Origin of the sequence: Streptomyces sp. TRM68367, from assembly GCF_014495685.1 — a bacterium.
Taxonomy (GTDB): domain Bacteria; phylum Actinomycetota; class Actinomycetes; order Streptomycetales; family Streptomycetaceae; genus Streptomyces.
On the sequence record NZ_JACTVI010000024.1, the window covers coordinates 55,946 to 105,279 of the forward strand.

Genomic DNA, 49,334 nt, shown 5'->3' on the forward strand with positions numbered 1-49,334 from the left:
GGCGTACGCACGGGGATGGTGCATCGCGAGCTTCAGCGCGCAGTAACCGCCGGTGGAGTCGCCGATGATGCCCCAGCTGCCCGGTTTCCGGCCCACCCGGTAGTGGGCGCCCACGGCCTCGGGCAGATCCCTGGCGAAGAAGGACTCGGTCTGCGGGCCGCCGGGAATGTCGACGCATTCCGTGTCCCGGGGCGGCGCCACCGTCGGCCGCAGCATCACCAGGATCATCGGCTGCATCCGCCCGTTCTTGGCCAGTTGCAGCGCCGTACGCGGATAGTGCAGCTTGTCCACCAGCGCAGCGGCCGTACCGGGATAGCCGGTGAGCACGACGGCCGCCGGGAACGTGCGCGTGCGGTACCGCGGCTGGAAGTACTCCGGCGGCAGGTACACGTATGCGGGCGTGGCGATGTGCGTCGTACGGCCCACGATGCCGACCTGCTGGATCTGCCCGCCGACCGCCGGCCGGGCACTGCCCGCCAGCTGCACCCGCCGGACAGCGGTCACCTTGAGCGGGCCGCCCGCCTCAGCCGCCGTGTGGTCGACGACCACGCCCTGACCTTCCTCCTGCCCGAACAGGTCCGCCCAGGTCGCGTAGAACCCGAAGGCCTGGTTGGCGGCGAGGCCGGCCGTGGCGAAGAGCGCCAGCTGGGTGGCGAACAGCAGGCCGATGCGCCCGCCGACGGCCCGCCAGGTCCGCCGGGCCAGCCGTGGCCACAGCCACACCGTGCCGGCGAACAGCAGCACGGCGGACAGAACCGCCAGCCACAACACCTTGTTGCTCGTGAGCCCCATGCGTTGGCACCTGCCTGAGCTTTCCGCCCGGGCGGCGCCCGCACCTTCGCGCGGACTTGCCCCGGGCTTTCCCTGACCTTTAGAAACGGTTTGGAGAGGGCAGTGAACCTCTCCCTCCGAGACACCGTCCTAGAGGGCGCAATGTCGCCGGATGCCCGAATCGGGCACCGGATCCAAGCTCTCTCGCAGAACTACGGGATGCGATGTCTGTCAGGACAGATGACGAAAAGTCGGGCGAGGTTCCCAGTCGTACGGGCCGTGCGGGTCGTACGGACCGGATGCCCCGCGTGCGCCGCGTACTGCGCGGGCCGCGCCCCGAGGCCGTTCCCGTCCTCGTCGGCAGAGCCTGCGCCCTGGTGAGCGTGCTGGACATCGCCGCGGGCGTCTTCCCGCGCTTCCGGCACAGCCGTATGCACACAATGGCCGAGGTGCTGCCGGGCGCGCTCGGCCCGTTCGCGGCGGCGCTCTCGCTCAGCGCCGGCGTGCTGTTGCTGCTGCTAGCGCACGGCCTCAAGCGCGGCAAGCGCCGGGCCTGGCGGGCCGCCGTGGCGCTGCTGCCGGCCGGTGCCGTGGCGCAGTTCATCTACCGCCACTCGATCGTGGGCGCGCTGATCTCGCTGGCGCTGCTGGCGCCCCTGATCCGGCACCGCGACCAGTTCGCGGCCCTGCCCGACCCGCGCAGCCGGTGGCGGGCGCTGGCCAACTTCGTTCTCATGAGCGCCGGTTCGCTGTCCCTGGGCCTGGTCATCGTCAGCGTCCAGGGCCACCGCATGGAGGGCAACCCGGGCCTCGCCGACCGCATCACCCACGTCGTCTACGGCCTGTTCGGCTTCGAGGGCCCGGTCGACTACCAGGGCACCACCTCCTGGACGGTCGGCATCTCCCTCGGCGCCCTCGGCCTGCTCACCGCGGTCACCACCATCTACCTGGCCTTCCGCCCCGAGCACCCCGCCGCCCGCCTCACCGAGGAGGACGAGGCGAAGCTGCGCGCCCTGCTGGAGAAGCACGGCGGCCGCGACTCCCTCGGCCACTTCGCGCTGCGCCGCGACAAGGCCGTCGTCTTCTCGCCCAGCGGCAAGGCGGCGGTGACGTACCGCGTCGTCTCCGGCGTGATGCTCGCCAGCGGCGACCCGATCGGCGACGTCGAGGCCTGGCCGGGCGCCATCGAGCGGTTCATGGACGAGGCCCGGGCCCACTCCTGGACCCCCGCCGTCATGGGCTGCTCGGAGACGGGCGGCGAGGTGTGGACCCGCGAGACCGGCCTCGACGCCCTCGAACTGGGCGACGAGGCGGTGGTGGACGTCAAGGATTTCTCGCTCTCCGGCCGCGCGATGCGCAATGTGCGTCAGATGGTCAAGCGCATCGAGCGCGCCGGTTACGAGACCCGGGTACGGCGCATCCGTGACCTCGGCGACGCCGAGCTGGAGCGCATCCGCGGCGCCGCCGACGACTGGCGCGGCACCGACACCGAGCGCGGCTTCTCCATGGCGCTGGGCCGCATCGGTGACCCGTCCGACGGCGACTGCCTCATCGCCACCGCCCACAAGACTGACGACCAGCCCGGTCCGTACGGCGATCTGAAGGCGATCCTGCACTTCGTGCCGTGGGGCGGGGACGGCGCCTCCCTGGACCTGATGCGCCGGGACCGCTCGGCCGACCCCGGCATGAACGAACTGCTCATCGTGGCCGCGCTCCAGGACGCCCCGAAGTTCGGCATCGAGCGGGTCTCGCTGAACTTCGCCATGTTCCGCTCGGCCCTGGCACGCGGCGAGAAGATCGGCGCGGGCCCGGTGCTGCGCGCCTGGCGCGGGCTGCTGGTGTTCCTCTCCCGCTGGTTCCAGATCGAGTCCCTGTACAAGTTCAACGCCAAGTTCCAGCCGCGCTGGGAGCCGCGGTTCGTCGTCTACCGCGCCTCCGCCGACCTGCCCCGCATCGGCTTGGCCGCCATGCAGGCGGAGGGCTTCGTCAACCTCGCCCTGCCGCTGCCGCGATTCCTGCGCCGCCGTACGGCCGAACGGCGGGCGTGCGCCCACGGCACGACGTCCGAACGCAATGTCAGAGCGGCGTGACCCACCGGACTGGCCCGAGCGGAAGCCCGAGCCCCCCGCCCCGGGGGCTTTCGCTCGGGCCGCTTCACGCGCGGGCGCGGCGAGTCGGTCGGGGGCGGTTCGGGCGGGAAACGAAATCCCACCACGAACCCGCACCCGCCCACGGCCTACGCTGAACCCATGAGCACTGAGACCGGCCGCCGCCAAGTGGCGGGCCTGCCCGCATGGGACCGCTGCGCGGTCATGGGAGTCGTGAACGTGACCCCCGACTCCTTCTCCGACGGCGGCCGCTTCTTCGACACGACGGCCGCCATCAAGCACGGCCTCGACCTGGTCTCCGAAGGCGCGGACCTGGTCGACGTCGGCGGCGAGTCCACCCGCCCCGGCGCCACCCGGGTCGACGAGGCCGAGGAGCTCAGGCGCGTCGTGCCGGTCGTCCGCGGCCTGGCCGCCGAGGGCGTCACGATCTCCGTGGACACCATGCGCTCCTCCGTGGCCGAAAAGGCCCTCGCCGCCGGCGCCGCCCTCGTCAACGACGTCAGCGGCGGCCTCGCCGACCCCCGCATGATCCCGGTCGTGGCGGACTCCGGCGCCCCCTTCGTCGTCATGCACTGGCGCGGCTACCTGCAGGGCGGCAACATCAAGGGCGTCTACGACGACGTCGTCGCCGAAGTCCATGACGAGCTGCACGCGCGCGTGGAGGCCGTGCTCGCGGGCGGCATCGCGGCCGACCGGATCGTCGTCGACCCCGGCCTCGGCTTCTCCAAGGACGCCGAGCACGACCTCGTGCTCCTCGCCCACCTCGACCGCCTGCTGGGCCTCGGGCACCCGCTGCTCGTCGCCGCCTCCCGCAAGCGGTTCCTCGGCCGGGTCATCGCCGGTCCGGACGGCGCGCCCCCGCCCGCACGGGAGCGCGACGCGGCCACCGCCGCCGTCTCCGCCCTCGCGGCGCACGCCGGCGCGTGGGCGGTGCGCGTGCACGAGGTAGGCGCGACGGCGGACGCCGTACGGGTGGCACGCGCCCTCGAGGAGGCGCGCACGGCAGGCAGCGGCCCAGAAGGAGCCCGGTGAGCGCCCCCCACACCGACGTCGAGCAGGTCGAGGCCGCCAACACCGCCTTCTACGAGGCGATGGAACGGGGCGACTTCGACGAAGTCTCCGCGCTCTGGCTCACCCCGTCCGACCTGGGCGTCGACGAGTCGTACCACGACCCGGCCGACGTCGGCGTGGTCTCCTGCGTGCACCCCGGCTGGCCCGCGCTGACGGGGCGCGGCGAGGTCCTCAGGTCGTACGCGCTGATCATGGCGAACACCGACTACATCCAGTTCTTCCTCACCGATGTGCACGTTTCGGTCACCGGCGACACCGCCCTGGTGACCTGCACCGAGAACATCCTCAGCGGCGGGCCCGCCCCCCAGGGCAGCGAGGAGCTCGGACCGCTCGTCGGCCAGCTGGTGGTCGCCACCAACGTGTTCCGGCGCACACCCGCCGGCTGGAAGCTCTGGTCGCACCATGCCTCGCCCGTTCTGGCCGAAACCGACGGGGACGAAGGGGACGACACACCCGCCTGAGCGGGTAGGCACCCCTGAGGACCGGGAAGTGGTTGGAATCACGGACCCGTGGGTATGGGCGGCTACCAACCCGTGAGCCGCCGGGTTCCCCAGGGGAAACGCACGATGAATCCTCCTGGCCCCGGCCCTGGGTGCCGCCCCTGTGGCCCGGCCCCGCCCGTGCGCGCAGGTAGATTCGACTGTGGCCGGTGTGCCGCCCGCACACGGCACCAGCCGGCCGACAGCGACGATTGCAGGAGTGATTCGCGTGGATCGTGTCGCGCTGCGCGGCCTGAAGGCCCGCGGGCACCACGGCGTGTTCCCCGAGGAGCGCGAGGAGGGCCAGACCTTCGTCGTGGACCTCGTCCTCGGCCTGGACACCCGCCCGGCCGCGGCCGACGACGACCTGGCGAAGACCGTGCACTACGGCATCGTGGCGGAGGAGGTCGTGGCCGTCGTCGAGGGCGAGCCCGTCAACCTCATCGAGACGCTCGCCGAGCGCATCGCCCAGGTATGTCTGAAGCACGAGGGGGTCAGAGAGGTCGAGGTCTGCGTCCACAAGCCGGGCGCGCCGATCACGGTCCCCTTCGACGACGTGACCGTCACCATCACCCGGAGCCGAGTATGACCGCATCGTTCACCAGGGGTCCGACCGACCCGACCGTACAGCCGGTGCCCGCCTCCGTCGTCGAGAAGGTGGACGCAGCCGACACCACGCTGCAGAACCCGAAACGGGCCGTGATCTCCCTCGGCTCCAACCTCGGCAACCGCCTGGAGACCCTCCAGGGCGCCATCGACGCCCTCGAGGACACCCCCGGCGTCCGCATCAAGGCGGTCTCCCCGGTGTACGAGACGGCAGCCTGGGGCGTCGAGCCCGGCACCCAGCCGCCGTACTTCAACGCGGTCGTGGTCCTGAAGACGACGCTCCCCCCGTCCTCCCTGCTGGAGCGGGCGCACGCGGTCGAGGAGGCCTTCCACCGCGTCCGGGACGAGCGCTGGGGCCCGCGCACCCTCGACGTCGACATCGTCGCCTACGCCGATGTCGTCTCCGACGACCCGCAGCTCACCCTCCCCCACCCGCGCGCCCACGAGCGCGCCTTCGTCCTCGCCCCCTGGCACGACGTGGAACCCAAGGCTCAGCTCCCCGGCCGCGGCCAGGTCGCCGATCTGCTGGCTGGCGTCACCCGGGAGGATGTCGCACCGCGCAAGGACCTGGAACTCCGACTGCCCGAGTAGCCGTTAAGGTCAAGACGACCATTCAGGCCGGGCACCGGGCACCGGGGGAAACGCGAAGGGGCATCGTGAGAGAGCTGCGCATCAGGCTGCTGGTCGGCGTCTTCGTCGTCGCCGGAGTGCTGTCCTGGGCGGGCGCCCGCCTCTGGAACTCGATCGGGACCCTCCCGAGCGTCCCCCTGGCCGCCCCCATCGTCCTGGCCCTGATCGCCGTCATCCTGCTCGCCACGGCGCTGTCGATCCGCGCCCGCCTCAAGGCGCAGCGCGAGCGCCAGCCCGGCGCCAAGGGCGTCGACCCCCTGATGGCGGCCCGCGCGGTCGTCTTCGGCCATGCCAGCGCCCTGGTAGCCGCCCTCGTCGCCGGCATGTACGGCGGCACGGGCGTCTTCCTGCTGGAATCCCTCGACATCCCCGCCCGCCGCGACCAGGCCATCTACGCCGGCTTCTCGGTCCTGGCCGGCATCGCGGTCATGGCGGCAGCCATCTTCCTGGAACGCGTCTGCAAACTCCCCGAGGACGACGAACACAACGGCGCGGGCGCGGCACCGGCGGCCTGACCCTGGAGGAAGCCTCAGCGGGCCATGATGAGGCTCATCGCCTCGTTACGGGTCGCCGCGTCCCGCAGCTGCCCGCGCACCGCCGAGGTGAGGGTCTTCGCGCCGGGCTTGCGGATCCCGCGCATCGACATGCACATGTGCTCGCACTCCACGACCACGATCACCCCGCGCGGCTCCAGGATCTCCATCAGCGAGTCCGCGATCTGCGTGGTGAGTCGTTCCTGCACCTGCGGGCGGCGGGCGTAGACGTCCACGAGCCGCGCCAGCTTGGACAGGCCGGTTATCTTTCCGCTGGTGGAGGGGATGTACCCGACGTGAGCCACACCCCTGAACGGGACCAGATGATGCTCACATGTTGAGTACACCTCGATGTCCTTCACGAGCACCATCTCGTCGTGCCCGATGTCGAACGTCGTCATCAGGACGTCCTCGGGCTTCTGCCACAGCCCCGCGAATATCTCCTTGTAGGCCCGCGCCACCCGCGCCGGCGTCTCCCGGAGCCCCTCGCGGTCCGGGTCCTCGCCGACCGCGATCAGCAGTTCGCGTACGGCGTTCTCGGCCCGCTTCTCGTCGAACTCGCCGATCGGGCCCTCGCCGTCCAGCGTCACGGGGTCGGTCATGTGGTGCCTCGTTCCTGTGTCTACCCGGGGGCGGCAGGTGCAGATGGCCAAAATGCCGCGCCCCCCAGCCTAGAACCAGGGGGGCGCGGCATCCATTCCGGGCCTGGTGGGACCTGCCGGAGAGCCGTGGGTCAGCTCTCCGGGCGGTCCTCCGGGGCTCGCTCGGGGGCCTGGGCGGGCTCCGCCGCGGTGCTCTTCGCGGTGGTGATCGCCGGGGTCGAGCCGTTCGCGCCGTTCGTCAGCGCCAGTTCCTTCGGGGAGAGGACCGGCGGGCGGGTGGACGGCGTACGGCGGGAGGAACCGGTCCAGGCGGGCCGCGGCGGGCGCTTGACGATCGGGGCGAAGATCTCGGCGATCTCCTCCTTGCCCAGCGTCTCCTTCTCGAGGAGGGCCAGGACGAGGTTGTCGAGCACGTCGCGGTTCTCGACCAGGATCTCCCACGCCTCGTTGTGCGCGGTCTCGATGAGCTTCTTGACCTCTTCGTCGACCAGCGCGGCGACCTCTTCCGAGTAGTCGCGCTGGTGAGACATCTCACGTCCGAGGAACGGCTCGGTGTTGTCTCCGCCGAACTTGATCGCACCGAGGCGCTCGGTCATGCCGTACTGCGTGACCATCGCGCGGGCCACGCCGGTGGCCTTCTCGATGTCGTTGGCGGCACCCGTCGTCGGATCGTGGAAGACGAGCTCCTCGGCCGCGCGGCCGCCCAGCATGTAGGCCAGCTGGTCCAGCATCTCGTTGCGGGTCGTGGAGTACTTGTCCTCGTCCGGCAGCACCATCGTGTAGCCGAGCGCCCGGCCTCTCGACAGGATCGTGATCTTGTGGACCGGATCGGAGTTCGGTGAGGCCGCCGCGACCAGGGCGTGCCCGCCCTCGTGGTACGCGGTGATCTTCTTCTCCTTGTCCGACATGATCCGGGTCCGCTTCTGCGGGCCCGCGACCACACGGTCGATGGCCTCGTCCAGCATCTGGTTGTCGACCAGCTTCTTGTCGCTGCGGGCCGTGAGCAGCGCGGCCTCGTTCAGCACGTTGGCCAGATCGGCACCGGTCATGCCGGGCGTGCGGCGGGCGACCGCCGACAGGTCGACGTCCGGAGCGACCGGCTTGCCCTTCTGATGGACCTTGAGGATCTCCAGACGGCCCTGCATGTCCGGGCGGTCGACCGCGATCTGGCGGTCGAAGCGGCCGGGGCGCAGCAGCGCCGGGTCGAGGATGTCGGGCCGGTTCGTCGCGGCGATGAGAATCACACCGCCCTTGACGTCGAAGCCGTCCATCTCGACGAGCAGCTGGTTCAGAGTCTGCTCGCGCTCGTCGTGACCGCCGCCGAGGCCGGCGCCGCGGTGGCGGCCGACCGCGTCGATCTCGTCGACGAAGACGATCGCCGGGGCGTTCGCCTTGGCCTGCTCGAACAGGTCACGGACTCGGGAGGCACCGACACCGACGAACATCTCGACGAAGTCGGAACCGGAGATCGAGTAGAAGGGGACCCCGGCCTCGCCCGCGACGGCACGCGCGAGCAGCGTCTTGCCGGTGCCGGGCGGGCCGTACAGCAGGACGCCCTTGGGGATCTTCGCTCCGACGGCCTGGAACTTGGCCGGCTCCTGCAGGAACTCCTTGATCTCGTGCAGTTCCTCGACGGCCTCGTCCGCGCCCGCGACGTCGGTGAACGTCGTCTTCGGGGTGTCCTTGGTGATGAGCTTCGCCTTGGACTTGCCGAAGTTCATGACGCGGGAGCCGCCGCCCTGCATCTGGTTCATCAGGAACAGGAAGATGACCACGATGAGGACGAAGGGGAGCAGGGTGATCAGGATGCTGACGAACGGGTTCTGCTTGGACGGCGAGACCGTGTAGCCGTCCTGGATCTGTTTGCTCTGGTACTTGTTCTGCAGCGTGCTGGCGATCTCCTCGCCCTGATTCCCGATGTAGCTCGCCTGGATCTTCGAGCTGCCCTCGACCTTTTGGCCGTCCTTCAGCTGGACCTTGATCGTCTGCTCGTCGCCGGTGGTCAGCTTGGCCGACTCGACCTGGTTCTGGTTGATCGCCTGGACGACCTGGCCCGTGTCCACCGTCTTGTAGCCGCCGGACGAGCCGACGACCTGCATCAACACGACCACGGCAAGGACGGCCAGCACGATCCACATGACCGGCCCACGGAAGTATCGCTTCACGTCCATCCATACGGAGCGGTGCCGCCCCGTCCCTCCTGCCATAGTGAGTTTGATAAGACAGTTCTTCTGACGGTACCCCAGCATTGCGGCCCGAAGCCGCACCGGGAGGCTGGCGAACCCGTCTGCATGCTCCAACGGCGCGAAACCCGCTGGGGTTCCCGACCGTCTCACGGGACTGGGCTAGCCGCCGTACACATGAGGCGCGAGCGTACCGACGAACGGGAGGTTGCGGTACTTCTCGGCGTAGTCGAGGCCGTAGCCGACGACGAACTCGTTCGGGATGTCGAATCCGACCCATTCCACGTCGATGGCGACCTTGGCGGCCTCGGGCTTGCGCAGCAGCGTGCACACCTTGAGGGAGGCGGGCTCGCGCGAGCCGAGGTTGGAGATCAGCCACGACAGGGTCAGGCCGGAGTCGATGATGTCCTCGACGATGAGGACGTGCTTGCCCTTGATGTCGGTGTCGAGGTCCTTGAGGATCCGCACCACACCGGAGGACTGGGTGCCCGCCCCGTACGAGGATACGGCCATCCAGTCCATGGTGACGGGGGTGGACAGCGCCCGGGCGAGGTCCGCCATGACCATCACGGCGCCCTTGAGGACGCCGACGATGAGCAGGTCCTTGCCCGCGTACTCCGCGTCGATCTTCGCGGCCAGCTCGGCCAGCTTCGCGTCGATCTCTTCCTTGGTGATGAGTACCTGCTTGAGGTCGGCACCCATGTCTTTCGCGTCCACCCGCATCACTTTCGGTCGTCCCGCTGTCTGAAGGACCGGCCCGGAGGCGATCCCCTCCTGGGGCCCGGTTTCAGCCTTGCCGAATCACCAGTCTGCCACCCTGCCGCTGGGCGACGACTTTGCCGGGGAGGTTGATGGCCCCCTGACCGCGCCAGCCGGTGATCAGCCGGTCGATTTCCTCGATGTGCCGGGCGAAGAGAGAACCGGCCGGGGCACCGGCCTCGATGGCGGCCCGGCGCAGGATGCGGCGGCGTACGGCGGGCGGCAGGGCGTAGAGCTTGGCGCACTCCAGGCGGCCGGCGGCGTCGCGGACGGTGGCCTCGGCCTGGCGGGCCCAGGCGTCGAGGGCGTCGGCGTCGTCGCGGGAGAGCCGGGCGGTGCGGGCGAGCGCCTCCACGACGCCCTTGCCGAGCGCCTTCTCCAGGGCGGGCAGGCCCTCGTGCCTCAGGCGGGATCTCGTGTAGGCCGGGTCGGTGTTGTGAGGGTCGTCCCACACCGGCAGGGACTGGACCATGCAGGCCTTGCGGGCGGTCTGCCGGTCGAGCTGGAGGAAGGGGCGGCGGTAGCGGCCGCCGGCCCCCGAGACCACGGCCATACCGGACAGGGAGCGGATGCCGGAGCCCCGGGCCAGGCCGAGCAGGACGGTTTCGGCCTGGTCGTCGCGGGTGTGGCCGAGCAGGACGGCGGTGGCGCAGTGGCGTACGGCGACGGCGTCGAGGGCGGCGTACCGGGCGTCGCGTGCGGCGGCTTCGGGTCCGCTGCCGCGGCCCACGGTCACGGCGACGGACTCGGCCGGGTCGAGGCCGAGTTCGCGCAGGCGCAGGACGACTTCCTCGGCACGCAGGTCTGAGCCGTCCTGGAGGCCGTGGTCGACGGTGACGCCGCCGGCGCGGATGCCGAGCCGGGGGGCTTCGAAGGCGAGGGCGGAGGCGAGCGCCATGGAGTCGGCGCCGCCGGAGCAGGCCACGAGCACGAGCGGCGGGGGCGACTGCTCGTGCGGGGTCTGCGCGGGGGCCTGCCGGGAGGCCTGCGCGGCGGGCTGTGCGATTGCCTGTGCGGTTGTCTGCTCGCTGGTGCGGCTGTGGTCGGTGAGGATGTCGTGGAGGACGCGGCGGACCGCCAGGCGTATCGCCGCGACCGCTGGATGGGGACCCATGTCCGGTTCCCTTCATGAAGTTGTCCGGGGGTGAGCCCGAGTCGGTCACTCAGAGTGTGTAGATGGTGACAGAAACGGGCGGTTCCCCGAGCATTGCACGCCTACCCATGGCTCACGGTCCCTCGGACGGGTGATTGAAGGGGCTCTCGCCTGCCGTCGGCCGGATTCCTTTCACACCCGTCCCACCTCGTTCACGCCTCGTGCTTGCGGTGCACCCGCGCGATCCAGTCCGCCGGTTTGGCGATCTCCGTCTTGGTGGGGAGAGTGTTCGGGGATGTCCACACGCGGTTGAAGCCGTCCATGCCGACCTCGTCGACGACGGCCCGGACGAAGCGTTCGCCGTCGCGGTACTGCCGGAGTTTGGCGTCCAGGCCCAGCAGTTTGCGCAGGGCCTGGTCCAGCCGGGAGGCGCCCCGGGCCCGCCGCTGCTGGAACTTCTCGCGGATTTCGGCCACGGACGGGACGACGGCCGGGCCGACGCCGTCCATCACGAAGTCGGCGTGGCCCTCCAGCAGGGACATCACGGCGGTGAGGCGGCCGAGGATCTCCCGCTGGGCCGGGGTCTGCACGATCTCGACGAGGGAGCGGCCGTCGTCGCCCTCCTCGGCCTCGGGACGGCCGCCGGCCAGAGTCTGTGCGGCCTCCCGGATGCGTTCCAGGACGGTCATGGGGTCGACGTCGGTCTCCCCCAAGAACGACTGGATTTCGCCCTCCAGGTGGTCCCGCAGCCAGGGAACCGCGGTGAACTGCGTGCGGTGCGTCTCCTCGTGCAGGGTCACCCACAGGCGGAAGTCGTGGGGCTGTACGTCGAGTTCGCGCTCCACGTGCACGATGTTCGGGGCGACGAGGAGGAGGCGGCCACCGCCGTTCTCGCCGGCCGGGAGCTCGCGGGTGGCCGGGGCGAAGGTCTCGTACTGGCCGAGGACGCGGGAGGCCAGGAAGGACAGCAGCATGCCCAGTTCGACGCCGGTGACCTTGCCGCCGACGGCGCCGAGGACCGCGCCGCCGGGGGTGCCGCTGCGGCGCTCCTGCATCTTGTCCAGCAGCGGTTTGAGGATCTCCCGGAACCCGGCGACGTTCGCCCGGACCCAGCCGGGGCGGTCGACGACGAGGACGGGGGTGTCGTGGGTGTCTTCGGTGCCCATACGAGTGAAGCCCCGGACGTGTTCCTCCGAGGACTTGGCATGCCGGCGCAGCTCTGCGACGACGGCCCGGGCCTCGTCGCGGCTCACCTCGGGGCCCGGCCGCATGAGCCGGGTCGCGGTCGCCACCGCGAGATTCCAGTCGACCATCTCGGCTCCACCGATGCTCGTCATGCGTCAACCGTACGTGAGCGCTGCCGCTGGGGGCAGGCCGAAGAGTGCCGGGTGGGCTGTGGAGGTGGTCGGTGTGAGGGCTGAGGGGCGTGGGTGTGCGGGGTGCCGTTGGTTGGCGCCGGCCGGGGGTGGGTGCGCTCGCCCGTGCTGGCGGGGTGCCGCTGCGCCCACCCGTGCCGCCCCAGCGGCACGACTGCCCGCAGCTACGCACGACTGCCCGCGGCTGCGACGGCTTCGTGTGGCTAGCGGCAGGTGCAGGTCGTCAGGGTTGTTGCTGTTTTGTCCAGGGCCGACTGGGCTGCGCCCGGGTTCCTGGTGTTCGAGGTCAGGAAGGTGAACGCCAGGAGGCGGCCGTTCTGGTCGACTGCCGTGCCTGCGAGGGTGTTGACGCCGGTGAGGGTGCCTGTTTTGGCGCGTACGACGCCTGCTGCGCCGTCCGCGTAGCGGCTGGTCAGGGTGCCGGTGAAGCCTGCGACGGGGAGGCCGGTGAGGACGGCCCGGAGGGCGGGGTGGCTGGGGGCGGCCGACTTGGTGAGGAGGGCGGTCAGGAGGTCGGCCGTGAGACGGTCGGCGCGGTCGAGGCCGCTGCCGTCCTTGAAGCGGGCGCCCTTCAAGGGGAGGCCGAGCTTCGCCAACTGGGCGTGGATGGCCGAGCCCGCGCCGGTGAAGTCCGCCCGCTTCCCCGTCGCAATCGCCGTCTGGCGGGCGAGGTGCTCGGCGATGTCGTTGTCGCTGTTGGTGAGCATGCGTTCGACGAGCGAGGAGAGGGGTGGCGAGGAGACCTTGGCCAGGGTTTCCGCGCGGCCCGTGGCCTTGGAGGGGCCGGGAGGCGTCGTGCTGATGCCGTGTTCCTTCAGGAACTGCCCGAACTTGCGGGCCGCGTCCGCCGCCGGGTCGGGCACGCGCGGTGCCGGTCCGCTGGTCGAGTCGTCCGTGCGGGCCTCGTCGGCCATCAGGGCGGTGATCTTCGCGAGGTTGCCGTTGACCCCGATCGGATGCATTTCGGGGCCCGCGTACAGGGTGGTGTCGTACGACAGCGTCACCTCGCGCAGGCCGTGCTTCTTCAGGGCCGCGGCCGTCCCGGCGGCCAGCGCGCGCAGGCTCGCCCAGCCGCCGGCCTCCTTGCGGGCGGTGAGTGTCGGGTCGCCGCCGCCGACGAGGACGACCTCCTTGGTGTCGGGTTCCAGCGCGGCGCGGGTGGTGAGGCGGTGGTCGGGGCCCATCGCGGTCAGGGCGGCGACCGCGGTGGCGATCTTCGTCGTGGACGCGGGGATGAGCGGCACGTCGGCACCCGTGCCGTACAGGAGCTTGCCGGTGGCCGCGTCGACGACCGCGGCCGTACGGCGGGAGCCGAGTGCCGGGTCCTTCAGGAGCGGGTCGAGGACGCGCGCGAGGGCCGCGCCGTTCGGGGCCGGCTTCACCGTGCCGCCGGCGCCGCCGAGGCCGGCCAGCACGGAGGCGGCGCTGGGCGCGGGCCGCGGCGCCTCGGCCACCGCACCGGAGGAACCTGACGTACCGGAGGTACGGCCGTGATCTGCGCCACCCGTGCGGTCGTGGGCGACCGCCCAGTCCCGCTCGGCCGTACGCTGACCGCTGGAGTCCCAGGGACCGGCGGCGGTCACCACACCGGCGGCCAGGGCGAGACCGGCAGTGGCGGCACCGGCGGTGTACTGCCAGTTCTTCGCCCGGGAGCCCCGCCAGCTCTGTGACACCTGCCCGACCCGTGTGACCTGCGACGACAGGGCCCGCGCGAGCCGCGTGACCCGTGGCCGCGCAGCCCCTGCGGCCCGGGTGAGATGAGGCCGTACGGTGTCCGCGGCCCGGGCGAGACGCGGTCGTACGGCGCCCGCCACCCGCACCACATGCGGTCTGGCGGCCCGCCAAGGCCTCAGTTCCGGCACGAACACCAGCCCCTTTCGCGATCACACACCGGCGTGAGGGACACTTAACCACCAGAACTATGTGCTGATCATGGAGGAGCCACCGGTGGAGTTCGACGTCACGATCGAGATCCCGAAGGGTTCGCGCAACAAGTACGAGGTGGACCACGAGACCGGTCGTATCCGCCTGGACCGGCGACTCTTCACGTCGACCGCCTACCCGACCGACTACGGCTTCGTCGAGAACACCCTCGGCGAGGACGGCGACCCGCTGGACGCGCTGGTCATCCTCGACGAGCCGACCTTCCCGGGCTGCCTGATCCGCTGCCGCGCGATCGGCATGTTCCGGATGACGGACGAGGCCGGTGGCGACGACAAGTTGCTGTGCGTGCCGTCGACCGACCCGCGCGTGGAGCACCTGCGTGACATTCACCACGTGTCGGAGTTCGACCGTCTGGAGATCCAGCACTTCTTCGAGGTCTACAAGGACCTGGAGCCCGGCAAGTCGGTCGAGGGCGCCAACTGGGTGGGCCGCACGGACGCCGAGGCCGAGATCGAGCGGTCGTACAAGCGATTCAAGGAGACGGGCGGCCACTGACGCCGTTACCTCAGCCTGTCCTGAGAACGGGCCGTGCGCACGCGCGTGCGGCCCGTTCGCGTGTATGTGCGCATACTGAGGCCTGACGGAGGTGTCGTACAGGGAGCGCTACTCAAGTGACGGACGCGGAGGACCGCAAGCCGCAGTCGGACGAGGCGAGGGCCACGTTCGATCCCGAGATCACATCGGAGTTCGCCGTTCCCCAAGGGCTCGCGGTCCCCAGGGGCGGTACGGAGCCGGAGACCACGTCCGACTTCGCTGTTCCGCAGGGGCTCGACGTACCGCAGGTGTCCGCCGTCGAGGCCGAGGGGTCGGCGTTCTCTCCGCCCCGCACGTACAGCGCCCGGCAGGCCCCGCCCGCGTTCACCCCGCCCAGCGGGGTGCCGGTCATCAGCCTGACCAAGGACGTGCCCTGGCAGGACCGGATGCGCACGATGCTGCGCATGCCGGTGGCCGAGCGGCCCGTGCTGGAGCAGGCGCACCGGCACGACGAGTCCGGGCCCGCCGTCCCGCGCGTGCTCGACCTGACGCTGCGTATCGGCGAGTTGCTGCTGGCGGGCGGTGAGGGCGCCGAGGACGTGGAGGCGGCGATGTTCGCCGTCTGCCGCTCCTACGGCCTGGACCGCTGCGAGCCGAACGTTACCTTCACGCTGCTGGCGATCTCGTACCAGCCGTCCCTGGTGGACGACCCGGTGACGGCGTCCCGGACGGTACGGCGCCGGGGTACCGACTACACGCGGCTCGCGGCCGTGTACCAGCTGGTGGACGACCTCAGCGACCCGGAGACGCAGATCTCCCTGGAGGAGGCCTACCGGCGGCTCGCGGAGATACGGCGCAACCGGCACCCCTACTCCACCTGGACGCTCACCGCCGCCAGCGGACTGCTCGCGGGCGCGGCCTCGGTGCTGGTCGGCGGCGGCCTCGTGGTGTTCGTCGCGGCCGTGCTGGGCGCGAGCCTGGGCGACCGGCTGGCGTGGCTGTGCGCGGGGCGGGGGCTGCCGGAGTTCTACCAGTTCATCGTGGCCGCGATGCCGCCGGCCGCGGTCGGGGTGGCGCTCACGCTGACCGGCGTCCACGTGAACGCCTCCGCGGTGGTCACCGGTGGGCTCTTCGCTCTGCTCCCGGGGCGGGCGCTCGTGGCGGGCGTCCAGGACGGGCTGACCGGCTACTACATCACCGCGGCCGCGCGCCTGCTGGAGGTCATGTACTTCTACGTCGGCATCGTCATCGGGGTGCTGGTCGTCCTGTACTTCGGCGTGAAGCTGGGTGCCGAGCTCCATCCCGACACGGCGCTGGGCGGCTCGTCACGGCCGTTGTGGCAGATCGGGGCGGCGATGCTGCTGGCGCTGACGTTCGCGGTGCTGTTGCAGCAGGAGCGGTCGACGGTGCTGTTGGTGACGTTGAACGGGGGTGTCGCCTGGTCGGTGTTCGGGGCGATGCACTCCGTGGGGGAGATCTCGCCGGTGGCCTCCACGGCGGCGGCCGCGGGGCTGGTGGGGTTGTTCGGGCAGTTGCTGTCGCGCTACCGGTTCGCGTCCGCGTTGCCGTACACGACGGCGGCGATCGGGCCGCTGTTGCCGGGTTCGGCGACGTATTTCGGGTTGTTGTCGATCGCGCAGAACCAGGTCGATGCCGGGTTGGTTTCCCTGACCAAGGCTGTTGCGTTGGCCATGGCGATCGCCATCGGGGTGAACCTCGGGTCGGAGATCTCGCGGATGTTCCTGCGGATCGGGTCTGCGGACAAGCGGCGAGCCGCCAAGCGGACCAGGGGATTCTGAGCGCCTAGCAGCTCGGGGACTACTTGTTGTCGGCGGGTGCTGGTTGTCGGTGGCTTGTCGCGCAGTTCCCCGCGCCCCTCGGTTGGCTCAGTACCCCTGGTTGTAAGGCGACTGACCGCCCTGCTGGGAGCCGTAAGGCTGCTGCGGCGGGTACGGCTGGGGGTAGGGCTCGTCCGGGTCGATGCGGCGGAGCTGGGTCGTGGGGGCGTCCATGAGCGGGGGCTGCACCGGAGCTGCCGCGGCCGTGCGCTTCTTCTTGGCGCGGTCGCGGAGGTACTCGATGATGATCGGGACCACGGAGAGCAGGACGATCAGGACGAGGATCGCCTCGACGTGGGTGCGGATGAACTCGATCTGGCCGAGCCAGTAGCCCGCGAGGGTGACGCCCGTGCCCCAGGCGATGCCGCCGATGATGTTGTACGTGAAGAACGTGCGGTACTTCATGCGGCCGGCGCCGGCCACGATGGGGGCGAAGGTGCGCACGATGGGGACGAAGCGGGCCAGGACGATCGCCTTGGGGCCCCACTTCTCCATGAACTCGTGGGCCTTCTCCAGGTTCTCCTGCTTGAAGAGTCTGGAGTCGGGGCGGCTGAACAGCTTCGGGCCGAAGAACTTGCCGATCATGTAGCCCACCTGGTCGCCGATGACGGCGGCGATCACGATCAGCGTGCACACCAGCCACAGGGGCTGGCTGATGTACTGCCCCTGGGCCACGAAGAGACCCGCGGTGAACAGCAGGGAGTCGCCGGGCAGGAAAGCGAAGAGCCCGGACTCCGCGAAGACGATCAGCAGGATGCCGGGCAGGCTGAAGGTGGAGATCAGATAGTCCGGGCTGAGCCACTCGGGGCCGAGCGCAAGCGTGGTCACGGGATTGTGGCTCCTGCTGCTGTGGGATTCGGGCTGGGTTGGCTGCCCAAAAGTATCAACGCAGCCATCACGCCCCGGGTTCCTTGGTAGTTCCCAGAATGCCCTGTGCAGCGCCTGGCACAAAGCCGAGCACCCCGGCGCCATCACCGGGGTGCTCCGCGAAACCGCCGCCTTCTAGGAGGAGTGCCGGGCGGCGTTGGCGAGGATCGCCTCGCGCATGTAGGCCGCGAGGCCCGGCTTCGCCTTGTCGATGTTGTGGGTGAAGCGTTCGTCGTTGACGTACATCTCGGCCAGGCAGGTGTGCATCTCGTACCCGCAGTCGTAGTGGTTGCGGGCGATTCCCCGGCGGTGCTCCTCGGCGGCGTCCATCGCCGCCTCGGAGTCGGCCGCCTCGCCGGCCTCCATCAGGGCGACGAACCGCCGGGTGAGCTCGTCGGCCTCGTTCTGGATCCGCTGCCAATCCTCCTTGGTGTAGGACGCCGCGCGCTGCTGGGACTGCCGGTAGGCGTCGGTGTTCCCCCAGCGCTCGCGCACCTCGTCCTCGTACTGGTCCGGGTCGAAGTCCCCGAACACCTCGAACTTCTCCTCGGGCGTGAGGTTGATCCCCATCTTCCGTGCCTCCATGGCGTGCTCCACGGCCTCCGCCATCTTCTGCAGCTTCTCGATCCGGGCGGTCAGCAGCTCGTGCTGGCGGCGCAGGTGCGCGCGCGGGTCTGCTTTTCCGGTGGCCTGATCGTCGAGCAGGGCGGCGACCTCGTCGAGCGGGAAGCCAAGCTCCCGGTAGAACAGAATCTGCTGCAGCCGGTCGAGGTCGGCGTCGCTGTAGCGCCGGTGGCCCGCGTGGCTGCGCTCGCTCGGGGCGAGCAGCCCGATGGCGTCGTAGTGGTGCAGGGTGCGCACCGTGACGCCGGCGAAGCCGGCGACCCGTCCCACGGAGTAGCTCACTTCCGCTCCCTTCCTCGTACGCGCTCCACACTGAGTCCTTACGTTGCGTGAGATGCAAGCCCGATTTCCCGGATCTACCGTCGTAGGTATGCCGCTCCACAAAGGACCCGAGCAGCCCGACGCACGCCGCCTGCCGGTGAACCCGTTCTACGGCGCCGCCGACCCCGTCGGCGGGATGGCCGAGGCCCCGCCCACGCACCGGCTCCCCGACACCCCGCTGCCGCCCTCCACGGCGTACCAGCTCGTGCACGACGAGCTGATGCTGGACGGCAACGCCCGGCTGAATCTCGCCACCTTCGTCACCACCTGGATGGAGCCCCAGGCGGGGGTACTGATGGCGGAGTGCCGGGACAAGAACATGATCGACAAGGACGAGTATCCGCGCACCGCCGAGCTGGAGCGGCGGTGTGTGGCCATGCTCGCCGAGCTGTGGAACGCCCCGGACCCGGCGGCGGCCGTCGGCTGTTCGACCACCGGGTCGAGCGAGGCGTGCATGCTCGCCGGGATGGCCTTGAAGCGGCGGTGGGCGCGGCGCAACGGCGACCGGTATCCGGGGGCGCGGCCCAACCTCGTGATGGGGGTCAACGTCCAGGTCTGCTGGGAGAAGTTCTGCACCTTCTGGGAGGTGGAGGCCCGCCAGGTGCCCATGGAGGGCGACCGGTTCCACCTGGATCCGCAGCTCGCCGCCGAGCTGTGCGACGAGAACACCATCGGGGTCGTCGCGATCCTCGGCTCGACCTTCGACGGTTCGTACGAGCCCGTCGCCGAGCTGTGCGCGGCCCTGGACGCCCTGCAGGAGCGGACCGGCCTCGACATCCCCGTGCACGTCGACGGGGCGTCCGGCGCCATGGTCGCGCCCTTCCTCGACGAGGACCTGGTGTGGGACTTCCGGCTGCCGCGCGTGGCGTCGGTCAACACCTCGGGGCACAAGTACGGGCTGGTCTATCCGGGCGTCGGCTGGGCGCTGTGGCGGGACGCGGAGGCGCTGCCGGAGGAGCTGGTCTTCCGCGTCAACTACCTGGGCGGCGACATGCCGACCTTTGCGCTGAACTTCTCCCGGCCGGGCGCGCAGGTCGTGGCGCAGTACTACACGTTCCTGCGGCTGGGCCGCGAGGGCTACCGGGCCGTGCAGCAGGCCTCGCGGGACGTGGCGCGGAAAATCGCCGACGGGGTGGCGGAGCTGGGTGACTTCCGGCTGCTCACGCGGGGCGACCAGCTGCCCGTGTTCGCCTTCACGACGGCTGATGACGTGCAGGCGTACGACGTGTTCGACGTCTCGCGGCGGCTGCGCGAGGGGGGCTGGCTGGTGCCCGCGTACACCTTCCCGCCGCACCGCGAGGACCTGTCCGTGCTGCGTGTGGTGTGCCGCAACGGCTTCTCGGCCGACCTCGCCGACCTGTTCCTGGAGGACCTGTCCCGGCTCCTGCCGGAGCTGCGCCGGCAGCCGCATTCGCTGACGCACAGCAGGGATGCGGCCACCGGTTTTCACCATTAGCGACTGAGCCTGGAGAAGCGCCGTATCGCCAGCGGGAAGAACACCGCGGGCAGCAGCAGCGGCCAGACGACCGCCGCCCACACGTGTCCGGGTTCGCCGCCCTGGTTGCCGAACAGGTCGCGTACGGCGCTCGCCGTGGCCAGGACCCGCACCAAGGTGGTCTTGCCGGCGCCGTTGGGGCCGAGGATCCCGTGCACCGTGCCGCGCGTGACCGTCAGGTCGAGCCCGTCCAGTGCGTGTTTCCCGCCTTTGCCTCCGTAGGTCTTGTGTGGCCCCTTCGACGGTGATCACCGTGTCGGCCACTACCCTCTCCCTCGCTAGTCAAACTTGACTACGAGGGAGGAAGGTAACCCTGGCGGATCCATTCGTCAAATTTGATTAGTGACCGTGGCGGTCCTATCGGTCGTCCTCGGGATGCCGCTCCCCCGTCGCGTACGGGTTCTCCTCACCCTGGGCCAGGACTCCGACGAACGGCTCGCCCTCGTCGGCGAAGGTGTAGGCGCCGCCCTCGATGCGGTCGGTCAGGCCGCGGGTCCACTCGGCCTCGGAGTCGGCCGTGTGGACCCACATGTTCATGATCTCGCCGATGTGACCGAGCTGCCCGGGGCCCTCCTCGGGCACGTAGTGCTCCAGGACCGAGGCCCGCCACTCCTCGATCCGCCGGGTCCGCTCCTTCAGCAGTGCCACCGCCTCGGCCCGCGGCAGGTCGACGATGAAGCCGAGGCTCGCCGACTTCATGTCCCCGCGCTGGTCGTACGTGATCAGCGCGTCCCGGAGCAGGGCGAAGTACTCCTCGGTGCCCTGCTCGGTCAGCTCGTACTCGGTACGGGGCGGGCCGCCGGCCGTGGACGGGGCGGTCTCGTGCGCGTACAGCAGCCCCTGCTTCGCCATCTGCTTCAGGGCGTGGTAGATGGAGCCGGGCTTGGCGTTGGACCACTCGTGCGCGCCCCAGTACTCCAGGTCGCCCCGCACCTGGTAGCCGTGGGCCCGTCCGTGCATCTTGACCGCGCCTAGCACGAGGAGACGGATCGCTGACATGCGGTCCAGATTATGACGCGACCACCATCCGCTGTTCCTCGGCCACCAGCTCGAACGCCGTCCTGCCGTCCAGGGACTCCCGGATGATGTCGGCGTGGCCCGCGTGCCGGGCCGTCTCGCGGATCAGGTGGAGGACCAGCCAGCGAATGGAGACACGCTCCGCCTGCCCGAACCACGGCTCGTCCGGCAGCGGAAAGGTGTCGTCGAGGCTGGGCACCGACCGGACGTACGCCTCCGTCTCGGCTGCGACCTTCTCCCAGTACGCCAGCTGCGCCTCGAGAGTCTCGCCGTCGACCAGCCGGAAGCACTCGTGCCAGTTCGTCTCGTCCCGCGCGACGGCACGCGGCTCGCCCTTGGCGATCGCCACCCAGCCCTGCTCGACCTCGGCGAGGTGCTTGACCAGCCCGCCGAGCGACAGCTCACTGGCACTGGGCCTGCTGTTCGCCTGCTCCTCGGTCAGCCCGAGCACCGCCCGCCGGACGCCGCCGCGCTGCTCCGCGAGGAAGGAGAGCAGCGCTCCGCACTCGTCGCCGTGCGCCTCGGCCGGAACGTGAGTGACCATGACAGCCGCCTTTCATCGGGGTGCCCCTGTTCAGGGGGCGTTCTGCCTGACACCGATGAAGTTAGCGGCCATATAGGACAGATTCTGTCCCCAATGCACCAGGGAGGACCCGTGACCACCCAGCCCGTCGAGCCCTGACCCTCCGGGCAACCGCCCAAGACCCTCGCCGACCTCGCTACCGACGACGAGCTGGACGCCGAGAGCGACGCCGCGCTGCATGGCGAACTCGACCTCGTCCCCGGTTGGGAACTCGGAGTCCGGTGAGCGCAGGCGAGTAGCCCTGGGTGGGCGCCAAGACCGCCTGTCAGGAGACAGTACGCCCGATGTGCTCAATATGGATGACCCTGGCGTCCTGATCCATGCGATAGAGGATCCGCCAGGGCCCGTGATGGAGGCGGCGGTGGTCTGCGCCCCAGGCTCGGGACCCCTCAGGCCTGGGGTTCTCGGTGAGTTGGTCGGCGGCACGGAGGAGCCCGTCCACACCCTGCGGCTCGTCCTTGAGGTAACCGGTGGCCTCGTTCAGCGCCGCTGGCTCCCACTGGACTTCCCAGGTCAAGCCTGGCTCCTCCCAGCAGCTTCGAGCAGTATCCGGCGCGCCTCGGCGTGCGGGACGGGAGCTGCGGCGATCCCAAGGGCGCGGTCACGCTCGAGGCGGGCCAGTGCGAGCGCGTCTTCGAGGTCTTCGAGCTCCGCGGGAGAGATCAGGACCGCGGTGGGGACGCCACGGTCCGTCAGGGTGATGTGTTCGTGCTGGGCGGCCCGACGGGCGAGGTCCCCGAGCTTGCCCCTCGCTTCGGCAATGGGATATGTAGCAGACATGCATCTAGTGTACAGCTAGATGACAGTTCCGTCCTTGACCGCCGTGACGAACGACGACCAGCCGGATGCGGGGAAGAGCAGGGCGGGGCCGTGGGGGATCTTGGAGTCGCGGACGGGTATGCCGGAGGGGTCGTGGTCGAGGACTTCGAGGCAGCTGCCGGCTTCGTTCCCGCTGTACGACGACTTTCGCCAGCCGCTGAGCGTGGCAGCGTCCGATATGACGTGCTTAGGCATCGTGATCGTAATCCTTCGCCGTGGCCTTGAGCAGGGCTAGCGACTCGCGCAGCGGAAGCGCGTCGCTCAGTGCGAGATAGTAGGCGCCCTGCAACTGCTCGACGACAGCCGGGGAGTCGTGGACCTGGGCGACGCGGATGCCCTCTGAATAGGCGACCGGGGGTTGGTCCTCGAACCACATCAGGCTCAGCATGCCCTGCATGACCGGGTAGGCACCCGTGCCTCGCGGCATCACGTGCACGCGGATGCGGCCGCTCTCCATGAGATCTACGAGATGCACGAGCTGCTCTGCCATGACGCCCTTGTCGCCCACCACGCGGTGGAGCAGCCCCTCGTCCAACAGCGCCCAGAAGGTGGGCGTCACCGGGTCGTCGAGAAGCTTTGCCCGCTCAAGGCGTGTGACAAGGCGTCTGTCACGTTCCTCGTCACGCAGGGGAGGGAACGTCGTGCCCAGGACGGACCGCGCATACCGCTTCGTCTGAAGGAGCCCCGGCACGAACATCACCGCCGACTCCCGGATCACCACCGCCTGTTTCTCCAGTTCCAGGGCCGCCTCGAAGTAGTCAGCAACGGCCACATCCTCCTGCGGCAGAAAGCTGCTCAGCACATTCCCCGTACCCAGCGCCTTGTCCAGCCGCTGTGCGTCCCCCTTGGACGGCACTCTGCGGCCCGCCTCGATGTGGGCAATGTGCGAACGGGTCATCACCGCCCGGTCCGCCAACTGCTGTTGCGTCAGGCCCGCCGCCTCGCGCCGCTCCCTGAGCCAGTCGCCGTAGATGTTGCTCACTGAATCAACCCCCTTGTGACAAATGCCTTGTCACACGCGCCCCTCTGGCGAGGCTAGCCCCGAAGGCCGCACAGTGTGAGCGGTTCGCTACAGAACGCGAGAACCCCCGCGACCGAGCCACCGGTCCGGGGGTGTGGCCATCAACCAACGCTAGGGAGCTGACGACATGGGGCACCGTATCGCCCGCTGGCTCTTCGAACCACTGCTACGGCTTCTTCTGCCCGGAACGGGGCGGCGCCGAAAGCCTGTACGGCAGCCGGTGCTCGCCCCATGCCAGTGCCCGCACCTCCGCAGCCGTACCGCGCGCCCCGGCTGGGAGCGCCCCCTGCGCGGCGAGGACAGCCCGCTGGTCCGCCCCTACGTCGCCCGTCACGGAACGGAGATGCCCGTATGACCGACCTCGACACGGCACGGCTGCTGCCCTGGACCGGCGAGGGACGCAAGCCCTGCTATCTCGTCACCGACGGAACCGGCTACCTCGCCCGGCTCGCCGACATCGTCGAGGCCGTACAGCTCGACATGGCGGACGAACTCCTCGGCCACGCGGACGACCTGCTCGCCGACCGCCGGGCCACGCCCGACCAGCTCCGGTTCCTGCTGGCCCGGATGAGCGAGGCGCTGACCGACGTACGGCGGATCGCCGTCAGCCGTGGCCGGAACCGCTAGAAGGGGAAGGCACTCCTGCCGTGCTGCACCGAGATCCACTTCATCGTGGTGAAAGAGTCCAGCATCGTCTCCCCGTTCAGGCGGCCGATGCCCGAGTGCTTCTCGCCGCCGAAGGGGACGATCGGCTCGTCGTGGACGGTGCCGTCGTTCACGTGGAACATGCCCGTGTCGATCTGCTTGGCGAAGGTGACGCCCCGCTCGACGTTCCCGGTGTGGACGGCGCCGCTCAGGCCGTACGGGGTGTCGTTGACGATGCGTACCGCCTCCTCCTCGCCGTCGAACGGGATGATGAAGGCAACCGGGCCGAAGACCTCCTGCTGGAGCAGGGCCGAGTCGGCGGGGACGCCGGTCAGGACGGACGGCTCGATGAGGTTGTCCGCCCGCCCGCCGCGCACCAGGGCCGTCGCGCCCTCGGCGAGCGCCTGGTCGACCACGCCCGCGATGGCGTCCGCCTGCGAGGAGTTGATGACCGGGCCGATGACCGTCTCGGGGTCGCGCGGGTCGCCGGCCTTCAGGGTCTTGACCTTGGCGACGAACTTCTCGGTGAACTCGTCGGCGATCGAGCGGTCCACGAGGACGCGGTTCGCGGCCATGCAGACCTGGCCCTGATGGACGTACCGGCTGAAGACCGCCGCGTCGACCGCGTAGTCCACGTCGGCGTCGTCCAGGACCACCAGCGCGCTGTTGCCGCCCAGTTCGAGCACCGACCGCTTGAAGTTCGCGGCGCACACGGTGGCGACGTGCCGGCCGACCTTGTCGGAGCCGGTGAAGGAGATGACCTTCGGGACAGGGTGCTCGATGAAGGCGTCGCCGATCTCGGCTATGTCGGTGACGACGGCGTTCAGCAGGCCGGCGGGCAGGCCCGCGTCCTCGAAGACCTTCGCGACCAGCGTGCCGCCGCAGACCGGAGTGTTCTGGTGCGGCTTGAGGACGACGGCGTTGCCCAGCGCGAGCGCCGGGGCGACCGACTTGACCGAGAGGAGGAAGGGGAAGTTGAAGGGGCTGATGACGCCCACGACGCCGACCGGCACGCGGTAGACGCGGTTCTCCTTGCCGTCCACCGGAGACGGGATGATCCGGCCCTCGGGGCGCAGCGCCAGGTGGATCGCCTCGCGCAGGAACTCCTTGGCGAGGTGCAGCTCGAAGGCGGCCTTCAGTCGCGTGCCGCCCAGCTCGGCGATGATCGCCTCGCTGATCTCGGCCTCGCGGTCCTCGATCAGCCGCAGCGCCTTCTCGAACACGGCGCGGCGAGTGTACGGGTTGGTCGTCGCCCACGCTTTCTGGGCGCGCTCGGCCGCCCGGTACGCCTGATCGACCTCGTCCACCGTGGCTATCGTGATCGACGCCAGCTTCTCGTCGTCGTACGGGTTGAAGTCGATGATGTCCCAGGAGCCGGTACCCGGGCGCCACTCACCGTCGATGTACTGCTGAGCCAGGTCGGTGAAGTACGACGACATGTGATCCCTCAATCCGTTGCTGCCACGGCAGACCCTTGATCAACTTCACCAGCTGATCACATGTCATCGTACTTGCGTGACACACGAGTTGAAGGAGTCCTTGGAATACTTGTCAGGAGAGTTGGAGGAGTCCCCGCAGGAGGTCCCGGCTCTCGGCCGGGCCGGGGCTGTCCTGTTGCAGCTCCTTCAGCGTCTTCTCGTACTGGGCGACGTCCTCGTGCTTGTCCAGGTACAGGGCGCTCGTCAGCTGCTCCAGGTACACCACGTCCGACAAGTCGGACTCCGGGAAGCTGAGGAGCGTGAACGCGCCACTCTCGCCGGAGTGGCCGCCGAAGCTGAACGGCATCACCTGCAGGCGCACGTTGGAGCGCTCCGAGATGTCGATCAGGTGCTGGAGCTGGCCGCGCATCACCTCGCGGTCGCCGTACGGCCTGCGCAGGGCCGCCTCGTCGAGGACGATGTGGAACTCGGGCGCGACCTCGGAGACGAGGTACTTCTGCCGCTCCAGCCGCAGCGCCACGCGTTTTTCGACGTCCACCTCGCTCGCGCCCTTCATGCCGCGCCTGACGACCGCGCGGGCGTACTCCTCGGTCTGCAGCAGCCCGTGCACGAACTGCACCTCGTACGCCCGGATCAGCGACGCCGCGCCCTCCAGGCCCACGTACGTCGGGAACCAGCTGGGCAGCACGTCCGAATAGCTGTGCCACCAGCCCGCGACGTTGGCCTCCTTGGCCAGGGACAGCAGTGAGGCGCGCTCCTGCTCGTCCGTGATGCCGTACAGCGTCAGCAGGTCCTCCACGTCCCGCGCCTTGAAGCTCACCCGGCCCAGCTCCATGCGGCTGATCTTCGACTCGGAGGCGCGGATCGAGTACCCCGCGGCCTCGCGCGTGATGCCCCGTGCCTCACGCAGTCGCCTGAGTTGTGATCCGAGCAGCATGCGCCGCACCACCGATCCCGGCTCTCCCGCGCTCACGTTCGCCAGCCTCCCCAACCGTCTTCAGGGGCCGAAGTCTGCCACTAAAACACTCCGAGCAGTACTCGTCCGGTTACGGAAACGGAATCCGGCCATGGAATCAACCCGGGATCCGGCGGGCGGGCGGCGTGCGGAGGTGAGGAAGAGGCATGGCAAAGGCGAGCCAACGGCAAGGATCAGCCGAGAAGATGACGGAAAAATTGCCCAACAAGCGGGGCGGGAAGGTCCATTTCGGTCACGTGCACGTGCATCTGCCCTTGCATCTGCTGTGCGCATCCGAAACCATGGTCCCGCACCACCGCTGCATCGCCGCCGCGAATTCCCGGGAGTGCCTCGCATGGGGACGAATGGATCGACCATGCTCCAGCCGTTACGGCAGGGCCTTCCGCCACTGGACCCCGCAGCCGCGTCCAGCGCCGCCTCCTGTGTCCTGCCCGCCCGCTACGAAGCGGTGCGCGAGGCCCGGCAGTTCACCCGCAGAACACTCGACCAGTGGGACCTGGGCGACCGCTTCGACGACGTGTGTCTCGTGGTCTCCGAGCTGGTCACCAACGCCCTGCGGCATGGCCTGCCGCACCACCGCCCTGCCGGCGAGGCCCTGCGGGCCGCGCCTTTCGACTCGGCCGGCGCGCCCCTCGTGTCCGACCCGTGTCCGGCGCCGAACCCGCAGGTGCGGCTGCATCTGATGCGCTGGACCGAGCGGCTGGTGTGCGCGGTGCGCGATCCGAGCCACGACAGCCCGGTGGCCCGTGACACGGACGACTTCTCGGCGGAGTCGGGCCGGGGCCTGTTCCTGGTCGAGTCCTTCGCCGACGGCTGGGGCTGGCACCCGCTGGCGGACACGCTGAGCGGCAAGGTGGTGTGGGCGCTGTTCCGGCTACCACGGCCGGGCGCGCAGGACCCCGCCAACTGACGAAACGCGGCGCTTCATCGCGCCGCGTTTCTACGCGCGTTACGACGCGTAGGGTCCCGATTGCCCCGAGTTACCCGGGAGTTCTCGGGCGCCCGCCATGGCGCCTCCCGGGCGTTCAGCCCCCGACCAGATGGTCGAATTCCCCGTCCTTGACGCCGGCCAGCATCGCCTCGATCTCCGCGCGCGTGTAGACGAGCGCGGGGCCGTCCGGGAACCGGGAGTTGCGCACGGCGACGTCACCCCCGGGCAGCCGCGCGAACTCCACACAGGAGCCCTGCGAGTTGCTGTGCCGGCTCTTCTGCCACGGCACGCCGTGCAGCTCCGTGGCCGCCATGCCGTTGTACACGTCACCGTCGTACACGTCGTGGTCCACAAGTCGCTCCCCGGTGGTGCAAGTGCACTGGCTGGTGTGGCCTTGATGCAGTGGTCAACTGGACCGGATCATAGCTCTGTTCATGTGCAGATGCATGCGCAGATGCACGTGCACGCGGGGTCATGCCGCGATTACAGGTTTGGTGACCGCTTTGCCGACTCCTATGGAGTCCTTTGACCTGTTTGACGGACGGGCCGGTGAAGACGTTCCCAGCGCCTGCCCCGCTCTGCGGGGGTAATTCCGTACGGGGAGGTGCGGGGTACGTGAAAGGCCGTCGCAGGTGCCCCGGAATCGGCGGCACCTGCGACGGCCCTGTGTCCGCGTGTTGGTGTTTCAGCGGCTGGAGTACGGCAGCAGCGCCATCTCGCGGGCGTTCTTGATGGCCTTCGCCAGCTGCCGCTGCTGCTGGGAGGACACGCGCGTGACCCGGCGGCTGCGGATCTTGCCGCGGTCGGAGATGAACTTCCGCAGCAGGTCGGTGTCCTTGTAGTCGATGTACGTGACCCCGGCCGCGTCCAGCGGGTTCGGACGGTGCTTCAGCGGCTTGCGGTCGGTCTTGCGGGGCATCGGGGTCAGACCTCCAGAAGGGTGTCGAAGGCGTGCGGCAACCGCTGCCAGGCGTCGCGCCCGGCGGCGTACTCGGCGTCGGTCAGCAGGCAGGACTCCAGGAGCCGTTCGAGTCCGTCGCGGTCGAGGCCGGGGGACGTGAAGACGAGGTGCTGGCAGCGGTCCCCGTGCTCGGGCTCCCAGTCCAGCGCGGCGGCGGCCCGGCGCACCGGCGGCACCATCTCCCAGGCCGCGTCCGGCAGCGAGGCCAGCCACGGTCCGGCGCCCTCCACGCACAGGGCTCCGCCCGCCGCGTCCCAGTGGAAGAGGGTGTCCGGCTTGTCAGCCAGCCAGAAGCGGCCCCGGCTGCGCGCGGCGGCGCAGGTCAGGTCCTCCAGCGCCGCGTACAGCCGCTCCGGGTGGAAGGGGCGGCGCCGGTGCCACACGAGGGTGGACACGCCGTGCGCGTCGGCCTCGGCGGGCAGCAGCGCGCACGCCGGGTGCTGGGCCGCCGCGGCCGACTCCACGTCGAAGCCGGCCAGCGCGGCGCCCGCCAGGTCACCGTGGCCGATCAGGACCTGGCGGGCCGTCGGGTGCAGCTGCGCGAGCAGTTCGCGGTCCTCGTCGTCGGCCTCGTCGGAGTCGACGACGGCGAGGACGGGGGCGTACTCCAGCTGGCGCGCGAAGGTGTCGGCGACCGTGCGCTGGTCGGTGGCCGCCGCGGCCAGACCGCCCTCGGCGAGGTCGTCGCCGTTGCCGAGGTACGGCAGCACGAGCGCCGGGTCCACGGCCGTGATCACGCCGGTGACGGTGAGGCCGCCGGCCTCGACCACCTCCGCCATGGCCTTCGGCTCGACCGAGTCCCACAGCTCGATGACGGCGAGCCGGGTGCCGCCCGCGTCCCGGATCCGCTCCAGCTCCGGCACCAGGTCCTCGCGCAGGGCACAGCACGCACAGTCGTTGACGAGGGGCGCCTCGCCGGTGGTGACGATGCCGTGGGCGTCCCGGATCGTCCGGACGACGGTGCCCGCGGCAGCCGTCCCCAGGTCGTGGTGGAGTACGACACTGCCGGGCACCTCGGCGAGCAGCTGCGCCACGGTGGCGGTGCGGGCGTCGGCGTGCAGCCCGCCGACGATCACGACGGAGAGCGACGATGCTTCAGTCACCGTCAGGCCTTCTTCCCGTACCGGCGCTCGAAGCGCTCCACGCGGCCGGCGGTGTCCAGGACGCGGGCCGTGCCGGTGTAGAAGGGGTGGCTGACGTTCGAGATCTCGACGTCGACGACCGGGTAGGTGTTGCCGTCCTCCCACTCGACGGTCTTGTCGCTCGGCACGCCGGCCAGTGTGGAGCGGGTCAGGAAGGCGTAGTTCGCGGCACGGTCACGGAAGACGACGGGACCGTACTCCGGGTGGATTCCCTTGCGCATGGCGGAGTTCAGCGCTCCTCTCGGAAGTCGACGTGGCGGCCGACGACCGGGTCGAACTTGCGCAGGGTCATGCGGTCCGGGTCGTTGCGGCGGTTCTTGCGGGTCACGTAGGTGTAGCCGGTCCCGGCGGTGGACCGGAGTTTGATGACCGGGCGGAGTTCGTTGCGTGCCATGCTGGTATCTTACTGAAAATGACTTCCATTTACACAACGGCTTCGAGAGAGGTGCATCACCCGTGTCCGCGCACTGCATGCTGACCGGCGCACAGCCCGGATTCGGCAACACGATCTCCCACTCCCACCGGCGGACCTCCCGCCGCTTCGACCCCAACATCCAGACCAAGCGGTACTGGCTGCCGAGCGAGGGGCGGTATGTGCGACTGCGGCTGAGCGCCAGGGGGATCAAGACGGTCGACGTGATCGGGGTCGAGGCCGCCGTGGCCCGTATCCGTGCCAGGGGAGTGAAGGTCTGATGGCGAAGAAGAGCAAGATCGCGAAGAACGAGAAGCGGCAGGAGATCGTCGCCCGGTACGCCGCCCGGCGCGCCGAGCTGAAGGAGATCATCCGCCGGCCGTCCTCGACGGACGCCGAACGGCTCGCCGCGCAGGAGGAACTGCGCAAGCAGCCGCGCGACGCCAGCGCCACGCGCGTGCGCAACCGGGACTCGGCGGACGGGCGGCCCCGCGGCTACTTCCGCGCGTTCGGGCTGTCCCGCGTGAACCTGCGGGGACAGGCCCACGCGGGGTACCTGCCCGGGGTGCGTAAGTCGTCCTGGTAGGCGCCGGGGTGCGGCGGCCTTCTCCGGGCGGGCACGGCCCGGTCCGGGCGGGCACGGCCCGGTCCGGGCGGGCACGGCCCGGTCCGGGCGGGCACGGCCCTCTCCGGGCGGGCGCGGGTGCCGTGGCGAGCGCCAGTGTCGTGGCGAGCGCCGGGATGCTGCGTGGACCGGCGCCGTGGCAGGCGCGGCCCGGTCCGGGTGGGTGCCGGGGGTCCTGCGGGCGCCGGTGCCGCGGCGAGCGTTGGTGTCGTGGAAGGCGCCGGGGTGCTGCATCCGGTGCCGTGGCAGGCGCGGCCCGATCCGGGTGGGTGCCGGTGGCGTGGCGGGCGCGGCCCGGTCGTAGCGAGCGCGGGCCGGTCCCGGCGGGCGCCGGGGTGGTGCGTGGGCCGGTGCCGGTGGGCAGCGGTGGGTTGTGCGGGCGCTCCTGGTAGCTTGCTGCGGTCGTTTCGGCCAACCGGCCGACGGCCGCGGGCCCGAGGGCCGCGGGCGACCGGCTACTGCTTGGGAGCTTCCAGTGACTTCGGTGACTTCGGCTACTTCGGCTTCTACGGCGAGTTCCGCGGCGGCCGTCTCGTGCCCCGCGCGCGGGGCGTCCCGCCGGCGGGCGCGGATCGCTGCCGTCGCCGCGGTGCTGGCGGGCGCGTTCGCGCTCACCGCGTGCAGCGACGGCGGCGACTCCGGGGGCAACGCCGCGGACACCCCCAGCCCTTCGCCGAGCGCGTCCGCGGACACGGGCGGCGGCACGGGCGGTTCCGGCGGTTCCGGGGGTTCGGCGTCCGGCGACTCGGACGGCCTCCAGGGCAGCTGGCTCGCCACCACGGGCGGCAAGGCCGTGGCGCTGGTGATCACCGGCAGGAAGGCCGGGCTCTTCGCGACCGGCGGGACCGTGTGCAGCGGATCCGCCGACAAGGAGTCGGGCACGCAGCAGGTCCGCCTTACGTGCACGAACGGCAGCAAGGACCGGGCGGCCGGAAAGATCGACTCCGTGACCAAGTCCACGCTGAAGGTGACCTGGGAGGGCAGCCTCGGCCAGGAGACGTACACCAGGGCCGAGGGCGGCAAGCTGCCGACGGGGCTGCCCACGCCGAGCCCGGGGTCGTGACGAAGCTACGGAGGACTCGCGAGAACCGGGGGTCGCACGCCGCGGGCGTCACGTCGTACGTGATGATCCATGGGCACCGTCACCGGACCACCCACAGGGAACCCCCATGCGCGCCACCCGGCTCACCGTCACCGCCCTCGCCGCCGCCCTCCTCCTGACCGCCTGCTCGGACGGCGGCGACGACAGCAAGGGCAACAGCACCAAGGCCAAGGACAGCAACGCCTGCGACCTCGGCGGTATCGGCATCGAGGTCGGCCCCGCGAGCGCCGCCCCCGCCGCCGGTGACACGGGCAACATCCCCGTCTCCCTCACCAACCAGAGCGAGCCCTGCACCCTGGAGGGCTTCCCCGCCGTCCAGCTGGACGGCGGCGACGCCTCCGTGAAGGTCGCGGCGGAGCAGGGCGGCCAGGCGCCGAAGCTGTCGCTCCCCAAGGGCGCCTCCGCGTCCTTCACGATCACCTACGTGCGCGGGGCGGCGGGCGACGGCAAGAGCCTCGACGCCAGGACGCTGAAGGTCAGCCTGCCGGGCGGCCCCGACAGCAAGACGTTCCCGTGGACGTACGGTCCCGTGGCCGGGAAGGGCGGCGACAAGAGCGCGCCGGAGGCCACGGTCAGCGCGTTCCAGCAGGCGGGCGACTGAGTCGGCTCACGACAAGCGCGGCAGTCAGACAGGCGCGGTCACTCACGGCAGATGCGGCCGCCGCCGCACCTCGGCCCGGTCCGCCGCCCGCGCGCCCTCCGTCCAGCCGGCCGCGTCGCTGCCGCCGCGCAGGCGGGTCGTGGTCGCCTCCGGGAACATGTGGTCCGCATGCGCCGTGACGGCGACTTCGCGCGAGGCGAGCACCGGGAGCAGGTCGCCGGTCACCTGCGTCCCGGCGGCGGCCTGGAGGCGGGTGCCGACACGGTGGGCGTAGGCCGCGAGGAAGGACTGCCGGAAGGTCTTCGTGCGCTTGCGGCCGCCCGCCCGCTGGGCGGCCTCCGCCTTCGTCATCGCACCCTCGGCCTGCACCAGGAGCGAGGCGTAGAGGAGTTCGACCGCCTCCAGGTCCGCCTCGAAGCCGACGACGGTGGAGAAGCCGAACGGTTCGTTCCACACGGCCTGGCAGTGGTTCGCGGCGGCGACCGCGTCCAGCAGCACCGCCTTGGCCTGCTCGTACGGCGGGTCGACCCCGATCCGGCAGGCGCCGGGCGCGTCCGGAGCGGGCGCGTCGGCCGCGAGCAGCGCCTCGTCGACGCTGTGCCGGGCCATCAGTTCCTGCGCCTTGGCGCTGAGCGCCTCCGCCTCCTCCGGGTAGGCGGTCGCCTCCGCCTTGGCAAGCAGCGCGCGGATCCGGCCGAGGGCGGGGGACGGCGGCCCGGGGCGGTCCGAGGCCGCCTGGTCGAGGGGTTCGAGCGCGGGCAGCCGCAGCAGCAGGCGGTACAGCTCCAGGACGGCAGTGGCGTGCGAGAAGCGGTCCGTGCGGGGCAGGTCCCCGGCGGCCGGCGCGGCCAGCTGCGCGGCCCAGCGGCGCCCGCGCGGGCGGTCGTCCGCCGCCTGCGCGCGGATCAGCGCCGACACCAGCCGTACGTGGATGTCGTCCAGCTCGCGCCGTACGACCCGGACGACGTCCGCTGGCTGCCAGCCACGCCGCCACGTCCCCGCCACGAACTCCGCGCCGCGCCGGGCGAGTTCCGCGTCCGCCGCCGGGTCGGCCGCGAGCAGGGACGCGGCGGTGTCGAGGGTGGTGTCGGCGGTGTCGTACAGGGCGGCCCGGAAGGCGCGGTCGACGGTGCTGGGCGTGGTCACCGGCCGATCGTGCCATGCGAGCCGTACGGCTGACGTGCGGCGTCTCACTCCCCCGCCGGGACCCCCGAGGGCCGCCCCGAGCACCTGGTCCTGGGTCTGCTGGCGGACCCGGAGGGCCTGGCGGCGACGGCCATCACCGCGCAGGGGGTCACCCTCGACGAGGTGCGCCAGGCGGCCACCGCGGCACTGCCGCCCGCAGCGGCCGAGGTCCCCGAACTCGTCCCCTACGGCTCCGACGCCAAGAAGGTCCTGGAACTCACCTTCCGGGAAGCCCTCCGCCTCGGCCACAACTACATCGGCACCGAGCACATCCTGCTGGCCCTGCTGGAGCACGAGAACGGCCAGGGCGTCCTCAGCGGGCTCGGCATCGGGAAGGACGCGATCGAGTCGTACCTGACGGAGCTGCTGGGCGCGCTGCTGAAGTCCCGCGAGCAGGAGCAGGGCAAGCAGGAGGGCTGAGGCGGTCGCCCGTGGTAAGGGGTCCCTGCACTATGAGCGCCCGATTAGGTCGCGTGGTCTGGTGCCGTGCATCGCAAGGCGCCGGAGAGCCCTCGATGGGGGTGCCCCCGCTCGACCGGAGCCGAGAGTGGGGGAGGAGCTACCAGGGCTTTTCGGCAACGCGGCGAGGTGCGGTGCCAGACCACGCGACCCGGGCGGGCATAGTGCAAGGACCCCTAAGGGGGCTGGAAGGCCGCAGGTCAGGCCCGTTGTCAGACCTCCCTGCCACACTCACGGTATGACCGACCGGTGGGCGCTCGCTCCGGCCGAGGGCGGTGGCGTGGAGATCGCCGCCCTCGGCCCGGACGGGCTGCCCGCCGGACCGGTGCTGCGGGAGCCGGATCTCGCCGGGGCCGTGCGGAGCCGTCCGGATGTCACGCGGTGGGTGTGGCGGTCCACCGCCGAGGTCTATCCGCGCCTGCTCGCCGCGGGGGTGCGAGTGGAGCGGTGCTACGACATCGAGGACGCCGAGACCCTCCTGCTCGGCCACGAGGGGCGGTACGGCGAACCCCGCTCGGCCGCGGCCGCCCTGGCCCGGCTGCGCGGCGGCCCCGTACCGCCCGACCCGCCCCAGCGGGCCGCCGAACCGGGCGCGCAGTCCCCGCTGTTCGAGCCGGAGGGTGTCAACCTGCCGCTGGCGGACCTGCTCGCGGTCTACGCCGAGCAGCAGCGCCGGCATGAGAGGGCCGAGTACCCCGACCGGATGCGGCTGCTGACGGCCGCCGAGTCGGCGGGGATGCTGGTGGCCGCCGAGATGAACCGCGCCGGGCTCCCCTGGCGTGCGGACGTGCACCGCGAGGTGCTGCACGGCCTGCTCGGCGAGCGGTACGCGGGCGGCGGCGAGCCGCGCCGCCTGGCCGAGCTGGCCGACGAGGTGTCCGACGCGTTCGGCCGCCGGGTCCGGCCCGATCTCCCCGCCGACGTGATCAAGGCCTTCGCGCAGGCCGGGATCAAGGTGAAGTCCACGCGCCGGTGGGAGATCGAGTCCGTCGACCATCCGGCCGTGAAGCCGCTCGTCGAGTACAAGAAGCTGTACCGCATCTGGGTCGCGCACGGCTGGTCCTGGCTGCAGGACTGGGTGCGGGAGGGGCGGTTCCGGCCGGAGTTCCTCGCGGGCGGGACGGTGACCGGGCGGTGGGTGACAAACGGCGGGGGCGCGCTGCAGATCCCCAAGGTGATCCGGCGGGCGGTGGTCGCCGACCCCGGCTGGCGGCTCGTCGTCGCGGACGCCGACCAGATGGAGCCGCGCGTCCTCGCTGCGATCTCCCGCGACCTGGGGCTGATGGAGGTCGCCGGGCGGGAGACCGACCTGTACCAGTCGGTCTCCGACCGCGCCTTTGCCGGCGACCGCGCCCAGGCCAAGCTCGCCGTGCTCGGCGCGGTCTACGGCCAGACCTCGGGCGACGGCCTGAAGAACCTCGCCGCGCTCCGCCGCCGCTTCCCCAAGGCGGTCGCGTACGTCGACGACGCCGCCCGCGCGGGCGAGGAGGGACGGCTCGTACGGACCTGGCTGGGTCGGACGTGCCCGCCGGCGGCCGGGGCGGGTGACGACACCGTGGAGGAGGCGGGCCTTCCCCAGGAAGATCCGGCCGACTCCCCGGCCCCCGGCCCGCAGGAGTGGGTGCCCGGCTACGCCTCCACCAACGCCCGCGCCCGCGGCCGCTTCGCCCGCAACTTCGTCGTGCAGGGCAGTGCCGCCGACTGGGCCCTGCTGCTGCTCGCCGCGCTGCGGCGGACCTGCGCGGACATGGCGGCGGAGCTGGTCTTCTTCCAGCACGACGAGGTGATCGTGCACTGTCCCGAGGAGGAGGCCGGGGCGGTCGTGGCGGCGATCCGGGAGGCGGCGGACCTGGCGGCACGGCTGACGTTCGGTCAGACGCCGGTGCGGTTTCCGTTCACTACAGCGGTGGTGGAGTGCTATGCGGACGCCAAGTGAGCGAGGGCGGCCCTCGCCGTGCCAGTCGCCGTGCCCACCGAGGATGCGCAGGCTCTCCTCTCGGATCTGGCCCGGGGGCGCGCGTACGACGCGCAGCTCGGGGGAGTGTCGCCGCCGCGGCCGGATCCAGGGACGTACGAGATCCCCGACGGCAGAGGTGAACGACCGGGGCCCTCGTCCCTGTCGAGTGTCCGGGTCAGGGCGATCGACGGTCCCGCCGGGTCAGATGACGGGCGGCCGGCCCAGCCGCGTCAGCCGCCACACCGTGCGCCACCGCATCGGCCGCCGCTCCCCCGCCGACTCCCGCAGGCCCTCCGCGAACCCGCCGAACCACGCGCGCAGCGCGGCGCCGCGCGAACGGTTCCGTACGAGGGTCAGGAGCACCCAGACACCCAGGTGGACGGGGACGAGCGGGAGCGGCAGCCGGCGGCGGACCAGCCAGACCCGGTTGCGGGCGTTGACCCGGTAGTAGATGGCGTGCCGCGCGGGCGAGGTCTTCGGATGCCGGAGCAACAGCTCTGGCGCGTACAGGATCCGCCAGCCCGCGTCGGCCGCGCGCCAGGCCAGGTCGATCTCCTCGTGCGCGAAGAAGAACTCCCCGGGCCAGTCGCCGACCTCGTCGAGCATCGCCATCCGCAGCGCGTGCCCGCCGCCGAGGAACCCGGTGACGTACCCGCCGCACAGCGGATCGCCCTTGCCCAGCCGGGGCACGTGCCGCTGCTGGGTCTCGCCGTGCTCGTCGGCGATGCGGAAGCCGACGATGCCGAGCCGGTCGTCGGCCGCGTACAGGTCCCGGACTCGGCGCAGCACGTCGGGGTCGACGAGCAGACCGTCGTCGTCCAGGTCGACCACGACGTCGATGTCGCCGAATTCGCGCAGCCGGGCGAGGGCCACGTTGCGCCCGCCGGGGCAGCCGAGGTTCTCGTCCACCTCTACCGGGGTGACCTCACCGGGCAGCGACAGTCTTCCGGCGAACTCGGGCAGCGGGCAGCCGTTGCCGACGATCACGATCCGGGCGGGCGGCACGTCCTGCTTGGCCACGGACTCCAGCAGGGCGTCGAGCTCCTCGGGCCGGTTTCCCAAGGTCACCACGGCGACCGCGATCCTCGGCTCCGCCAACGTCTCTCACCTCATCCGGCCGGCGACGGCGCCCACGTCCTTGCCGCGCGGGATCCGCCGTTCACCAAGATGTTGCCTGAGGAAATCGGTTGCGGCGGCAGCAGTTCACTACGCGTCCCCTATACGGGCAAGTTTTTTACGCGGACTCGGTGGTGTTCCTGGCGGACGGGCGGCCGGCCGGTGGGTCGGTGCCACAGCCTGATGCCCGGCACGCTCCTCCGGTGGGTAACCTCCCGGATCGACGTCCATGACGTCACCAAGAACGTCACCGACCAAGCCGCAGCGCTGTTGCGCGACCACCGCCGCAGAGGCCACAAGCACGCCATCGAACGCGGACGGTGCATGAGCTGTTCGAAAAACAGGCGGCACGGACTCCGGACGCCAGGGGCGTCCTGCCCATTCCCGCGGAGCCGACGATCAGCAACGTGGCGGGCCCACCCGTCCGTCGCACGGCGGACGGGTGGGCCGGGTTGCCGCTCGGCTACCGGGCGGCGCAGGCCCGGACGAAGGCGTCGGCCAGTTCGGCGGGGCGGGTGAAGCAGCCCTCGTGGCTGCCCGGGGTCTCGACGATCAGCGGGTTCTTGAGCCGCTGCGGGAAACGGTTGCCCCAGGCCCAGTCGCCGGGCAGGGAGAGGTCTTCGGTGGACAGGACGTAGGCGGTAGGGAGGTCGAGCGCGGTGAACGCCGACGTGTCCGGCTTCTCGGTGAAGGTGCCCAGGGGCTGGGGGACGAGGAGGGAGTGCACGATGCGCTGGGTCTCCTCATCGGCGTCCTGCATGAACGCCTGCTGCCAGACCTCCAGGGGCAGCGTCACCGTGTCGTTGCCGGAGGCGGCCGCCAGGGCGTGGAACATCTCGCCGTAGTGCGGTGGGCACGCCTCGATCAGCGACTCGCCGTCGTTCGGCACGAACGCGCTCCAGAACACCAGGCGCCGTATTCGGGCAGCGAGCCTCGGGGCCGCGCCGGTCAGAACGTAACCGCCCCAGCTGTGGCCGACCAGGGTGATGTCGTTCAGTCCGGCACTCTCGACGTATGCCACGAGGCTGTTGGCGCAGTCGGTGAGAGTGACGCCGCGCGGGTCGTCGTCGGCGCCCAGGCCGGCCAGGGTCGGGGTGTGCACTTCGTGTCCGGCCGCTCTGAGCTCGTTCGCGACCGGGCGCCAGGCCCACCCGCCGTGCCAGGCTCCGGTCACCAGGACGAAGGTCTCGCTCATGCCGATCTCCCTTGATCGAGTGATGAAAGCCGGAATCACAACCAGCGTGGAATGCCCGGGAGTTCACCCGTGACAAGCAGCTCGTCGATGCCGCCCCGGCCGGTGAGCCAGGCGGCGAGGGCGTACGGCGGTCCGGTGACCGTGACACCGGTGCAGGGCGTGCCGAGCACGACGGTGCCGTGGCCCTCCGCCGTCAACTCGGCGCCCGCGTCCGGTTCGACGCGGGCCGACATCCATCCGGCCACATCGCGCACGAGGGCCCACGCGAGGTCGGACGGCAGGACGTCCATGCCGACGCCGACGTCCAGGTCGACCAGGTGGATCCAGACCTCGCGGACCCGGAGCCAGGGCACTTCCGAGGCCGGGATCTCGCGCCCCTGACCGCTGACGACCGTGGCCGACCAGGCGTCGCCGGACAGGGCCTCGGCGGCTTTCCGGAACCGGGCGGCGGACTCCCGTACGTCCGCCCGCTGTTCGGTCGGTGGCCGTCCGGCGCCCGCCTCGATGTCCGTGGCGCGCTGGTCCGGCGAGGCGTACATGGGCGTACGGATCCCCGTCCGGGCCCAGGTCAGCAGGTTGACCAGGGCGTCGGCGTTGCGGGCGAGGTGGGTGAGCAGGTGGCCGCGGGTCCAGCCGGGCAGGGCGGACGGCTCGGTCACCGCGTCGGCGGTCAACGCGTCGACCGCCCGCTGCAGCGCGAACTGCCCGTCCTCGACCCAGTCCAGCAGTGTGGCGACGGAGACCTTCACGGCTTGTCCACGACGATCGTGTTCACGCACTCCCCGATGCCCTCGACCACGGTCCGTACGACCTGGCCGGGCTTCAGGAACACCTTGGGGTCGCGGGCCGCGCCGACGCCGCCCGGTGTACCGGTGAGGACGAGGTCGCCCGGTTCCAGCGTCGTGAACGTGCTGAGGTACGCGGCGATGTCCGCCGGGGTGAAGAGCAGGTCGGAGGTGCGCGAACGCTGCATGACCTCGCCGTCCACCTCGCAGCGGATCTCCAGGTCGGCCGCGTCGCCGACCTCGTCGCCGGTCACCAGCCAGGGCCCGGCCGGGGTACTGGCCTCCCACGCCTTGCCCTGCAGCCACTGCGGGGAGCGCCACTGCCAGTCCCGCAGGGAGATGTCGTTGACGACGGTGTAGCCCGCGATCGCGGCCGCCGCCTCCTCCTTGGTGGCCCGGCGGTGCAGCCGGGAGCCGATGACGAAGCCGAGCTCGGCCTCCCAGTCCAGCTGCTCCGTCTCGCCCGGGTAGACGATGTCGTCGCGGGCGCCGAGCAGGACATTGGCGAACTTGGCGAAGAGGGCGGGGTACGACGGCATCTCGCGGCCCATCTCCGCGATATGGGTGCGGTAGTTGTGGCCCACGCAGAAGATCTTGGCCGGGGTCGTGACGACCGGGGCGAGGTCGAGTGTGGCCATGTCGTGCGCCGGCCCGTCGGCGGCGGTCGCGTACGTACGCCAGTCGGGGCGGCGCAGCAGGGCGGCGACGTCGGGGGCTCCGGTCTCCACGGCCCGGTCGCCGTCGATGCGGACGGCCGCCGTGCCTCCCCCAGCCTTCGGCCGGGGGGACCCCCATCTCACTTCGTTCGCGGTGCGGATGGTGGCGAGCTTCATGTGCGGGTGCTCCCGGTCGTCTCGGTGCGGGCGAGGTTGAGCGCCTCGTAGAGGGGCGCGTCGTTGAAGGTGAACAGGTCGAGCTGGGTGTGCGCGGCGATGGCCAGCGCGCACCAGGAGGGGACGGCGATCAGGTCGCCGGCGGACACCTGGATCACGCGGTCGTCGAGGGTGACGGTCCCGCTTCCGCGGAAGACCTGCCAGACGGAGGAGCCGACGGTTCGGCGGGTGGCTGTCGTAGCGCCCGCGCGCAGGCGGTGCATCTCGGTGCGCAGGCTGGCCAGGGCGTCACGGCCGGTGCCGGGGTTGGTGAAGCGGATGCCCGCGTGGCCGGGCTCGATGACCCCCGCGTACCCCTCGTCCTCCAGCTCCAGCTGGGCGGTGAGGGCGTCGTCGGTGTCGGCCCGACGGTAGGCCATGAGCGGGGAGTCGGGGCTGTCCTCGGCCGCGATCGGGCGCAGCCCGGGGTGGCCCCACAGCCGCTCGTTGCGCGACCGGGTCGGGGTCGACCGGTCCGACACGCCGTCCTCGCCGAACTCGAAGAACCCGGCGTCGAGGCGGTGCACGAGCGGGATGTCGAGGCCGTCCAGCCACACCATCGGCGCGTCACCGACGTGGTGGTGACCGTGCCAGTGCATCGACGGCGTGAGGAGGAGGTCGCCGGGGCGCATCTCGACCGCGTCGCCGTTGACGACCGTCCAGACGCCCTCGCCCTCCAGGATGAACCGGAAGGCGCCCTGGGAGTGGCGGTGCGCGGGGGCGACCTCGCGGGGGCCCAGGTACTGAATGGCCGCCCAGAGGTTGGGAGTCGCGTACGGCCGTCCGGGCAGGCCGGGGTTGGCGAGCGCGATCGCGCGGCGTTCCCCGCCGCGTCCCACCGGGACCAGGTCACCGGACCGGCGGGCGAGCGGCAGCAGGGTGTCCCACTGCCAGAGGTGCGGGACGGCCTCGGGCTGCGGGGTGAGCGGCATGAGGTTGCCGATCTCGGTCCACAGGGGGATGAGTCCGGCCGCCTGGAATCCGTCGTACAGCTTGCGCAGTTCGGGGTCCGTCTCCTCCGGGGCGATCACTGTGTCACTGGTCATCGGGGGTTCCTTCGGCGTCGAGCCGGCGCGTGATGTCGGCGCGCAGCGCTTTCTTGTCGATCTTTCCGACCTTGGTGGCGGCGAGTTCGGGGACCGTCACCAGCCGGTCCGGGAACTTGAAACGCGCGATACCGGCGCGCTCCATGACGTGGTGGACGTCGTCGAGGGTCACCGTGCGGCCCGGTTCCGGTACGACGTAGAGGCAGACTCGTTCGCCGAGTTCGGCGTCGGGCATCGCCACGGCGGCGGCGCGGGCGACGCCGGGGGTCTGGTAGGCGAAGTTCTCGATCTCCTCGGCCGAGATGTTGTCCCCGCCCCGGATGATCATGTCCTTGTCGCGGCCCTCGACGACGAGGTTGCCGTCGGGCAGCAACCGCACGATGTCACCGGTGCGGTACCAGCCGTCCTCGGTGAAGGCGCGCGCGTTCTGCTCCTCGGCGCGGTAGTAGCCGCGCGGGGTGTACGGGCCGCGGGTGAGCAGCACGCCGGGGGTCCCGTCGGGGACGGGATCGCCCAGCTCGTCGACGACGCGGAGTTCGTCGTCCGGGCACATGGGGCGCCCCTGCGTCGTGCAGATGACGTCCTCGGGATCGTCGAGCCGCGTGTAGTTGAGCAGCCCCTCGGCCATCCCGAACACCTGCTGGAGCGTGCAGCCGAGTTCGGGGCGGACGCGGCGGGCGACGTGGTCGGCGAGCCGGGAGCCGCCGACCTGGAGCACGCGCAGCGAGCTCAGGTCGGCCTCCGCGTGGTCGCGGTGGTGGTCCAGCCAGCGCTGGGCGATGGCCGGGACCAGGGCCGAAGCGGTGACGCCCTCCTGCTCGATCAGCGCGAACGCCTTCTCCGGGTTGGGGGAACCCAGCACCACCCGGCCGCCGTGCAGCAGCGTGCCGAGCAGGCCCGGGCAGGCGAGCGGGAAGTTGTGGCCGAGGGGCAGCGCGGCGAAGTACACCGTGTCCGCCCCGAATTCACAGACCTCGGCGCTGCGACGGGCATTGTAGACGTAGTCGTCGTGCGTGCGGGCGATGAGCTTGGGCAGCCCGGTCGTACCGCCGGAGAGCAGGAAGACGGCGACCGAGCGGCTGTCGGGCCGGTACGCGTCGACGGCGGCCCGGTCCGCCGGCGTGCCGGGCGCGGCGCACAACTCCCGCAGGTCCACGGCGCCGTCGCCGGCCTTGTCGCCGAGCACCAGGACATGCTGGAGGGTTGACGACTCCTCGCCGATCTCGAACGCCATCGCCTGGTGGTCGTGGTCCTTGAGGAAGTCGGGGACGGCGACGGCGACCGCCTCACTGTGCTCGACCAGGTAGCCGACCTCGTGCTTGCGGTGCCCCGGCAACGCCATCACCGGGATGACCCCGAGGCGCAGACAGGCGTACGTGAGGATCACGAACTCAGCGGTGTTGGGCAGCTGCACCACGAGCCGGTCGTCGGGGCGGAGCCCGAGCGCGGCCAGGCGCAGTGCGGTGGCGTCCGCGCGCTCGGCGAGCCCCCGGTACGTCAGGCGGCGGTCCCCGTCCACGAGCGCGACCGCGTCGGGGGCCGCGTCGGCGGCGGCGTGGAGCCGGTCGCCGATGGCGTGGCCCTCCCAGTAACCCTTCGCTGTGTAGCGCTCGGCGTACTCCGCGGGCCAGGGGACAGCGCCGTTGCTGCTCGGCCTTGGCATGGGCGTTCTCCTCAGGTGCGGTCGGCCGTGCGTACGATCACGGCGTCCAGGGCGATCAGTCCATCGGCAGTCAGCCGCAGCGGGTTGATCTCGATCTCGGCGGTGCCGGGGCTCGCGGCCAGGGCGGCGGCGAGGGCGGACACGACCCGCCCGAACTCGGCGCGGTCGAGCACCGGCCCGCCGCGCCAGCCGTCGAGCAGGGCGCGGGCGGCCAGGTCGTCGGGCATCGAGGCGGCCTCGGCCACCGGGAGCGGGGCGAGCCGGATCGCCACGTCGGCGAGCGCCTCGGCGGCCGTACCGCCCAGCCCCGCCAGCACGACCGGCCCGAACACGGGGTCCCGGCGCACGCCGAGCACGAGGTCGACACCGGCCGGGGCCATGGCCTCGACCAGACAGCGCCGGTCGCGTCCGATGGCGTCCAGCGCCGCGTCGAGTTCGTCGGGGGTGCGCACGCCCAGGTGGACCCCGCCGACCTCCGTCTTGTGCAGGATCGCGGCGTCGAGCACCTTGACCGCGACGGGCCCGCCCAGCAGGCGCAGGGCGTGGTGGGCGTCGGCGGGGGTGTCGCAGGCGACACGGTGCGGGGTGCGGATGCCGAGGTCGGCGAGGAAGGTCTTGGCGGCGTCCTCGTCCAGGGGGCCGGGGGGAACGGTGGCGGTCGGCGGCGGCGAGGCCCCGTCGGCCGGGAGGGCCCGCTGTCGGGCATGAGTCACCAGCGCCCGTACGGCGTTGGCGGCGGACGCCGGTCCGGTGAGTACCGGAATCCCCGCCTTGTGCAGCCGTGCCCGCTGCTCGGCCACGTCCTCGGGGAGGCCGCCGACGACCACCACGGCCGGGGAATCGGCACCGAGGCCGGCGTCCTGGGCGGCCGAGGCGAGGTCGACGCTGTCGGGCTCGGTCAGGGCGTAGACGGACAGCAGGTCCACCTCCGGGTCGGCGGCGGTGGTGTCGAGCACGCGGGCGAAGGTCTCGCCGGGCCGGCCGGTGTCGACCGGGTTGCGCTGGTAGGTGAGCGGGCTCAGCAGCCCGCCCAGCGTGCGCTGCGTGGCCTCGGACAGCTCCGGCGTCCGGATGCCGTCCGTGCCTGCCCGGTCCGCCAGCAGCAGCCCCGGCCCGGCCTGGGCGGTCACGATGGCGAGCCCCGGGTCCGGGTGCGGACGCAGCTGGATCCGGGAGAGCGCGGTGAGCGCGTCCACCATCTCCCGCTCGTCGTCCACGACCACCGCCCCGGCCTGCCGCAGCGCGGCCCGTGTCGTACGCCAGCTCGTGGCCAGCGCCCCGGTGTGCGACCGGGCGAAGTCACCGACGTCACTGCGGCCGACGACCAGCGCCACGACCGGCTTGACGGCGGCCACCAGCCGTACGGCGGCCACCAGCCGTGGCCCGTCCGGAACCGTCTCCAGGTGCAGGGCCACGGCCGTCGTACGACCGTCCCCGGCGAGGTGCTCCAGTGCGTCCGCCACCGTCACGTCGAGGCCCGCCCCGACGCCCACACCGAGGCTGATGCCGTTCCCGGCGGTCACCAGGTCGAAGGCGAGCGCGTGGTTGACGCCGCCGCTGGCCGCGACGACCGCGACGTCCCCGGCGGGAAGCTGCCCGGCGGCGGGCACGAAGCTGGCCGTCAGGCCGAGATGAGGCGCGAAGAAGCCGGAGGTGTTGGGGCCGAGCAGCCGGATGCCGGTCTCGTCGGCGACGCGGCGCACCGCCTCCGCGTACTCCTCGCCCTCCGGGCCCGCCTCGCCGAAGCCGCCCGCGCAGATCAGCGCGGCACGGCAGCCCGCTGCGGCCGCCTCGGCGAGCGCGTCCGCGCAGCCGGCCGCCGGCACGCACAGCACCGCCAGGTCGAGCCGTCCGCCGACGTGCTCGGCCGCTTCGGCGACCGAGGCGTACACACCCTCGTCGGGGTCCGGGCGGCGCGCGTTGACGAGGGCGCGGGCCCCGGGGAAGGCGGCCAGGGAACGGGCCATGGCGGCGCCGAGCTTGCCGCTCTGCCGCGAGGCGCCGATCACGACCACGCCCTCGGGGGCGAAGAGCGGCGTCAGGTTCGTGGTCATGGCTACGCCCGCCCCTCTTCCGTGGAACCGACCAGATCGGCGCGCCCGGACAGCAGCAGCGTCTCGGCGCGGTCGGCGTCCATCCCGTCCTCCACGATCAGCGCGGGCACCCCGTGCACCAGCCGGGCCTGTTCCGCGAGCAGCTGCCGGGTGAGGGCGGTCCCGGCGTGGACGGCGACCAGTTGCGGCGGGGTCGTACCGCTCACGGCACTGGCCAACTCCTCGTACACCGCGGGCAGTCGCGCCTCGCCCTGCGGCGCGGTCAGCGACAGGCACGCCACCCCCGCGAGGTCGGCGCCGGTCACCCACCGCACCGCGAACTCCTGCCCGCCCACCCGCAACGGCGTCTCCAGGGGGTCCCGCCCCTCGTGCGCCGCCCGCCAGTCCCCTACGACCTGCTCGACGAACTCCGGGTCGCGGCGCGCGATCCGTTCCTTGCCGATGCTGCGGGAGAGGAAGTGGAAGGCGAACCGGGTCGGTTCGAACGCGTCGTGGTAGCGCCCGAAGTGCTCCCACCAGGACAGGCTCGGCCGGGCGGAGGCCTGGATCTTCTCCACCGAGGGCCGCGCCGCCGCCTCGTACGCCTCCAGGGCGGCCGGCAGGTCGTCGCGGTGGGCGAGCAGGCTGCCGGCGAGGGCGATGGCGTCCTCCATGGCCATCTTGGTGCCGGAGCCGACGGAGAAGTGGGCGGTGTGCGCGGCATCGCCGAGCAGGACGACGTCGCCGCTGTGCCAGCGGCGGGTGCGGCGGGTGCGGAAGTTGCCCCAGCGCGAGTTGTTGACCAGCAGTTCGTGGCCGTCGATCTGCTCGGCGAAGAGCTTCTCCAGGTACGCCTTGGTCTTCTCGTCGCTCGGGCCGGGCGGCTGCGAGGTGTCGAACTCGTCGAGCCCCGCCCTGCGCCAGGACTCCTCGTCCGTCTCCACGATGAAGGTGCTGACGCCGTCGCTGATCGGGTAGCCGTGCACGGCGAACGTGCCGTGCGGCCCGTGCTCGTGCACGAAGGTCAGGCCGTCGAAGGGATACGTCGTGCCGAACCAGATGAACTTGGCGGTCGCGACCTCCACCTCCGGCACGAGCACGTCGGCGAGGCGGTCACGGAAGCGCGAGTTCGCCCCGTCGGCGGCCACGATCAGGTCGTAGTCGGGCAGCTGCGCCGGATCGGCGGGGACCTCGTGGCTGAACCTCAGATCGACACCGACCTCCGCCGCCCGCCGGTGCAGCAACTGGAGCAGGGTCTTGCGGGTGATCGCCGCCATGCCGTTGCCGCCACAGCGGATCCGCTGCCCCTTGAGCCGTACCTCGATGTCGTCCCAGTGACGCCCGTGCTCCGCGAGAGCGGTGCGCAGGACGGGGTCGGCGGCGTGGATGCCGGCCAGGGTCGCATCGGAGAAGACCACGCCGAAACCGAAGGTGTCGTCCGGGCGGTTCCGCTCGAAGACCGTCACCTCGACCGACGGATCGGCCTGCTTGAGGAGCGTTGCGAAGAACAGCCCGCCGGGGCCCCCTCCCACGCAAGCGATCCGAGAAACCATGGCTTGTGCCTCCATGTCCAGTACCGGAGCGAGCCGCCCCGCACACCGACATTGTGTGTCACTAGCCACACGGACGTCAATCATCTGTTACTCAAATGAAGGGCCGTGCCGCCTGACGTTACGGCTGATGCGATGCACCTCCGCAACGGCCGTCCGTATGACATAGTCGGTTTTCGTGAAACCTCGATCGATCGTCTTCGACCTGTTCGGCGACTACGTCCGCTACCGCGGAGGCGCCGCCCGGCTGCGCACCCTCAGCACACTGATGGGCTGCTTCGGCGTCGGCGACAGCACGGTGCGCGTGGTGCTCGCACGCCTGCGCAAGGAGGGCTGGTTCGACGTCCGGCGCGAGGGCAGAGAGACGCTCTACACGCTCAACACGCGCAGTCTCCAACTGCTCGACGAGGGCCGCTCACGCATCTTCGACCCGGCCCCGTCCGACTGGGACCGCCACTGGTACATGGTCATCTACTCGGTCCCCGAGACCGAGCGGGGCGTACGCGACCGCATCCGCAAGGAGCTGGCCTGGCTGGGCTTCGGCCCCCTGGCCCCCTCCACGTACGTCTCCCCGCACGACCGCATACGGCAGGTGAGGGAGAAGTTCGCCGACGAGCCCGCCGTACGCCTGGACACCCTGCGTTGCCAGTCGTCGGGCCTCCCCGTCGACCGCGAGATGGCCGCCCGCTGCTGGGACCTGGCCGCCCTCAACGAGGACTACCGGGAGCTGCTGCGCACCTACCGCGGCCGGATGCCGTCCTACCGGGCTGGGCATCTCAGCCCCGAGGAGGCGATGGTCGAGCGCATGCAACTGACGTACGACTACCGCAAGTTCCCCTTCCGCGATCCCGACCTGCCGACCGAACTCCTCCCGGCGGGCTGGGTGGGCCACGAAGCGCACGAGATGTTCCTGGAGGCCCACGAACTGCTGGGTCCTGCGGCCGAGTCCTTCTACGACGAGGTGGCCGGATCCCGTCCGGTGTCACAGAAATAGTGCCGGGCCCGTACGTCGTACGGGCCCGGCTTCTGGTCTTACGGCCTTACGGAAGCAGGGAACCCAGCAGGGAGCCGACGGCGGTCGTCCTCCCCGTCGAACGTCCGCGAGCCGCAGCCCGCGAGCGTGACCTTGACCGGCCCGTCGCTCACCACGCGCAGCTTCGCCCCGCAGTCGACCTTGGCCCGCTGCGGGTCGATGGTGACGGCGCCGATGTTCCTGGCGTCGATCACCAGCTCGTTCGCCTTCGAGGCGGCCACCGGGGCACTGCCCAGCTCCCGCCCGTCGGCGGCGCCCACGACGTCGGCTGTCGTGCCGTGCACGGTCACGAAGACCTGGGCCGGCATCACGGTGTTCGCGCCGTGCGGGGCGGGCAGCGGCTGGTCCGAGTCGCCGAGGGCGATGGTGGTGGCCACCAGGCCCGGGTCGGTCATCGTGGTGTACGCGATGCGGAAGGCGGTCGCGTCGGCAAGGGGCTTGGCCCGCAGCTCGACCAGGTCGGCGGCGTTGGAGCGGTAGGCCGGGTCGGTCGGGTAGGTGTAGGTCCTCAGCAGGGTGTTGACCGGCCACTCGTAGTCGGGACCGGCGCCGTGGTCGTCCCAGAGGCAGCCCTGGTAGAGGAACTCGCCCTCGCGGTACGCGCTGGACATGCAGACGCGGGTCGGATCGGCCTTCCAGACTCCGGTGTTCTCCAGCTGGGGCGCCTTTGCCTCGGGCTCGTTGAGGATCTGAGGGCCGGGCCAGGCCCGCGCCTGCGACGTGTCCTTCGCGGCCGTGGCGGCCGGTACTCCGGCCATCGCCGTGGCGAAGGCCACGGCGGCGACGGTCAGCGACCTGGACAACGTGCTCATGCGGTACGGACCTCCACCTGGGCCGCCTGCTCGGAGGCCTGCGTGGCCTTGCCCGGCAGCAGGAGTACGACGGCCGTGGCGAGCGCGGCGGGGATGGCGAAGGCGTAGAAGTTCCACTCGATGCTGACCTTGGAGTCCAGCAGCAGACCGCCGAACAGCGGTCCCGTGATGGCACCGAAGCGCCCGATGCCGAGGGTCCAGCCGAGCGCGGTGGCCCGGACCTCCACCGGGAAGTGCTGAGCGACGTAGCCGAGGACCAGGATCTGGGCGCCGATGGTGCCGAAACCCGCGATGGCGACGAGGACATACATCAGCGGCGCCGCGGTGGCGATGCTGAGCAGGGACATCGAGGCGGCGGCCGCCAGGAAGGACAGCAGGGTGATCGGCTTCATGCCGAACCGGTCACCCAGCGGCGAGAACAGCACCGAGCCGATGACCGCGCCGAGGTTCATCACCAGCAGGAACAGCAGGGAGCTGGACAGGGGGTAGCCGGCGGATCGCATGATCTGCGGGAGCCAGGTGTTCAGGCCGTACACCAGCAGCAGGCCGAAGAAGCTCACCACCGCGAACAGCACGGCGGGCAGCGCGTGGCGCCGGTTGAACAGGGCGGCCGGGCCCCGCTTCGGCTGCGGCTCGGCCGTGGCGGGAGGGGCCTCCGGCACGGGAACGCCCAGGCGCGCCGCGGTCCGCTCGGCCTCCTCAAGGCGCCCCTTCGCGACCAGGAACACCAGCGATTCCGGCACGTAGCGCACCAGCAGCGGCAGGATCAGCAGCGGAACGGCACCGAGCCCGAACAGGAACCGGAAGCCCCACACCGGCAGCAGCGCCATGGCCAGCACCGCGGCGAGGATGCCGCCCACGGAGTAGCCGGAGAACATCAGCGCGTTGTTGAAGCTGCGGCGGCTCGGGTCGGAGTACTCGGCCGTGAGCGCCACGGCGGTCGGCATCACGCCGCCGAGCCCGAGCCCGGCGAGCAGCCGGAAGAGTCCGAACCTGATCGCCGCCGCCTGGTTCGCCGCCGGCTGCGACTGCTTCACCCTCTGTGGGACACAGCCGGCCCGATAGCATCGAATGCGACAAGGGCAACAGACTCGATCAACTCAGGGGACGGGCCGGCGGTCATGGGTGGGGCAGCGGGGTTGCGAGTGCCGGTGGGCGAGGACTCTGAGCGGTGGGTCACACGCGTGGGCTGCCGTCGTGTCCTGTTCATCGTGCACAACGTCACCTCCGCGACCCGCCTGCTGGATGTGCTCCCGCTGTTCCACAGCGACGTTCGCGTGCAGTTGCTGGCCACCTGTACAGGTTCGTCCCCGTTTCTCGCCGGAGTGCCCGAGTTGTTGGCACGGGCAGGACTGCCGGCGCTCCCTTGGGAACAGGCCAAGGACACGACGTTCGATCTTGCGGTGGCGGCGAGCTACGGCGGCGAACTAGGTGCAATACAAGGCAAATTGGTCATATTGTCGCACGGCGTAGGGTATAATAAGAAACTTGCGACGCCGGACGCCGGACGCCGGACGCCGGACGCCGGACGCCGGACGCCGGACGCCGGACGCCGGACGCCGGACGCCGGACGCCGGACG

General features: G+C 71.1%; 51 protein-coding genes and 5 pseudogenes (1 of these 56 cut by a window edge). 21 read left to right on the top strand and 35 right to left on the bottom strand.

All coding sequences use genetic code 11. From position 1 onward, the window contains the following. A protein-coding gene (locus H8R17_RS17990) for an esterase family protein (protein WP_187824220.1) crosses the window boundary here: on the bottom strand, positions 1–792 show its 5' portion. The gene continues 333 nt to the left of window position 1, outside the view; the window shows 792 of its 1,125 coding nt (coding positions 1–792); the start codon lies at positions 790–792; its stop codon lies off the left edge, out of view. Positions 793–1,070: 278 nt separating this feature from the next. Here H8R17_RS17990 and H8R17_RS17995 point away from each other — a divergent pair, with 278 nt between their 5' ends. From H8R17_RS17995 to H8R17_RS18020, 6 genes are all read left to right on the top strand, one after another. Next, positions 1,071–2,861 (top strand): phosphatidylglycerol lysyltransferase domain-containing protein, encoded by a 1,791-nt coding sequence (locus tag H8R17_RS17995; RefSeq protein WP_187824221.1) that lies wholly within the window; start codon positions 1,071–1,073, stop codon positions 2,859–2,861. A 159-nt stretch (positions 2,862–3,020) separates the two neighbouring features. Continuing rightward, positions 3,021–3,911, top strand: a complete 891-nt coding sequence (gene folP, locus H8R17_RS18000) for a dihydropteroate synthase (RefSeq protein ID WP_187824222.1) — start codon at positions 3,021–3,023, stop codon at positions 3,909–3,911. Beyond that, a complete protein-coding gene (locus tag H8R17_RS18005; protein WP_187824223.1) occupies positions 3,908–4,411 on the top strand; it encodes a nuclear transport factor 2 family protein in 504 nt (167 codons plus the stop codon). The genes folP and H8R17_RS18005 overlap by 4 nt, the downstream gene beginning before the upstream one ends. Before the next feature lie 247 nt (positions 4,412–4,658). Beyond that, positions 4,659–5,018 carry a dihydroneopterin aldolase gene (gene folB, locus H8R17_RS18010; protein ID WP_187824224.1) on the top strand — a complete coding sequence of 120 codons (360 nt, stop codon included), beginning with the start codon at positions 4,659–4,661 and terminating at the stop codon, positions 5,016–5,018. After that, positions 5,015–5,626 (top strand): 2-amino-4-hydroxy-6-hydroxymethyldihydropteridine diphosphokinase, encoded by a 612-nt coding sequence (folK, locus tag H8R17_RS18015; protein WP_187824225.1) that lies wholly within the window; start codon positions 5,015–5,017, stop codon positions 5,624–5,626. Before folB ends, folK begins: the two co-directional genes overlap by 4 nt. A gap of 65 nt (positions 5,627–5,691) precedes the next feature. Next, entirely contained in the window at positions 5,692–6,180 is a 489-nt protein-coding gene (locus H8R17_RS18020) for a DUF3180 domain-containing protein (protein ID WP_187824226.1), read from the top strand. 14 nt (positions 6,181–6,194) lie between these two features. On the opposite strand, the gene folE is transcribed toward H8R17_RS18020, so the two are convergent. The 6 genes from folE to dacB all read right to left on the bottom strand — a co-directional run bounded on the left by folE (position 6,195) and on the right by dacB (position 14,079). Continuing rightward, the gene (folE, locus tag H8R17_RS18025; protein WP_187824227.1) at positions 6,195–6,800 is read right to left on the bottom strand and encodes a GTP cyclohydrolase I FolE; all 606 of its coding nucleotides are present in this window, start codon (positions 6,798–6,800) and stop codon (positions 6,195–6,197) included. A gap of 131 nt (positions 6,801–6,931) precedes the next feature. Continuing rightward, positions 6,932–8,971, bottom strand: a complete 2,040-nt coding sequence (gene ftsH, locus H8R17_RS18030) for an ATP-dependent zinc metalloprotease FtsH (protein WP_187824228.1) — start codon at positions 8,969–8,971, stop codon at positions 6,932–6,934. Between the two features lie 174 nt (positions 8,972–9,145). Continuing rightward, on the bottom strand, positions 9,146–9,706 hold the full coding sequence (gene hpt, locus H8R17_RS18035) for a hypoxanthine phosphoribosyltransferase (RefSeq protein ID WP_055523757.1): 561 nt from the start codon (positions 9,704–9,706) through the stop codon (positions 9,146–9,148). Positions 9,707–9,770: 64 nt separating this feature from the next. Next, positions 9,771–10,856: a tRNA lysidine(34) synthetase TilS gene (gene tilS, locus H8R17_RS18040; RefSeq protein WP_187824229.1), complete on the bottom strand. Its 1,086-nt coding sequence runs from the start codon at positions 10,854–10,856 to the stop codon at positions 9,771–9,773. A 191-nt stretch (positions 10,857–11,047) separates the two neighbouring features. Then, entirely contained in the window at positions 11,048–12,172 is a 1,125-nt protein-coding gene (locus H8R17_RS18045; protein WP_187824230.1) for a zinc-dependent metalloprotease, read from the bottom strand. A gap of 242 nt (positions 12,173–12,414) precedes the next feature. Continuing rightward, complete coding sequence (gene dacB / locus H8R17_RS18050) at positions 12,415–14,079, bottom strand: D-alanyl-D-alanine carboxypeptidase/D-alanyl-D-alanine-endopeptidase (protein WP_187824231.1); 1,665 nt, start codon at positions 14,077–14,079, stop codon at positions 12,415–12,417. Between the two features lie 79 nt (positions 14,080–14,158). Here dacB and H8R17_RS18055 point away from each other — a divergent pair, with 79 nt between their 5' ends. Together H8R17_RS18055 and H8R17_RS18060 are read left to right on the top strand one after the other, a co-directional pair. Continuing rightward, entirely contained in the window at positions 14,159–14,650 is a 492-nt protein-coding gene (locus H8R17_RS18055) for an inorganic diphosphatase (RefSeq protein ID WP_187824232.1), read from the top strand. Positions 14,651–14,766: 116 nt separating this feature from the next. Further along, the gene (locus H8R17_RS18060; RefSeq protein WP_187824233.1) at positions 14,767–16,428 is read left to right on the top strand and encodes a threonine/serine exporter ThrE family protein; all 1,662 of its coding nucleotides are present in this window, start codon (positions 14,767–14,769) and stop codon (positions 16,426–16,428) included. A gap of 87 nt (positions 16,429–16,515) precedes the next feature. Here the strand turns inward: H8R17_RS18060 and H8R17_RS18065 are convergent, their stop codons facing one another. Both H8R17_RS18065 and H8R17_RS18070 read right to left on the bottom strand, forming a co-directional pair. Further along, positions 16,516–17,295, bottom strand: a complete 780-nt coding sequence (locus tag H8R17_RS18065; protein ID WP_187824234.1) for a VTT domain-containing protein — start codon at positions 17,293–17,295, stop codon at positions 16,516–16,518. 174 nt (positions 17,296–17,469) lie between these two features. Next, positions 17,470–18,240 (bottom strand): MerR family transcriptional regulator, encoded by a 771-nt coding sequence (locus H8R17_RS18070; protein WP_187824235.1) that lies wholly within the window; start codon positions 18,238–18,240, stop codon positions 17,470–17,472. An 88-nt stretch (positions 18,241–18,328) separates the two neighbouring features. Here H8R17_RS18070 and H8R17_RS18075 point away from each other — a divergent pair, with 88 nt between their 5' ends. After that, the gene (locus tag H8R17_RS18075; RefSeq protein WP_187824236.1) at positions 18,329–19,735 is read left to right on the top strand and encodes a glutamate decarboxylase; all 1,407 of its coding nucleotides are present in this window, start codon (positions 18,329–18,331) and stop codon (positions 19,733–19,735) included. On the opposite strand, the pseudogene H8R17_RS18080 reads toward H8R17_RS18075, so the two are convergent. The 8 genes and pseudogenes from H8R17_RS18080 to H8R17_RS18115 form a co-directional block, all read right to left on the bottom strand. Next, positions 19,732–19,872: pseudogene (locus tag H8R17_RS18080) on the bottom strand (ABC transporter permease); the annotation flags it as partial. The gene H8R17_RS18075 and the pseudogene H8R17_RS18080 sit on opposite strands and share 4 nt — an antisense overlap. Further along, positions 19,870–20,038: pseudogene (locus H8R17_RS48690) on the bottom strand (ATP-binding cassette domain-containing protein); the annotation flags it as partial. The pseudogenes H8R17_RS18080 and H8R17_RS48690, both read right to left, overlap by 3 nt. A 93-nt stretch (positions 20,039–20,131) precedes the next feature. After that, a complete protein-coding gene (locus H8R17_RS18090; protein ID WP_187824237.1) occupies positions 20,132–20,773 on the bottom strand; it encodes a PadR family transcriptional regulator in 642 nt (213 codons plus the stop codon). Positions 20,774–20,783: 10 nt separating this feature from the next. Then, positions 20,784–21,335, bottom strand: coding sequence for a DinB family protein (locus tag H8R17_RS18095; protein WP_187824238.1), 552 nt, complete (start codon positions 21,333–21,335; stop codon positions 20,784–20,786). Positions 21,336–21,639: 304 nt separating this feature from the next. After that, positions 21,640–21,891 (bottom strand): type II toxin-antitoxin system RelE/ParE family toxin, encoded by a 252-nt coding sequence (locus H8R17_RS18100; RefSeq protein WP_187824239.1) that lies wholly within the window; start codon positions 21,889–21,891, stop codon positions 21,640–21,642. Next, on the bottom strand, positions 21,888–22,154 hold the full coding sequence (locus H8R17_RS18105; RefSeq protein ID WP_187824240.1) for a type II toxin-antitoxin system prevent-host-death family antitoxin: 267 nt from the start codon (positions 22,152–22,154) through the stop codon (positions 21,888–21,890). Before H8R17_RS18105 ends, H8R17_RS18100 begins: the two co-directional genes overlap by 4 nt. A 15-nt stretch (positions 22,155–22,169) precedes the next feature. Next, positions 22,170–22,388, bottom strand: a complete 219-nt coding sequence (locus H8R17_RS18110) for a DUF397 domain-containing protein (protein ID WP_187824241.1) — start codon at positions 22,386–22,388, stop codon at positions 22,170–22,172. Further along, complete coding sequence (locus H8R17_RS18115; RefSeq protein WP_187824242.1) at positions 22,381–23,175, bottom strand: Scr1 family TA system antitoxin-like transcriptional regulator; 795 nt, start codon at positions 23,173–23,175, stop codon at positions 22,381–22,383. Before H8R17_RS18115 ends, H8R17_RS18110 begins: the two co-directional genes overlap by 8 nt. 166 nt (positions 23,176–23,341) lie before the next feature. Here H8R17_RS18115 and H8R17_RS18120 point away from each other — a divergent pair, with 166 nt between their 5' ends. Beyond that, positions 23,342–23,569, top strand: coding sequence for a hypothetical protein (locus tag H8R17_RS18120; protein ID WP_187824243.1), 228 nt, complete (start codon positions 23,342–23,344; stop codon positions 23,567–23,569). Then, positions 23,566–23,841, top strand: a complete 276-nt coding sequence (locus H8R17_RS18125) for a hypothetical protein (RefSeq protein WP_187824244.1) — start codon at positions 23,566–23,568, stop codon at positions 23,839–23,841. Before H8R17_RS18120 ends, H8R17_RS18125 begins: the two co-directional genes overlap by 4 nt. Here H8R17_RS18125 and H8R17_RS18130 read toward each other — a convergent pair. Next, positions 23,838–25,298, bottom strand: a complete 1,461-nt coding sequence (locus tag H8R17_RS18130; RefSeq protein WP_187824245.1) for an aldehyde dehydrogenase family protein — start codon at positions 25,296–25,298, stop codon at positions 23,838–23,840. The two genes, H8R17_RS18125 and H8R17_RS18130, sit on opposite strands and share 4 nt — an antisense overlap. Before the next feature lie 112 nt (positions 25,299–25,410). Continuing rightward, positions 25,411–26,235, bottom strand: a complete 825-nt coding sequence (locus tag H8R17_RS18135) for a helix-turn-helix transcriptional regulator (RefSeq protein ID WP_187824246.1) — start codon at positions 26,233–26,235, stop codon at positions 25,411–25,413. A gap of 394 nt (positions 26,236–26,629) precedes the next feature. Here H8R17_RS18135 and H8R17_RS18140 point away from each other — a divergent pair, with 394 nt between their 5' ends. Further along, a complete protein-coding gene (locus H8R17_RS18140) occupies positions 26,630–27,184 on the top strand; it encodes an ATP-binding protein (protein ID WP_262505323.1) in 555 nt (184 codons plus the stop codon). Positions 27,185–27,299: 115 nt separating this feature from the next. Here H8R17_RS18140 and H8R17_RS18145 read toward each other — a convergent pair whose 3' ends face one another. The 5 genes from H8R17_RS18145 to rpmG form a co-directional block, all read right to left on the bottom strand. Beyond that, positions 27,300–27,557: a DUF397 domain-containing protein gene (locus H8R17_RS18145; RefSeq protein ID WP_187824248.1), complete on the bottom strand. Its 258-nt coding sequence runs from the start codon at positions 27,555–27,557 to the stop codon at positions 27,300–27,302. 333 nt (positions 27,558–27,890) lie between these two features. Next, the gene (rpsR, locus tag H8R17_RS18150; RefSeq protein ID WP_187824249.1) at positions 27,891–28,124 is read right to left on the bottom strand and encodes a 30S ribosomal protein S18; all 234 of its coding nucleotides are present in this window, start codon (positions 28,122–28,124) and stop codon (positions 27,891–27,893) included. Positions 28,125–28,129: 5 nt separating this feature from the next. Beyond that, positions 28,130–29,269, bottom strand: coding sequence for a GTP-binding protein (locus H8R17_RS18155; RefSeq protein WP_187824250.1), 1,140 nt, complete (start codon positions 29,267–29,269; stop codon positions 28,130–28,132). Between the two features lie 2 nt (positions 29,270–29,271). Next, positions 29,272–29,529 (bottom strand): type B 50S ribosomal protein L31, encoded by a 258-nt coding sequence (locus H8R17_RS18160; protein WP_187824251.1) that lies wholly within the window; start codon positions 29,527–29,529, stop codon positions 29,272–29,274. An 8-nt stretch (positions 29,530–29,537) separates the two neighbouring features. Beyond that, positions 29,538–29,702 carry a 50S ribosomal protein L33 gene (rpmG, locus tag H8R17_RS18165; protein WP_187824252.1) on the bottom strand — a complete coding sequence of 55 codons (165 nt, stop codon included), beginning with the start codon at positions 29,700–29,702 and terminating at the stop codon, positions 29,538–29,540. A 62-nt stretch (positions 29,703–29,764) separates the two neighbouring features. On the opposite strand from rpmG, the gene rpmB reads away from it, so the two are divergent. From rpmB to H8R17_RS18185, 4 genes are all read left to right on the top strand, one after another. Beyond that, entirely contained in the window at positions 29,765–30,001 is a 237-nt protein-coding gene (gene rpmB / locus H8R17_RS18170; protein ID WP_031482567.1) for a 50S ribosomal protein L28, read from the top strand. Next, positions 30,001–30,306 (top strand): 30S ribosomal protein S14, encoded by a 306-nt coding sequence (rpsN, locus tag H8R17_RS18175; protein WP_187824253.1) that lies wholly within the window; start codon positions 30,001–30,003, stop codon positions 30,304–30,306. The genes rpmB and rpsN overlap by 1 nt, the downstream gene beginning before the upstream one ends. Before the next feature lie 514 nt (positions 30,307–30,820). Continuing rightward, complete coding sequence (locus H8R17_RS18180; protein WP_316959438.1) at positions 30,821–31,408, top strand: hypothetical protein; 588 nt, start codon at positions 30,821–30,823, stop codon at positions 31,406–31,408. 106 nt (positions 31,409–31,514) lie between these two features. After that, positions 31,515–32,048 carry a DUF4232 domain-containing protein gene (locus H8R17_RS18185; protein ID WP_187824254.1) on the top strand — a complete coding sequence of 178 codons (534 nt, stop codon included), beginning with the start codon at positions 31,515–31,517 and terminating at the stop codon, positions 32,046–32,048. Between the two features lie 42 nt (positions 32,049–32,090). Here the strand turns inward: H8R17_RS18185 and H8R17_RS18190 are convergent, their stop codons facing one another. Beyond that, positions 32,091–33,194, bottom strand: coding sequence for a DUF2786 domain-containing protein (locus tag H8R17_RS18190; RefSeq protein ID WP_187824255.1), 1,104 nt, complete (start codon positions 33,192–33,194; stop codon positions 32,091–32,093). Positions 33,195–33,248: 54 nt separating this feature from the next. Between H8R17_RS18190 and H8R17_RS18195 the strand changes: the two are divergent. Beyond that, positions 33,249–33,653, top strand: a pseudogene (locus H8R17_RS18195) (Clp protease N-terminal domain-containing protein); the annotation flags it as partial. Between the two features lie 277 nt (positions 33,654–33,930). Further along, positions 33,931–35,628, top strand: coding sequence for a bifunctional 3'-5' exonuclease/DNA polymerase (locus H8R17_RS18200; protein WP_187824256.1), 1,698 nt, complete (start codon positions 33,931–33,933; stop codon positions 35,626–35,628). A 222-nt stretch (positions 35,629–35,850) separates the two neighbouring features. On the opposite strand, the gene H8R17_RS18205 is transcribed toward H8R17_RS18200, so the two are convergent. After that, positions 35,851–36,747, bottom strand: a complete 897-nt coding sequence (locus H8R17_RS18205) for a glycosyltransferase family 2 protein (protein WP_187824257.1) — start codon at positions 36,745–36,747, stop codon at positions 35,851–35,853. Between the two features lie 216 nt (positions 36,748–36,963). On the opposite strand from H8R17_RS18205, the pseudogene H8R17_RS48695 reads away from it, so the two are divergent. Then, positions 36,964–37,074: pseudogene (locus tag H8R17_RS48695) on the top strand (DNA-binding protein); the annotation flags it as partial. Positions 37,075–37,228: 154 nt separating this feature from the next. Here H8R17_RS48695 and H8R17_RS18210 read toward each other — a convergent pair. Genes H8R17_RS18210 through H8R17_RS18240 form a run of 7 tightly spaced genes read right to left on the bottom strand, consistent with a single transcriptional unit; the run spans position 37,229 to position 45,891 of the window. Next, positions 37,229–37,960: an alpha/beta fold hydrolase gene (locus H8R17_RS18210; RefSeq protein WP_187824258.1), complete on the bottom strand. Its 732-nt coding sequence runs from the start codon at positions 37,958–37,960 to the stop codon at positions 37,229–37,231. Between the two features lie 35 nt (positions 37,961–37,995). Further along, entirely contained in the window at positions 37,996–38,709 is a 714-nt protein-coding gene (locus tag H8R17_RS18215) for a maleylpyruvate isomerase family mycothiol-dependent enzyme (RefSeq protein WP_187824259.1), read from the bottom strand. Next, positions 38,706–39,578, bottom strand: coding sequence for a fumarylacetoacetate hydrolase family protein (locus H8R17_RS18220; protein WP_187824260.1), 873 nt, complete (start codon positions 39,576–39,578; stop codon positions 38,706–38,708). Before H8R17_RS18220 ends, H8R17_RS18215 begins: the two co-directional genes overlap by 4 nt. Next, on the bottom strand, positions 39,575–40,663 hold the full coding sequence (locus H8R17_RS18225) for a cupin domain-containing protein (RefSeq protein ID WP_187824261.1): 1,089 nt from the start codon (positions 40,661–40,663) through the stop codon (positions 39,575–39,577). Before H8R17_RS18225 ends, H8R17_RS18220 begins: the two co-directional genes overlap by 4 nt. Continuing rightward, positions 40,653–42,326, bottom strand: a complete 1,674-nt coding sequence (locus H8R17_RS18230) for a (2,3-dihydroxybenzoyl)adenylate synthase (protein WP_187824262.1) — start codon at positions 42,324–42,326, stop codon at positions 40,653–40,655. Before H8R17_RS18230 ends, H8R17_RS18225 begins: the two co-directional genes overlap by 11 nt. Positions 42,327–42,337: 11 nt before the next feature. After that, positions 42,338–44,380 carry an acetate--CoA ligase family protein gene (locus H8R17_RS18235; protein WP_187824263.1) on the bottom strand — a complete coding sequence of 681 codons (2,043 nt, stop codon included), beginning with the start codon at positions 44,378–44,380 and terminating at the stop codon, positions 42,338–42,340. Between the two features lie 2 nt (positions 44,381–44,382). Beyond that, positions 44,383–45,891 carry an FAD-dependent monooxygenase gene (locus H8R17_RS18240; protein WP_316959439.1) on the bottom strand — a complete coding sequence of 503 codons (1,509 nt, stop codon included), beginning with the start codon at positions 45,889–45,891 and terminating at the stop codon, positions 44,383–44,385. A 196-nt stretch (positions 45,892–46,087) separates the two neighbouring features. Here H8R17_RS18240 and H8R17_RS48700 point away from each other — a divergent pair, with 196 nt between their 5' ends. After that, positions 46,088–46,903: a PaaX family transcriptional regulator C-terminal domain-containing protein gene (locus H8R17_RS48700; protein WP_187824265.1), complete on the top strand. Its 816-nt coding sequence runs from the start codon at positions 46,088–46,090 to the stop codon at positions 46,901–46,903. Between the two features lie 38 nt (positions 46,904–46,941). Here the strand turns inward: H8R17_RS48700 and H8R17_RS18250 are convergent, their stop codons facing one another. Then, positions 46,942–47,754, bottom strand: coding sequence for a hypothetical protein (locus H8R17_RS18250; RefSeq protein WP_187824266.1), 813 nt, complete (start codon positions 47,752–47,754; stop codon positions 46,942–46,944). After that, entirely contained in the window at positions 47,751–48,791 is a 1,041-nt protein-coding gene (locus tag H8R17_RS18255) for an MFS transporter (RefSeq protein WP_187824267.1), read from the bottom strand. The genes H8R17_RS18250 and H8R17_RS18255 overlap by 4 nt, the downstream gene beginning before the upstream one ends. Positions 48,792–48,875: 84 nt before the next feature. Between H8R17_RS18255 and H8R17_RS45725 the strand changes: the two are divergent. Continuing rightward, positions 48,876–49,334, top strand: a pseudogene (locus H8R17_RS45725) (hypothetical protein); the annotation flags it as partial.

Excerpts from the sequence above, each read along its gene's own strand:
- H8R17_RS18235 (WP_187824263.1), bottom strand. The coding sequence starts at position 44,380 with ATGACCACGAACCTGACGCCGCTCTTCGCCCCCGAGGGCGTGGTCGTG.
- folP (WP_187824222.1), top strand. The coding sequence starts at position 3,021 with ATGAGCACTGAGACCGGCCGCCGCCAAGTGGCGGGCCTGCCCGCATGG.
- rpmG (WP_187824252.1), bottom strand. The coding sequence starts at position 29,702 with ATGGCACGCAACGAACTCCGCCCGGTCATCAAACTCCGGTCCACCGCC.
- rpsN (WP_187824253.1), top strand. The coding sequence starts at position 30,001 with ATGGCGAAGAAGAGCAAGATCGCGAAGAACGAGAAGCGGCAGGAGATC.
- H8R17_RS18140 (WP_262505323.1), top strand. The coding sequence starts at position 26,630 with ATGCTCCAGCCGTTACGGCAGGGCCTTCCGCCACTGGACCCCGCAGCC.
- ftsH (WP_187824228.1), bottom strand. The coding sequence starts at position 8,971 with ATGGACGTGAAGCGATACTTCCGTGGGCCGGTCATGTGGATCGTGCTG.
- H8R17_RS18220 (WP_187824260.1), bottom strand. The coding sequence starts at position 39,578 with ATGAAGCTCGCCACCATCCGCACCGCGAACGAAGTGAGATGGGGGTCC.
- H8R17_RS18130 (WP_187824245.1), bottom strand. The coding sequence starts at position 25,298 with ATGTCGTCGTACTTCACCGACCTGGCTCAGCAGTACATCGACGGTGAG.
- H8R17_RS18125 (WP_187824244.1), top strand. The coding sequence starts at position 23,566 with ATGACCGACCTCGACACGGCACGGCTGCTGCCCTGGACCGGCGAGGGA.
- H8R17_RS18075 (WP_187824236.1), top strand. The coding sequence starts at position 18,329 with ATGCCGCTCCACAAAGGACCCGAGCAGCCCGACGCACGCCGCCTGCCG.
- H8R17_RS18200 (WP_187824256.1), top strand. The coding sequence starts at position 33,931 with ATGACCGACCGGTGGGCGCTCGCTCCGGCCGAGGGCGGTGGCGTGGAG.
- folK (WP_187824225.1), top strand. The coding sequence starts at position 5,015 with ATGACCGCATCGTTCACCAGGGGTCCGACCGACCCGACCGTACAGCCG.
- hpt (WP_055523757.1), bottom strand. The coding sequence starts at position 9,706 with ATGCGGGTGGACGCGAAAGACATGGGTGCCGACCTCAAGCAGGTACTC.
- H8R17_RS18210 (WP_187824258.1), bottom strand. The coding sequence starts at position 37,960 with ATGAGCGAGACCTTCGTCCTGGTGACCGGAGCCTGGCACGGCGGGTGG.
- folE (WP_187824227.1), bottom strand. The coding sequence starts at position 6,800 with ATGACCGACCCCGTGACGCTGGACGGCGAGGGCCCGATCGGCGAGTTC.
- H8R17_RS18250 (WP_187824266.1), bottom strand. The coding sequence starts at position 47,754 with ATGAGCACGTTGTCCAGGTCGCTGACCGTCGCCGCCGTGGCCTTCGCC.
- H8R17_RS18160 (WP_187824251.1), bottom strand. The coding sequence starts at position 29,529 with ATGCGCAAGGGAATCCACCCGGAGTACGGTCCCGTCGTCTTCCGTGAC.
- H8R17_RS18120 (WP_187824243.1), top strand. The coding sequence starts at position 23,342 with ATGGGGCACCGTATCGCCCGCTGGCTCTTCGAACCACTGCTACGGCTT.
- H8R17_RS18045 (WP_187824230.1), bottom strand. The coding sequence starts at position 12,172 with ATGACGAGCATCGGTGGAGCCGAGATGGTCGACTGGAATCTCGCGGTG.
- H8R17_RS18110 (WP_187824241.1), bottom strand. The coding sequence starts at position 22,388 with ATGCCTAAGCACGTCATATCGGACGCTGCCACGCTCAGCGGCTGGCGA.
- H8R17_RS18135 (WP_187824246.1), bottom strand. The coding sequence starts at position 26,235 with ATGCTGCTCGGATCACAACTCAGGCGACTGCGTGAGGCACGGGGCATC.
- H8R17_RS18095 (WP_187824238.1), bottom strand. The coding sequence starts at position 21,335 with ATGGTCACTCACGTTCCGGCCGAGGCGCACGGCGACGAGTGCGGAGCG.
- tilS (WP_187824229.1), bottom strand. The coding sequence starts at position 10,856 with ATGGGTCCCCATCCAGCGGTCGCGGCGATACGCCTGGCGGTCCGCCGC.
- H8R17_RS17995 (WP_187824221.1), top strand. The coding sequence starts at position 1,071 with ATGCCCCGCGTGCGCCGCGTACTGCGCGGGCCGCGCCCCGAGGCCGTT.
- H8R17_RS18185 (WP_187824254.1), top strand. The coding sequence starts at position 31,515 with ATGCGCGCCACCCGGCTCACCGTCACCGCCCTCGCCGCCGCCCTCCTC.
- rpsR (WP_187824249.1), bottom strand. The coding sequence starts at position 28,124 with ATGCCCCGCAAGACCGACCGCAAGCCGCTGAAGCACCGTCCGAACCCG.
- H8R17_RS18225 (WP_187824261.1), bottom strand. The coding sequence starts at position 40,663 with ATGACCAGTGACACAGTGATCGCCCCGGAGGAGACGGACCCCGAACTG.
- H8R17_RS18105 (WP_187824240.1), bottom strand. The coding sequence starts at position 22,154 with ATGTCTGCTACATATCCCATTGCCGAAGCGAGGGGCAAGCTCGGGGAC.
- H8R17_RS18090 (WP_187824237.1), bottom strand. The coding sequence starts at position 20,773 with ATGTCAGCGATCCGTCTCCTCGTGCTAGGCGCGGTCAAGATGCACGGA.
- H8R17_RS18230 (WP_187824262.1), bottom strand. The coding sequence starts at position 42,326 with ATGCCAAGGCCGAGCAGCAACGGCGCTGTCCCCTGGCCCGCGGAGTAC.